Raw genomic sequence first — 54,811 nt, 5'->3', positions numbered from 1 at the left:
AAGATGGGAATGAGCGAGCTCATCGATCTTTCGGTGAACGAGACGCTGCCCCGCACGGTGATGACTTCGCTGACGATCATGCTCGCGCTCGCTTCGCTGCTGATCTTCGGCGGCCCGGTGCTGCGCGGCTTCACCGCCGCCATGATGCTCGGCATCGTCGTCGGCACCTATTCGTCGATCTACGTCTCCTCGTCGCTGCTGATCACGCTGGGCCTGAAGCCGGGCCCGCGCGAGGAAAAGCCCTCGCCGGCGAGCGGCGCCGAGCGCGTCGGCTGAGCCGATGGAAGTGAAGCGCGCCAGCGCGGAGGGGCCGGTCATCTCCGGCTTTTCCGGGCGCGGCTTTCGCGTGGACGAGGGCGTCTATGAGGGCCTGCTGATCACGCCCGAGCGCGCCGACGGATGGGCGCCGCCGCCGATCGCCGACTTGACCGAGGCCGATCTCGCGCCGCTGCTGGGCCTGGCGCCCCGGCCCGAATTCCTGCTGCTCGGCACCGGCAAGACGCTGGTGCGACCGCCGCGTGCGCTGGCCGAGGCGCTGGGCGCCAGGGGCATCGGCATCGAGGCGATGGACAGCCGCGCCGCCGCCCGCGCCTGGGGCGTGCTGCGCGCCGAGCTGCGCTGGATCGCCGGGGCGCTCTACCCGCTGGACTAGTTTGCCGGCGGGGAGGCTTTCCGCATCGCTCGAACAAGGGATATGCTGCCCGGAAAGGGAGAGGCAGCATGATGATTCTCACGCTCGCACTGGCCATGGCCGCCGGGCCGGACACGCCGGACTATCGCGATCCCGCCAATTGGCTCTGCCGGCCCGGCCGGCAGGACGCGTGCGCGGCGGATCTCTCCACCACCGTGGTAGCCGCCGACGGCGCGCGCAGCGTCGAGCCGTTCAAGGCCGCGAGCGCGCCCAAGTTCGATTGCTTCTATGTCTATCCCACCATCTCGCTCGATCCGACGCCGAATAGCGACATGATCCCCGGGCCCGAGGAGAAGCGCGTCGCCCAGTTCCAGGTCGCGCGCTTCGCGAAGAACTGCCGGGTGTTCGCGCCGGTCTATCGCCAGGTCACGCTCACGGCGCTCCGGAGCATCATGGGCGGCGGCACCCCGGCGATCGACCGCGACATGGCGTATCGCGACGTGAAGGCCGCCTGGGACGATTATCTGGCCCATGACAACAAGGGGCGCGGCGTGGTGCTGATCGGGCACAGCCAGGGCTCGCTGATCCTGACCCAGCTCGTCGCCCGCGAAATCGACGGCAAGCCCGCGCAGAAGCAGCTGGTCTCGGCGATGCTGATCGGCAGCTCGGTGCCGGTTCCGGCGGGCAAGGACGTTGGCGGCGTGTTCCCGACGATCCCGTTGTGCCGCAGCGCCGACCAGGCCGGCTGCGTGGTCACCTATGCCAGCTTCCGCGCCGACTCGCCGCCGCCCGCCGGCAGCCGCTTCGCCAAGGGCGACCGGCCGGGCGTCGAGGCGGGCTGCACCAATCCGGCGGCGCTGGGCGGGGGCAAGGCGGTTGCGCACGCCTATCTCAACGCCGGGGGCAACATGCTGGTCCCGGGCTCGGCCGAGGCCTGGAGCAGGGGCGGCGCACCGGTCACCACGCCCTTCGTCAGCGTGCCCGGGCTGATCTCCACCGAATGCGTCGACAAGGACGGCTTCAACTATCTCGCGGTGACGGTGAACGCGGATCCGGCCGATGCACGTACCGACACCATCCCCGGCGACGTGAAGGTGGGCAATGTGATCCTGAAGGACTGGGGCCTGCACCTGATCGACATGAACCTGGCGCAGGGCGACCTGGTCGACCTGACGGCGCGGCAATATGGCGCCTGGGCGAAGAAGCGCTGACGCCGCCTGAGGCCGGCCCGGTCCCCGCCCGGTAGCGGCTGGCCGGGGGCGGGGCGGGCCTTAGCGTGCCGGCGCGAGCCGGATCAGCAGCATGCGCCAGAGCGGAATGGTGATCAGCACGACCTGGGCGAGGAACGGGATGAACAGGCTGGTCACGAATGCAGTGATGGAAGCCAGCAGCGCCGCAAGGCCGCGCTGACGGATCATCCGGCGCTGTGCCGGCGTCACATGCTCTCCCACCACCGGCGGCGCGGTGAGGGCGCGTTGGATCAGGATATTGAAGATCGATATCAGGATCATCCAGCCGCAATAGAAGGCGGTGGGCACGCGGTGGCCGTAATATTCGGACGAGAAGGCCGTGAAGAACGGCATCGCGGCGATCGCGCTCAGCAGCAGTAGGTTGGGCAGGAACAGCCTGGGGCTCCAGTGGCGCGCGCAATCGAACGCCCGGTGATGCCCCGCCCAGAAGGCGCCTATCACGAAGAAGGAGACGAAGAAGCCGATAAAGTTCGGAATCAGCTTGTTCAGAGCCTCCAGGAACGCAGTGTCGCTATAGGGCGCGGCGACATGCGGCACATGGATCTCGATGACCAGCAAAGTGATCGCGATGGCGAACACGGCATCGGAAAAGAACGCCATGCGTTCCAGTCCGTGCGCCGGACTGTCGGCGTGCGTCTGCTTCGGCTTCATTGAACTCCCCCCTGCTTCGGCGGCTTGCCTAGCAGAGGATCAGCGCGTCGTCTTGGGTGCAGTGGCCTTGGCGCGGCGGGTGGTGGCGCGCGGCGCCGCGGCCGGTGCCTTGGCCGCCGCGGCCTTGCGCGGCTTCGGCGCCGGCTTGGATGCATCGGCGGCGGCGGGCGCCGGCTTGGGCTTTGCCGCGGCCTTGGGAGCCGCCGCCGGCTTGGCCCCTGCCTTCGCGGCGGGCGCCTTGGCGACAGCGGGCTTGGCGGTGGCAGGCTTGGCGGGCGCCTTGGCCGCCGGTTCGGGCTTCGCCACGGACTTTGACGGTGCCTTGGCGGCGGGCTTCGCGGCGACGGTGCGCGCGCGCTTCACCACAGGCTTTGCCGCAGCAGCGGCCGGCGCGGGCGAGGGGGCCGCCGCTTCCTCGGCCTTCTCGCTGGGCTTGAGCTTGGCGGCCAGGGCGACCAGCCCGGCGGCGAGCAGATCGTTCACCACCGGATGCTTGGCCAGCGCGTCGAGCTGCTTGCGCAGTTCCTTGGGCAGCTTCATCCCGGCGATGCTCTTGGGAAGGAAGCCCTTCTTCTCGGGCTTGGTATCGCCGGCCTTCTTGTCCTTCTTGCCCGCCATCACTCGGTCTCCACCGCTGGTAACTTCACTGTCATGAATGTCACGGACCGACGCCGCCTAGTCAACGCGGAAAAGGATCACTTCCCTTCCGCCTCCCAATCGGGTTCGAACTCGAATTCTATCTCCAGGTCGCCGGGGCCGATCGGCGTCTCGGGCGCCGGCTCCGCCTGGGGCAGGATGTAATAGACGAGCGGCGCTTCGGCGGGCGGCTCGGGCAGGTTGCGAAAAGGGTTCATGGTCCATCTCTCTCCGTTACGCCCCGGGCACGAACGGCGGGCGGGGCGAAGCGGTTCCCTCACGCCGTGCCGCGCCCATCGGCGAGGCGCTGGAGGAATGCGTGGAGACGGCTGCTGTTGGCCGCCCAGGTGAAGGGCGCGGCGACGGCGCGAGTGTCCGCCGCGGCCGGCGGCGCGGCGATCAGCGCGCCCAGCGCTTCGGCAAAGGCGGCGGGGGTGCGCGGGACGATGCGGCCCGCCGCCGGCGCGGTGACCACCTGGCGGGCGCCGCCGACATCGGGGATGACGATCGGAGCGCCGCTCGCCAGTGCCTCGAGCCATGCATTGGCGAGACCTTCGCGCTCGGAGGCAAGGGCCATCGCATCGGCGGCGGCGAGCGCGGCGGCGACGCGCTCGGGCGGGATCGCGCCGAGCAGCCTGACGCGCTCGCCCAGGCCCAGCCGCTCGATCCGCGCTTCCAGCCGCTTGCGGTCCGGGCCTTCGCCCGCGATCCACAGCGTGACGCCGGGCAGCGCCGAGACGGCGTCGATGACGATGTCGTGCCCCTTGATCGGGATCAGCGCGCCGACCGACAGGACGAGCGGCCCGGCGACGCCGAGCTCGGCCTTGGCGGCGGCGCGGTCGCGCGGCGCGAAGCGGGCCAGGTCCACCCCGGTGGTGATCGTCTCGATCTTCTCGCCCGGAATGCCCATGGTGATCATGTCGGCCCGCAGCGCATCGCTCACCGAGAGCACGCCGTCCGCGCCCCGGCCGGCGGCGATCACCTGCGGCCCGATGGCCTTGCGCCGGCCCCAGTCGTGAATGTCCGAGCCGCGCGCCTTGATCGAGACCGGCACGCCGAAGCGCCTGCCGAGCAGGACCGCGGCGGGGCCGTCGGGGAAGAAGAATTCGGTCGAGATCACGTCGAACGGAAATTCCCCGCGGATCGCGCCGAGCAGCGGGGTGAGCGCCGCGGCGAGGGCCCGGGCATGGAAGCGGCCGCCGGTGCCCGGCAGGTTGCGGAAGCGGGGGCGATGGACCGTCAGCCCGTGCCACGTTTCCCGCTCCGGCAGGGCGGCGAGGCGGGCATAGCGGGAAAGCCGTGCCAGCGGCCAGGGCGGCAGGCCGAGCGGCGCGACGACGCGGACCGCCACATCCTCCCGCTCCGCCAGCGCCCGGGTCTGGCGCTCGACGAAGATGCCGAAATTCGGGCGCGAGGCATCGGGAAAGAGCGTCGAGAGAACGAGCACGTGAAGCATGGCACCCCTTTGTAGCCGGCAAGGGTTAACGGGCCGCTCGCCATGCGAAAACGGTTCGCCCGGCGCGTTCTTCCGGGCGAACCGTTTCTGTTACCGGCGGGGGATCAGCGGCAGCGGCGCTTGCCGCTGCGCTCGATCTCGCGGCCCGCCACTGCGCCGGCCGCGGCGCCCAGCAGCGTGCCGACGGTGCGGTCGCCACGGGTGTCGATGGTGCGGCCGACCAGCGCGCCGGCCACGCCGCCGACCACCAGGCCGGTGGTGCCGTCGGGCTTGCGGCAATAGCTGCGGCCGTCCCGCCCGCGCCATTCGCGATAGGCATAGCGCTTGCGATAGCCGCGATCCTGCGACCAGTTGCCGTCGGCACCTGCCTTGGCGACGGGTGCGGCATTGGCCGCGATCGGAACCAGGCCGGCCGACGGCACGGCAACGGCGATCGCGCCGAGCGCGAGAATGAGTTTCCGCATGTTATTACACTCCTGATGCACTTTGGGGCAAACCGGAAGGCCAACGTTTCGGTTCCGAACTAGTTTCATGAACGGAAAACAACACGCCGTTCATCGGAGGGAAGGAAAATGGACGAGGCACGGGCAATCATCGCGCGGCTGGGGCTGGCGCCGCATCCCGAAGGCGGCTGGTATCGCGAGACCTGGCGGGCGGCGCCGGGCGCGGACGGGCGGGCCCGGGGAACCGCGATCCACTTCCTGCTCGAACAGGGTCAGCGCTCGCACTGGCACCGGGTGGATGCCGACGAATGGTGGCTCTGGCACGCCGGCAGCCCGCTCGCGCTCCACATCGCCGACGCGGCGGACCGCGATCCGGCGACGATCCGGCTTGGCGGCGACGTGACCGCCGGCTATGCGCCCCAGTGCCTGGTCCCGGCGAATCGCTGGCAGGCGACCGAAGCGCCGCACGGATGGGCGCTGGTGAGCTGCATCGTCGTTCCGGGCTTCGATTTCGCCGGGTTCGAATTGGCACCTCCCGATTGGGCTCCGCGCAATAATATTGCCTAGTTGTCCACATTATCCACAGTCTTCACAAGTTTGCAGGGGCATTTCGCGCTTTGCGCGACTCGGGTTCGATGACACCATCATGACTGTAAGCGGAACGGTCCGGCGGCGGGAAACCAAAGCAAGATCAGAGGTTTACACGGGCCGGAAACGGTGCAGGTGCCTTCGGGAAACCGCATTCGGTTACGGTTCGGGGATGCGAGGCGCCGGAAGTTGCGAAGCCGAAGTGCCGCCCAGGCGCTGCCGAGGTTTCGAGGGACGCCGGAGCACGGTTCGGCCGGAAGCGGAAGGCGATGCGCAAGCATTGCACGAAGCGGAAGGGCGAAGCGGAAAGGGGTCGGAACCCTGGTTCGCGGAAAGGGGTGCGCAAGCGCCCGGCTTCGGGAACGAAGGAACGATCTGCCGGGAGATTGGCCAGCCGGACGCGACGCGCAAGCGATGCGGAAGGATCTGGAGGGATCGAGCGGAGAGAAGCATCCAGCAAGGCTTCCGATTTCCGGCCCCCGGCCGGAGAGACGAAGCGGGCCGCCGAGGCTGGTAACCGCAACTCCCCTTCGGGGTGAGTGGACAACGGCCAGCCTCGACGACCGACCCGAGGCACGCATGCCCTTGCCGGCGCGCGCCGAGGATGCCGCCGAAACCATGCCGACGATCCGTCCGGATCCACGGCAGCAGTCCGGCGACACGGGGCCTGGCAGCAATGCCGGGCCCCTTTTGCGTTGCGCGGGGCGCAGGGTGGTGGCTGAGACCCGGGGTTTCTGGCTCGTGGCCGTCACCCCGGTTCCTCCGGCATCGGCACCGCTGCGGCGGCTCGCGACGGGCCGTGCCACGCACCGGGCGTAAGCGCCTGAAACTGTTGCCGTCATCTGAAACTGCTTCCGTCATCCCCGCAAAGGCGGGGAGCCAGGGCCAGGAACAATGGCCGTGAGGCGCGCTTTGCCATCTCCGGCAACCCGGCGCGCGATTGCGTCGATCGTCCTCCATTGCCCCGGGTCCCTGCCTTTGCGGGGATGACGGGGTTTGCCGATTGGGTCGTGACCCTTGGCGGATCGACATCTGGAGCGAGGCAGCCGAGGCGGCCTCATGCATCCCGTCACCCCGGCCTTGCGGCGGGGGCCACCGGGAAGCAGGGAGGTCCCGGTGCCGGACTCGCGGCACCATGGACCCCGGCACCGGGTCGGGGTGACGGATATGGGAGGCCGAAGCGCCCGAAGGCCGATGGCGCTTGTCCTCCCGGAGCAAATCCCCTTCCGTCATCCCCGCAAAGGCGGGGAGCCAGGGCCAGGAACAATGGCCGTGAGGCGCGCTTTGCCATCTCCGGCGACCCGGCGCGCGATTGCGTCGACCGTCCCCCATTGCCCCCGGTCCCCGCCTTCGCGGGGATGACGGAAACGAATACCGAATCCCCAGGCTGGGGCATCCCGGGCCGGCGCCGCCGCCATTCGGGGGCCGCCGCAATGCGCGGAAGTTTACGAAACATACGCCACGGGGCCCCCGTTTTCCCGTCCCATGCGCCGGGCGGCGGCGGGGCCGCTGGGCGGGGGAGAGGAAGCCGGCTTGCATCCATCAGCATGGAGCAGGCGAAACCCTACATTGCAAGCATCGCGCCCGCCGGGTCGTCACCCCGGCCCAGGGCCGGGATGACGATGACGGGCCAGACGCCGCTGGCGAGGCTCAGAGCAGCGTCGCGTCGAGGCTGCTCTCGGCCTTGAGCAGCTTGGAGACCGGGCAATTGGCATGCGCGCCCGCGGCCAGCGCTTCGAACTGCGCCTGGGCCAGGCCGGGGACGCTGGCCTTGAGCGTCAGGTCCGAGCGCGTGATGGTGAAGCCGTCGCCATCCTGCTCGAGCTTCACCGCGGCCCGCGTCTCCAGCGAACCCTCGCTGAAGCCGGCCCGGGCCAGGGCGAAGCTCAGCGCCATGGTGAAGCAGCCGGCATGGGCGGCGGCGACCAGCTCCTCCGGATTGGTGCCGGGCTCGTCGGCGAAGCGGGTGTTGAAGCCGTAGAACTGGTCGGTCAGCACGCCCGACTGGGTGGTGATATGGCCCTTGCCCTCCTTGCCGAAGCCTTCGTAGCGGGCAGTCGCGGTACGGGTCGTCATGTCGTGGATCTCCCTCTTTGCCGGGCCCCTGATCTAGGGAATCCGGGGCCCGGCTTGAAGGCCGTCCGTTCGCGCTAGCGGCAGCGTGCCTCGCCCTTCTCCACCGAGGAGCCGACCGCGCCGCCGGCCGCCGCGCCGAGCAGCGCGCCGAGCAGTTCCGAGCCGCCCGGTGCGATCGCCGCGCCGAGCAGGCCGCCGGCCACGCCGCCGACCACCAGGCCGGTGGTGCCGTCCGAGCGGCGGCAATAATAGCGGCCGTCCTGGCCCCGATAGACGCGGTCGTTGCGGCCCAGCCGATATTCGCGATAGCCGCGGCCCTCGCGATAATAGCGATCGGCATAATAGCCGCCGTACGACGGATCGGGGCGGTTATAATCATAGTCGCGATAGCCATAGCCGCCGCCGGGCCGGGTATCGTAATCGGTGCAGCCGGCCAGCGCCGTCGTGGCCGCCAGGCCGAGGATCAGGATGCGCATCGGTCTCTCCTCCGTGAACCCGCTCGCCTGGGGAATGCATGGGGGGCGGAAAAGGTTTCGCCTCCATCACGAATTTGGCGAGCGGCGGGGCGGGCGTCCTGCCGCGCCCCGCCGCTTGCTTCAGCTCTTCTCCTTGCCGGTGCAGGCGCCGGCGCGCTTGGCGTCGATCGTCATCGCCATGGTGCCGGCCTGGCCGCCGCTCGACCTCACTTCGGTGTGATAGGAATCGGGGGAATAATTGCCCTTGATCGTCATGTCGCGCTTCTGGCCCGCGGTCTCGCAGGTCATCTTCGCGTCGATCGTGCCGCCGGCCATGGTGAAGTGATCATAGCGGCAGCTCTTGTCGCCGCCGAACATGCCGGCCTTGGGCGACTTGACGTCGGCCTCGGTCACGCAGCTGGCGAATTCCTGGCCCTTCATCATCTTGTCCTTCATCGTCTTCGCCATTTCCGGCGGCATCTTGTCCATGCCCGGCATGTCGAGATTGGTGATGGTGACCTTGCCATCCCAATGGCCCGGCGAGATGAAGCTGCCGGCGCCCTGGGCCGCGGCAACCTTGTTCGAGACTTCCTCGACCGAGGCATTCTCGGCCGTGACCTTGGGCCCGGAATTGCAGGCGGCGGCAGCCAGCGTCAGCGACAGCGGCAGCAGCATGGTGAAGCGCTTCATCGGAATCCCCTCTTTCTGTTGACCTGCCCCGGACGGGGCCATGCCTTGAACGCGGAAAAACGGCATGCGGCCCCGTCGCCGCGCTCGACTGGGCGCACGAGGAGACCGGATGGACGGAAGCGTTATGGAAAGGGATGGGCCGGGGCCAGGCCGGCATGCCGGCCCCGGGGGGAAAGCGCCGGCTCCTAGCCGAGCACCTCGATCGCCGCGGCGCGGGCAATGGCGCGCTGACGCTGGCTGGTCTCGAGGGGGAAGAGGCGGCGGTGCGGCGGAATGAAGGCCTCGAACGGCCGGCTGGCGCCGCGGGTAATCTGGGTTTCGTGGATCTTGTTGAAAAAGTTCATGTAGTTTCCTGTGTTGTTGACTGGATGGCCGGACTGGCCGCCGCTCGTGCAATGCGCGAGCTGACGGTACGTTCCTGGCGGACGGCCATTTCGAGCCATGCCGCTTCTGCCCGCAGCCGCTGTTCGCGGACATTGTCGAGCGTGGCGGCATCGGCCTCGGCACGGCATTTCGCCGCCTGAGCCCGGTAATCGGGTTGGTTTGCCACGGGTGCGTTCTCCAAGAGAGGACGTTGGGGTGGCGGCGCCCCCACGAGGGAGCGGAGGACGCCGCCGGCGGCCGGAGCCGCCTGTCGGAGTCCGTTATTCGGCCGGCGACAAATTGGTCGCCGAAAGGCGGCCGCGCTTGTCGTTCTCCAGCTCGTAGTTCACGCGCTGGTTCTGGCTGAGCGTGCTCATGCCCGAACGCTCGACGGCGCTGATATGGACGAAATGATCGTCCTTGCCGCCATCGGGCGAGATGAAGCCGAAGCCCTTCGTCGCATCGAAGAACTTGACGGTGCCGGTATGGCTCATGTGCTTTCTTCCTTATGTTATCGGCCGCGCTCAGTGCGAGCGGACCTCGCGCTGCAAGGGGCAGATGGAAGGAAGAGGGGCCGCAAAGCGCCGAAAACCGTCGAAATGCGACTGTAGCAAATGGCAAATGGGAAGGCGGCATCGCAAGTTCAAGCGGTGGCATCGGAAAATATCGTCCCGCCGTCATCTGTCCCCGGCGCGGCCAGCAAGGCGAACCAGCGATCGCGCGCCGCGTCTTCGACTTTCCGGCGCGCCGCCAGTCTGGCGCGGTACGGGGCATCGACCAGATATTCTTCCTCGGCGGTCAGCTCGCGCGAATATTCGTCATCGCCATAGGCGCCGTCCTCCTCGCCATGGAAATCCGCGGGCGGGGGGAAGCGGGTGTGCCATTTCTCGTCGTCCCCGTCCCACCAGACCGGCTCGTCCCCGGCGGGCCGGGGCGCCTCGGCGGGGGCGAAATCTTGAATCGCTTGATGGTCCGCGCGGGCGGGCGCGGGGGCGATCTCGACGAGGCCGGCGGCTTCGGCCCGCGCCCAGTCGGCGCCGGACCAATGCGCGCGGGCGGCGGGATCGAGATCGGCGAGCGGCCCGGCGAGGTCGGTATGGGTGCGCAGCCAGCTGTCGGCGCGGGCGAGGGTGCGGACGGGCGCGAGATCGTCCTCCCCGGCCGGCTCGATGCGGCGGGCGAGGAACAGGCCGGCGCGGGCTGGGCCGGCATCCCGGGCGACGAGATCGACATAGGCCTCGAACTCCTGCGCGACGAGGCGGGCGGCGGCGTGGGTGGTTTCCTTCGCCGCCTTGTCGGCCATGCGATCGAGGCGAGTGAGCATCGCCATGCCGAGCCGGTTGTCGATGCGGTGGCGCTCGACCTCGCTGCCGTCGGAGCGCGTGATCGTCTCGACGATGCCGTGGAGCGCGCGCTCCATCAGCGTATCGGCGAGGTAGTTGCGGGCGTGGAGCAGGGCCGCTTCCCAGCCGAGCGCGAAATGCGCGCCGCGCGCGGCGTGGCGAAAGGCATAGGCCGATTGCTGGGTGAGCCCGACCAGCCGGCACGCCTGGCCGACCGTGGCCCCCTCGGCGATGGCGCGCAGGAAGGCCGCCTGCTTCTCGCCGGACCAGCCGGCGATCCGCTGGGAAGGGGACTTGGTGTATTCGTCGAGCGGAAGCGCGGGGACTTCGGGGTCGCCATATTGGGGACGGGGAAGGAGCTGGTGATGGCGCATCGGGTGGTCCTCTCGGGTTGGTTTGAGGACCGGTTAGATATGCTGGAACGGGGAGTGTAGGACAGGGAGTTGTTTATGGTTTGTTCTTCTTTGTTGCGGCCCGTTCGTTGTTCCGGTAGTGGAAAGCCGAAATCGGTCTCGTGGGACCTCAAACTGCGGAGCTTATGAGGGCTCGTGGCCCCCACGCACCCTCCCACCGCCTTTGGCGGCGGGCCCCTCCCTTTCCCGCAGGCGGGAGATGGGGCCTTGGGATCACTCCGCCGCCACCGGCTCCTTCCCCTTTACCCCACCCCGCGCCAGCAACGGCGCCAGATACTTCCCCGTAAAGCTCCGCGCCACCTTCACCACGTCCTCCGGCGTGCCCTGCGCCACGATCTCGCCGCCCTTCACCCCGCCTTCGGGGCCCAGGTCCAGGATCCAGTCCGCCGTCTTGATGACGTCGAGATTATGCTCGATCACCACCACGGTATTGCCCTGCTCGACCAGCGCGTGGAGCACTTCCAGCAGCTTGCGGACGTCCTCGAAGTGGAGGCCGGTGGTGGGCTCGTCGAGGATGTAGAGCGTGTTGCCGGTGGCCCGTCGCGCCAGCTCCTTCGCCAGCTTCACGCGCTGCGCCTCGCCGCCCGAGAGCGTCGTCGCCTGCTGGCCGACCTTGACGTAACCCAGGCCGACCTCGGCCAGCATCGCCATCTTGTCGCGGATCGGCGGGACCGCCTTGAAGAACTCGACCGCGTCCTCGACGGTCATGTCGAGCACCTCGGCGATGCTCTTGCCCTTGAACTTCACTTCCAGCGTCTCGCGATTGTACCGCGCGCCGTGGCAGACGTCGCAGGTGACATAGACGTCGGGCAGGAAGTGCATCTCGATCTTGAGCACGCCGTCGCCCTGGCACGCCTCGCAGCGGCCGCCCTTGACGTTGAAGCTGAACCGGCCCGGCTTGTAGCCGCGCGCCTGCGCCTCGGGCAGCCCCGCGAACCAGTCGCGGATGCTGGTGAAGGCGCCGGTATAGGTCGCCGGGTTCGAGCGCGGGGTGCGGCCGATCGGCGACTGGTCGATGTCGATCACCTTGTCGAGATGCTGGAGGCCGGTGATCCGATCGTGCTTGCCGGCGAGCAGGCGGGCGCCGTTCAGCTGGCGCGCCGCGGCGGCATAGAGCGTGTCGATCGTGAAGCTCGACTTGCCCGAGCCCGAGACGCCGGTGATGCAGGTGAAGGTGCCGAGCGGAATGCTCGCGGTGACGCCGCGCAGGTTGTTGGCGGTGGCGTTCTCCACCGTCAGCTTCTTGCCGGTGCCCTTGCGGCGCTTCGCCGGCACCGGGACCTCGCGGGTGCCGTTGAGATAGTCGGCGGTCACCGAGCCCGTGGTCGCGAGGATATCGTCCAGCGTGCCGCGCGCTACGATCTCGCCGCCATGCACGCCGGCGCCCGGCCCCATGTCGAGGATATAGTCGGCGCTGCGGATCGCGTCCTCGTCATGCTCGACGACCAGCACGGTGTTGCCGAGGTCGCGCAGCCGCTTGAGCGTGGCGAGCAGCATGTCGTTGTCGCGCTGGTGGAGGCCGATGCTCGGCTCGTCGAGGACGTAGAGGACGCCGGACAGCCCCGAGCCGATCTGGCTGGCCAGGCGGATGCGCTGGCTCTCGCCGCCGCTGAGCGTGCCCGAGGTGCGATCGAGGTTGAGATAGTCGAGGCCGACATTGTTGAGGAAGCCGAGCCGCTCGTCGATCTCCTTGAGGATCGCGCGGGCGATCTCCTTCTGCTGGGGCGTCAGCGTCTCGGGCAGCGCCTTGAACCAGCCGAGCGCGTCGACCACCGAGAGGCGGGTGGCGTGGCTGATGTCCTCGCCCGCGATCTTGACCGCCAGCGCCTCGGGCTTGAGGCGGGCGCCGCCACAGGTCTCGCAGGGATGGGCCGCCTGGTATTTCGACAGTTCCTCGCGCATCCACGCCGATTCGGTCTGCAGCATGCGGCGGTTGAGGTTGCCGATCACGCCCTCGAACGGCTTCTTCACGTCATAGGACTTCTTGCCGTCGACAAAGGTGAGGGTGACCGGCTTGCCGCCGGTGCCGTGGAGGATGATCAGCCGGACCTCGCCCGGCAGGTCGCGCCAGGGCGTGTCGAGGCTGAAGCCGAACTCGCGGGCAAGGCTGCCCAGCACCTGCATGTAATAGGGGGAAGGCGGGTTGGACTTGGCCCAGGGGACCACCGCGCCCTTCTTGATGCTGAGATCATGGTTGGGGACGACCAGATCCTCGTCGAACACCAGCTTCTCGCCCAGGCCGTCACAGGCCGGGCAGGCGCCCTGGGGCGCGTTGAACGAGAATAGGCGGGGCTCGATCTCGGAAATGGTGAAGCCGCTGACGGGGCAGGCGAACTTCTCGGAAAAGACGATGCGGTTGTCGGGAATGCCGGCGCCCTTGAGCTGGCCGCCGGTGGCGTTGAACTCGGCGCGCGCCTCCTGGACGCGGGCACCGGTGACCTCGGCCACGGTCGCGTCCACGAGATCCACATAGGCCAGCCCCTCGGCGAGCTTGAGCGCGGTCTCGAAGCTCTCCGCCAGGCGGGTGCCGATATCGTCGCGCACGACGAGGCGGTCGATCACCACTTCGATGTCGTGCTTGTACTTCTTGTCGAGGGCGGGCGCCTCCTCGATCAGATAGGTCTCGCCGTCGATGCGGACGCGCTGGAAGCCGGCGCGCTGCCATTCGGCGAGCTCCTTGCGATACTCGCCCTTGCGGCCGCGCACGACCGGGGCGAGCAGGAGCAGCCGGGTGCCCTCGGGCAGCGCCAGGACCCGGTCGACCATCTGGCTGACGGTCTGCGCCGAGATCGGCAGGCCGGTGGCGGGCGAATAGGGAATGCCGACACGCGCCCAGAGCAGGCGCATATAGTCGTAGATCTCGGTGACCGTGGCGACCGTCGAGCGCGGGTTGCGCGAGGTCGTCTTCTGCTCGATCGAGATGGCGGGGCTGAGGCCCTCGATATGCTCGACATCGGGCTTCTGCATCAGCTCGAGGAACTGGCGGGCATAGGCGCTCAGCGACTCGACATAGCGGCGCTGGCCCTCGGCATAGATGGTGTCGAAGGCGAGGCTCGACTTGCCCGAGCCCGAGAGGCCGGTGATCACCGTGAGCGTGTCGCGCGGAATGTCGACGTCCACGCCCTTGAGATTGTGCTCGCGCGCGCCGCGGACGGAGATGGTAGTAAGTGCCATGCCGGGGGTTCTAGCTTTGTTCCTGGAGAGATTCCAGTGGGGAGATAGGAACGCCGGGCAGGCGATGCCAGTTGCCGCGCGTCCCGGACGGACGCGCGGGACCGGGCCGGGGGCGGCGCACCGCCCCCGGCGGCGGGATCGCCTGCCTTGTCGGCCCGGCCCGCCGCCTCGAACAGCTGGACGGCCGACAGTCCTTCGATCCGCGGCGGCGCGGGCGGGGCATCGGGAGCGGTCTGGGCATGCGACACCCCTGCCGCGAGCAACGTCGCCGCGGCGAGAAGCGCGGAAGCGAGGCGTGCGTGCGACATCGCCGATCAGTCGAGCGGCGGCGTTCCGGACACAGGCATGGGTGCAGGCGCGAACGCCCTCACACGAGATTTCATGATTTCCCCCTTTGCCGGCCGAATTACCCGTGCGCGCGCCGGCAGGTCAATTGAAATGGAAAAGGATCGCGGTCGCTTCCGAGGCGATGCTCCTGGCGAAACGCCCGGGTCTTTCCTTTCGCGAAGCTGCACGTGCATTTCACACGCCGTTCAGCGGCGGAGGCGGAAACCTGCGATAGGATGCAGGAGGGAGCAGGGCGATGCGGTTCGAGAGGATGATCCGGCTGACGATGCTGGCGGGGGCGGCGCTTGCGCTGCCCGGCGCGGGCGCGGCGATGGCGGCGCCGGGCGCGGGAATGGGCCAGTCCGCGCCGCAATCGGCGGACGATTATCAATGGATCGACCAGGCCGATGCGCTGTGGGACGCGATCGGCGACGCGCCGCCCGACTTCGCCTTCGCCTTCGAGGGCCAGGAGCCCTGGGCCTGGCAGACGACCGACGGCTATACGATCATCGTGGAGGATGCGGGCGCGGGCGGCATCCGCAGCTATTATTTCGCGCCCGGCGCCACGGGGCCGTTCCTCGCCGTCGAGCCGGGAATGAGCTTCGCCTATGTGCGCGGGCGGCTGGCCATGGTCTATGACGCCGATGGCGAGGCAGCGCCCCGGGCCGAGTTCGGCGATTATGACGATGCGGCCGGCGATCTCCATGCGCGCGCCGTGCGGCTGCGCGAGGCGCTGGCGGGGCGCGACTATCGCCCGGTCGATACCGATGCCTGGATCGATGCCAGCCCCTATCTGCTCAGCTTCATCCAGGTCTGGGACAGCGGGCGCAGCCGCTATCCGGGCTGGAGCCGCTATCACGCGCGCAGCGATGCAGCGGCCTGGCGGCGGCGCTTCGATGCCGAGCAGCGCCGCCGCCGCGAGGCCGCCGAACGCTTCCGCCATTGGCGCCAGGGCGGTTTCCAGGGGCCGCCGCCGGGCCGCTTCCATCCGCCGGGCCGGGGGCCGCATGGGCCGGGACGCCCCGGTGCCGGGCGTCCGCCACAGCCGGGTTGGGGCTGGTCGCGCCCGCCGGGCCGGCCGGGAACCAATCCGCCGCCCCGCCCGGGCATGCCGGGCGCGGAGCCCGGCGGCCCTCCGGTGCCGGGCCGGCCGCCGATGACGCGCCCCGGCGGCGGGCCGGACGGTCCGCGCCTGCCCGGCTGGCGTCGCGAACGCCCGGACATGCCGGCATCGCCCGGCACGCCCGGCGCGGGGCCGGATACCGGCAGTCCGCCGGCCCCCGGCGTCCGCCCGCCCCGGCCCGAGGGTGGCTGGAGCCGTCCGCGACCGCCGGCGGACGGCGGCAATGCGATGCCCGTGCCGCCGCGCCCGCCCCGTCCGGACGGCGGCCCCGGCTGGCAGCGGCCGGTGCCGCCGCCGGTGGTGACGCCGTCGCCCGCGCCTGCCCCACGGCCCGGAGTGGAGAACCCGCCCGCGCCGCCGGCATGGTCGCGCCCGCCCCGGCCCGAGGGCGGCTGGCAGCGGCCGGCGGCACCCCCGCCCGGCAGCGCGCCGCCGCCGCGCCCCAGCTACACGCCGCCGCCCAGCGCGCCGCCGCCGGCCGCGCGCCCGGCACCGCCACCGCGCCCGGCGCCGTCGCCGCGTCCGCCCAAATTCTCGAACGACGAAGCGGCGCCCTAGGTTGAGAACCCAGGCAAGCCCTTGAAACCGCACCCGTCATCCCCGCGCAGGCGGGGATCCGGGGCAGTAGGGGACGATCGACGCGATCCGCGGGTGCTTGCCGTCCTTGCCCCTGGCCCTGGATCCCCGCCTGCGCGGGGATGACAGGTGAAGGGGACGGTTGAAGGGATGGCTGGGATGACGCTGGAGAATATGAGTCCCCAACCTAGGCGCGGCGGAAGGGCAGCAGCGCCGCATAGCTGCTCAGCGGCGCGCTGCCGGGCAGGTCCGCGCCGCGCGCGAGCAGGAAGGCGTGGCGGACGATCTCGGCCTGCTGCTCGATGCCGTAGCGCTCGAACGGCCGGCCGGGCTCGAGCACATAGCCATAGCGGCAGAAGGGATGGCGCCGCAGCGGCAGGAACAGGCCCTGCTGATGTTGCCAGACATGGACGAGCTCGTGGACGAACAGCCCCTGCAGCGCGAGCGGCGCGGCGGCGAAATCCTCGCGGTACAGGCCCGAGGCGGGATTGAAATGGATCGTGCCCAGCGGCGCCATGGTGGTGTTGCGCGGCTGGAAGAATGCCCATTTGCGATTGGCGACGAAGGCGCGGGCCGGATCGAGCGCGTCGCCGAATACCGAGCGGGCGAGTTCGGCTTCGCCGGGCGTGAGCGGGCGGGAGGCGGGCATGCGCCCTAGATGGCGTGGGCCGGCGGGCTTGTCATCCGCGCGCCGCGCCGCCAGATAGCGCCTTCCCGAATTTCCAAGGAGTGAGCCGCCATGCGCCAGGAACCGATCGCCGTCCGCCCGATCGTCCCGTCCTGCCCGCAGGTGCCAAATGTCTTGCTTCGTAACCCTGGATTCGCTTGCCGCCGCTACGCCTGAGGGCGAGCCGCTCTTCGCCGGACTGACGCTGGCGCTCGGGCGCGAACGCACCGGACTGGTCGGGCGCAACGGCTCGGGCAAATCGACTCTGCTGCGCATCGTCGCGGGCGAGGCGCCACCCCTGGCGGGCAGCGTGGCGCGTGCCGGCCGCATCGGCGTGCTGCGCCAGGAATGGCCCGGCCATTGGTCCATCGGCGCGGTGCTGGGGGTGGACGAAGGGCTCGCGCGGCTGGCGCGGGCGCTGGCGGGCGAGGGCAGCGCGGAGGATCTGGCCGAGGCCGACTGGACGCTGGAGGAGCGCGTGGGCGCGGCGCTGGCCGAGGCCGGGCTGGGCGCGGTGGCGCTCGACCGGCGCGTGGCGACGCTCTCGGGCGGGGAGCGGACGCGCGTGGGAATCGCCCGGCTGCGCCTCGACGCGCCCGACCTGCTGCTGCTCGACGAGCCGACCAACAATCTCGACGCCGCGGGCCGCGCGGCGGTGGCGGCGCTGGTGGAGGGGTGGCGCGGCGGCGTGCTGGTCGCCAGCCATGACCGCGCGCTGCTCGAGCATATGGACAGGATCGTCGAGCTGACGCCGCTCGGCGTGCGGGCGTTCGGCGGGGGATGGTCCGGCTTCGCGGCGGCGCGGGCGGCGGAGCGGGCGCGGACGGCGGCCGAGGTGGCGCGGGCGGGCGAGCTGCTGCGCGGCGCCGAGGCGGAGGCGCAGCAGGCGCGCGAGCGCCAGGCGCGACGCGATCGCGCCGGGCGCGCCTATGCCGCGAGCGGATCGGCGCCGAAGATCCTGCTCGGGCGGCAGAAGGAGCGGGCGGAGAATTCGGCCGGGCGCGGGGCGGGCCTGGGCGAGCGGCTGGTGGGCGCGGCGGAAGCGCGGCTGGCGGCGGCGCGGGCCGGGGTGGAAGTGGTGGCGCCGCTGGTCATCGCGCTGCCCGGCACCGGCCTGCCGGCGAACCGGCGGCTGCTGGCGTTCGAGGACGCGGCGCTGGCGCGCTCGGGCCGGACGCTCGGGCCATGGCGTTTCGAGATCACCGGGCCCGAACGCGTGGCGGTGACCGGGCCCAATGGCGCGGGCAAGACGAGCCTGCTCCGGATGGCGGCGGGCGCGCTGGCACCCGATCGCGGCACGGTGCGGCGGGCCGAAGGGCGAGCGGCGATGCTCGACCAGCATGTCGGGCTGCTGGTGCCGGAGGCTTCGGTGCTGCAGAATTTCCGGCGGCTGCATCCGGGCGCGACCGAGCGCGAGGCGCATGCGGCCTGCGCGCGCTTCGCCTTCCGCAACCGGGACGCGCTGAAGCGTGCGGGCGACCTCAGCGGCGGCGAAAGGCTGCGCGCGGGGCTGGCCTGTGTGCTGGGCGGCGCGGCGGTGCCGCAACTGCTGCTGCTCGACGAGCCGACCAACCATCTCGACATGGAATCGATCGAAGTGCTCGAGGCGGCGCTGGCCGGCTATGACGGCGCGCTGCTGGTGGTGAGCCACGACCGCGCGTTCCTCGAGGCGATCGGCGCGGTGCGGGAGATCGCCGTCTAGCTCTGCGCCGTGATGGCCTGGACGTTGGAGAAGTCGGCGCGCGCGAGATCGGCGGCGGGAAGGAAGAAGTAGATCGCGTTGGCATCGTTGATCCACAGGTCCATCGCCTGGTTGGACTCGATGGTGAGCAGCGAGCGCCAGCTCGCGACGCCGGCATCGATCTCCACGCGATGGGACTGGATCCAGCGGACGAGATCGTCGTCGGCGGCGGACCAGGGGCGATAGATGCCGCCGCCCGCCATGCGCGATTCGATCCGCTTCGCTTCTTCCCAATCCTCCCAGCTTTTCCAGAGGCGCAGCGCCTGTTTGCCGGGGCGGCCGATCATGTGGAAATGGAGCTCCTCGCGCAGATCCTCGTGCCATTGGGCGTGACCGAGCAACTGGCCGATCGCGCCCGCCGGCGGGCCGAGGCCCAGCAATAGCGCGAGATGATCGGCCTCGGGCCATGCCCGCTCTATCTCTCCCATGAGCGCGTCGTCATGGTCGGGGAAGCTGAGCCCATGCTCGAAACGCGCGCCGACCGGATTGAAGCGCTCGACCCCGGATGGCGGCGGCGTGGGGCGCAGGGCGGTGCCGGGCGGGCTGTGAATCACGCGGGCGAGCATGCCGGAGCCGTCATCATCGGCTCGGGCCGCGAAGAAGGAGAGCAGGCCGGATGGCGGCAGGTCCGGCACCGTCGCATCCCCGGCGCGCGCGGGCAGCGCGACTTGCGCGTGGAAGCTGAGCGGCGTGGCGCCGGCTTGGGGCCAGGGCGTGCCGGGCGGCAGATCGGGGACGCCGCCGAAGCGCGTCGCGCCGATGGCGTCGCCGGCGGTGTCCGCGAAGACGGCCAGGCAGGGCAGCGCGCGGCGCGCCAGCCTGTCGGCGGCAGCGGGGGCATGCCCGGTTCGCGCGACCAGCGCATCGAGCGCGGCGCGATCCGCGATGCCGCGCGAAGGCGGGGGCGTTGCCGCGCGCGGGCCGCCGAACAGCCTGTTCAGCGCCGCCAGCACCGGCTTCAAAGCGGCTCGCCCAGATCCTCGTGCACCATGTCGATCTCGCGGACCCCGCGGTTGCGGCGGGCGGTGTTGACCAGCTCGCGCAGCTGCTCGCGGCGGGCGCGGGCCCGGGCGACGTCGCGGATCACCAGCGGCGCCGCGCGCGTGGTCTCGTCGGACGAGGCGATGCTGATCGTGCCGATGTCCGCCAGCTGGTTGACGATCGAGAAGTCGATGCGGACGTCCTTCACCCGATAGAGCTCGATCTCGTCGATCGACTTCTGGAGGATGCCCTTGTGGAGGATCAGCCGGTCCTCGGTGATCTCATAGGCGATGCCGAGATTCTCGAACCATTTGAGGATCAGCACCACGATCGCGACGGCGAACAGCAGCGGCGCGACCCAGGCGGCGCCGGCCAGCATGCCCTGGGCCAGGAAATAGAAGGTGCCGACCAGCCCGAGCAGCAGCAGGAAGCAGGTGCCCCAGCCGGCGAGCGTGCCGATCAGCCAGCCGAGCGTGGAGGAACGGAAGCGATCCAGGACTTGCGGCATGCGTGCGGGCCTCCCTGCGGTGTAGGCGCGCGAGGATAGCGGATGGCGCCGCCACATCAACTCGGGCGCGGGGCTCAGCTGCCATATTTGTCGCAGGTGGAGCGCGTGGCGGCGGGCGCGGGATTGAAGAGCTGCGAGAAGTCGCGCCGGTCGCGCACGATGAAGGAGGCGACATAGTGGAGCCGGGCCGGGCCCATGAAGCTGGACCCGAACAGGCGCTGATAGTCATAGTTGATCTCGACGAAGATCAGCCCCGAGCCGCTCGGCGCGGTGACGATGGCGCCCGGATCGCCCATGCCGGTGACGGTGGTGCCGGCATTCGTCCGGGTCGCGTCGGTGCCCGCGGTCGCGCTGGTGGTGCCGTAGCTCGAATCATAGCCGGTCCCGCTCTTCATCCCGAAGCAGCGTTGCCAGTGGATCCGCTGCACCGGCGCGGTGTCGTAGCTCTGCTGGATATATTCGAGGCTGGAGAGCGTCACCCGGCCATTGGCGCCTATACCGATCGCATTGCCCTGGAGGCGCGCGGCCTGCAGCGCGTTGTTGATGTCGAGCTCGCGCAGCTGGACGGTGGAGGCCGAGCTCATCAGGCCCAGGCGCGAGCCATTGTCGGCGAGGTTCGCGGCGATCTGGCTGACGCGCAGATTGGCGAGCGCGAGGTTCGCGGTCTCGACCCCGTAGCAGCCGAGCACCAGCACGACGGGAAGGGCGAGCGCGAATTCGAGCATCGCCACGCCCGACCTGGCGGCGGCGAAGCGGCGGAGCGGCGCGGGAACGCGGGACGGGTTCATGTGCAGATCGTCGCCGGCGTGGGGACGTTCTGGGTGGCATAGGGCTGGTTCATCAGCGTGGTGGTGGCGCTGAGCGTCGCCGTGCCCGGCCAGCCGAGCAGCCGGGCGACCGGGAAGAGGCGGCCATAAGTGATCGCCGCGGTGTAGACGGTGACGTCGTTGGGGCCACCCTGGCCCGCGCGGCCGGCATCGGCGTCCCATTGGCCGTTGCCGTTGACGTCGGTGTAGCATTCGCCCGGATCGCGCACGCCATTGCCGTTGGTGTCGACGAACGGCTCGGGCGCGACGGCGCTGAAGCTGGTGTAGCTGCTCCGGGTCGGATAGCCCGCGGCGAAGGTGGCGCCGGGGGCCACCGCCTGGACCTGGGCCAGCACGCGCGCATCGATCGAGGCGGGGGTGGCGCCCTGGATGCCGCTGTCGCGCCCCGCCTTCTGCACCGCGCCGGTGATCACCGACTGGACATAGGCCTGATAGCCCAGCTCCATCATGCCCATCATCAGGACCAGCATCACCGGCAGCACGAAGGCGAACTCCACCACGGTGGCGCCGCGCCGGTCGCGCAGGATCCGGGCGCGTCCGCCCGGGCTCATTGCGTCACCCGCAGCATCGCCACCTGCTTGGCGATGGTGGCGAACGCGGTCGACAGGCCCGCGCCGGTGGTGGTGGCGAGCGCCTGGTTGGTGGTGGTGGCGCAGGACTGCATCTGGGTGGTCGCGCTCGAATCGATCGTCACCGTCCAGATCTGGATGTTGCGCGCCTTGGCCGCGGCGCATTCCGCGAGGAAGCGGGCATTGTGATAGGCCTTCAGATTGGTGAAGTCGCCGCCGCTCACGCGCCGGTCGTAATATTCGTTGCCGTACATGCCGTAGATCGAGGTGCTGGGGGCCATGTCGCCGTCGGTGAGGAAGATGATCACCCGGTTGGGCGCCTGGCGCGACGGCCAGGGCGCGGTGTCCGCCGCGAAGATGCCGGTGGGCGAGAGCAGCCGCGTGCCCCAGATCATGCCGGTGTCGTGATAGGTGCCGCCGATCGGCCGGAAATCGCTGGCGTTGACATAGTTGGACACCTGCGTCCGCGTCATCACCGCCAGGCGCGAGACCGGCTTGCCGCACGAGACATAGCCGAGCTGGTAATAATAAGCGGTGCCGATGTTCGGGCTGCTGCTGCTGTCGCCGGTCGAAGTGGTGGTGGCGGTGCTCGAATAATTGTTGCGGGCATAGAAGAGCTCGGGCCACATCGGCTTCCACTGGGTGTCGATGTTCGAATTGGGCACGAGATCGGGATCGAGATCGGGCGGCAGCGTCGAGGTGTTGAAGTTCATCGTGCCGGCGGTGGTGGCGCGCTCCTCGAGGCAGCCGGTCCAGCGACTGGTCGCGCCGGTGGTCTTGCTCGGATCGGTGACGGTGCTGCCGGCGACGAAGCTGCGCACGTCGAAATTGAGCTGCTGGTATTTCCAGATCGGGATGCCGAGCAGGTTCCCGGTCTGGCTGCGCGATTCATAATTCCACTGCGTGTTCGCGCTGCCCGTGCCGCCGACCATATAGGCGGGGGACAGCGCGACGACCGCCTTCCCGGCGTTCACGGTGGAAGTGTAGGTGACGAAGCCGTAGCGGATATGGGTGGAGGGGTCCGCCGCGGCCGCGAGCGTGTCGTAGAAGTTCAGCACCGCCGAGCGCAGCGCCGAGATGCGCGAGCCGCTCTTCTCGGGAACGTAATAGGCCGTGCTGCCCGGATAGCCGGCGACGCTGTCATTGCCGCTGGCGGCGCCGTCGGCGGGGCGCGCATAGGAAGTGGTGCCGGCCGAGCCGACATAGTTGTTGCACGTATTGTCGTCGTCCTGCGGCAGGCAGGCCATCGAGCCGGTGGTGTCGAGCACGAAGATCACGTCGGTGTCCGCCACGTCGTAGCTCGCCTGGCAGGTGACGTTGAGCGTCTGGCTCGGCACACCGAACATCGACAGGATCGTCATCGGCACCACTGCCTGGGCGGTGCCGGCGACCTGCGCGTCGGAGGTCTTGCTGGGGTTGAAGCTGGCGGTGCTGGTCTTGAACCAGCCGGTGCGGAAATTGTTGTTGAAGAAGGTCTGGGCCTGGGCGGTCGCGGTCGCGTCGAGCGTGGTGTTGCCGACCGAGGTGTCGGTCATGAACTTGCGGCCGGCCAGCACGCCCGCGTCGCACGCCTGCTGGAGCCGCGTCTTGACGACATACAGGCGCGCCGAATCGATCGCGCAGCCGCAAAAGGCCGCCAGCGGGATGAGCGCGGCGGCCATCATCGCCAGGGTGTTGCCGCGCCGATCCCGCGCGAGACGCGCCATGAATCCCGCGGGACGTTGCCGATCCTGCTCCACGATACGCTCCGCACCGGGACCTGCTAAGGCCCACAATCTGGAGCATTTTTTCTTCTGAAACTGAAAAAGAGATGGTTTCCGCGGGGGTAGGGAATTCTCCCCCGCGGGTTTCTACGGAGGCGGCCCAAGCGCAGAATTCGAGCAGGGCGCTGATTTCCTTCGTAATTCCAATTTCCCTCGTCATCCCCGCGCAGGCGGGGATGACGGTGGGGTATATCGGCCGGGCCTAGCTCCCCGGCGCCGGATCGCCCGCGCCGACCACCTTCGCGTCGAGCTGGAGCGTCCTGCCGCTGGCGAAGGACAGCTGGAGCGGCACCGTCTGGCCGGGCTTCACCGCCGGCCCGATCGAGAAGAGCATCACGTGGCGGCCGCCGGGCGCGAAGGCGAGCTTGCCGCCGGCGGGCACGGCGACGTCCTTCAGCGGCGCCATCGACATCATGCCGTGCTCGCCCTTCATGCTCTCGTGCAGCTCGGCCTTCAGCGCGGCGCGCGAGGAGACGGCGAGCAGCGTGTCGGCGGTCGCGCCGCCCTGCACGGTGAAATAGGCCGCGCCCGGCTGGCCGGCGACGGCGGGCAGCCGGACCCAGGCATTGCCGGCGGCAAGCTCGCCCGCGGGCGCGCAGGCCGAAAGTGCCACCACCGTAACGATCGCCGAGAAACGCCGCATCCGCCTCACTCCCATTCCGGGAAACCCTCTAGAAAGCCCTGCTTCTTGCGGCAAGCGCATGTGCACCTATATCCGGCAGCGTGACCGGTTCTCCGCGCTGCCTCCAAGCAGGGGCGTGGGGGCCAAGTTTTTGATTTGAACTGGGGGCCAACGAGGGACCATGGCTAAAGTTATCGGTATCGACCTGGGGACGACCAACAGCTGCGTGGCAGTGATGGAGGGCGGCAAGCCCAAGGTCATCGAGAATGTGGAAGGCGCGCGTACCACGCCGTCGATCGTCGCCTTCGCCAAGGATGGCGAGCGTCTGATCGGCCAGCCGGCGAAGCGCCAGGCAGTGACCAATCCGGACAACACGGTTTTCGCGGTGAAGCGCCTGATCGGCCGCCGCTTCGACGATCCGGTGACCAAGAAGGACACCGAGCTGGTGCCCTACACCATCGTGCGCGGCGCCAATGGCGACGCCTGGGTGCAGGCCGGCGGCGAGGATTATTCGCCCAGCCAGATCTCGGCCTTCATCCTGCAGAAGATGAAGGAAACCGCCGAGGCGTATCTCGGCGAGAACGTCACCCAGGCCGTCATCACGGTGCCGGCGTACTTCAACGACGCGCAGCGCCAGGCGACCAAGGACGCCGGCAAGATCGCGGGCCTGGAAGTGCTGCGCATCATCAACGAGCCGACGGCGGCGGCGCTCGCCTATGGCCTCGAGAAGAACGACGGCAAGACGATCGCGGTCTATGACCTTGGCGGCGGCACGTTCGACATCTCGGTGCTCGAGATCGGCGACGGCGTGTTCGAGGTTAAGGCGACCAATGGCGACACCTTCCTGGGCGGCGAGGATTTCGACGCCAAGCTGGTGCAGTTCCTGGCCGAGGACTTCAAGAAGGCCGAAGGCATCGACCTCACCAAGGACAAGCTGGCGCTCCAGCGTCTGAAGGAAGCCGCCGAGAAGGCGAAGATCGAGCTTTCGAGCGCGCAGACCACCGAAGTGAACCTGCCCTTCATCACCGCCGACGCCAATGGGCCGAAGCACCTGGTGAAGACGATCAACCGCGCCGAGCTGGAGCGCCTCGTCGAGGACCTGATCCAGCGCACGCTCGAGCCGTGCCGCAAGGCGCTGGCCGATGCCGGCGTCAAGGGCTCGGCGATCGACGAAGTGGTGCTGGTCGGCGGCATGACCCGCATGCCCAAGGTCCGCCAGATCGTGAAGGAGTTCTTCGGCAAGGAGCCGCACACCGGCGTGAACCCGGACGAAGTCGTCGCCATCGGCGCGGCGATCCAGGCCGGCGTGCTCCAGGGCGACGTCAAGGACGTGCTGCTGCTCGACGTGACTCCGCTGAGCCTCGGCATCGAGACGCTGGGCGGCGTGTTCACGCGCATGATCGATCGCAACACGACGATCCCGACCAAGAAGAGCCAGGTCTATTCGACTGCCGACGATGGTCAGCAGGCCGTGACGATCCGCGTCTTCCAGGGCGAGCGCGAGATGGCGGCGGACAACAAGCTGCTCGGCCAGTTCGACCTGGTCGGCATCCCGCCGGCGCCGCGCGGCGTGCCGCAGATCGAAGTGACCTTCGACATCGACGCCAACGGCCTGGTCAACGTCTCGGCCAAGGACAAGGGCACCGGCAAGGAGCAGCAGATCCGCATCCAGGCCTCGGGCGGTCTTTCGGACAGCGACATCGAGCAGATGGTCCGCGACGCCGAGAATTTCGCCGAGGAGGACAAGAAGCGCCGTGCCGCGGCCGAGGCGAAGAACAACGCCGAGAGCCTGATCCACACCACCGAGCGCCAGCTCCAGGAGAATGGCGACAAGGTCGATGCCGGGCTGAAGGCGGAGATCGAGGCGGCGCTGGCCGAGGCCAAGGCCGCGGTCGATGGCGGCGACGCCGACGAGATGCAGGCCAAGAGCCAGAACCTGGCCCAGGTGGCGATGAAGCTTGGCCAGGCGATCTACGAGAAGCAGGCTGCCGAGCAGGCTTCGCCCCAGGCGAGCGCCGGCGCGGCGGCGGGCTCGGAGGCCGGCGGCGAGGAAGTCGTCGACGCCGAATTCTCCGAGGTGGACGACAACAAGGCGTAAGTAACACCCCCTCCCTCTCTCCGCATGCGGGGAGAGGGCCGGGGAGAGGGGGAGCAGGGGCGGCGATGCGGACGGTTCTCGCGGCGTGCCCCTCTCCCATAGCCTCTCCCCTGAAGGGGAGAGGGCTTTAATTGATGACCACCGAAGTCGATTATTACGAGCTGCTCGAAGTCGAGCGCACCGCGGACGACGTCACGCTCAAGTCCGCCTATCGCAAGCTGGCGATCAAATATCATCCGGACAAGAATGCCGGGTGCAAGGACCATGAGGCCAAGTTCAAGGCGATCAACGAAGCCTATGACTGCCTGAAGGATCCGCAGAAGCGCGCGGCCTATGACCGGTTCGGCCATGCGGCGTTCAAGAACGGCATGGGTGGCGGCGGCCATGGCGCGCAGCCCGATTTCGGTGCGTTCAGCGACATCTTCGAAAGCGTGTTCGGCGAGTTCATGGGCGGTGGCCGTGGCGGCGGGCGCCAGGTGCGCCGCGGCGCCGACCTGCGCTACGACATGGAGATCACGCTGGAAGAGGCCTTTCACGGCAAGACCAGCGAGATCACCGTCGATGTTTCCGGCCATTGCGACACTTGCGACGGCACCGGCGCCAAGCCGGGCACCGCCGCGCACCAGTGCAAGCAGTGCGGCGGGCACGGCAAGGTGCGCGCGCAGCAGGGCTTCTTCATGGTCGAGCGGACCTGCCCGGTCTGCCACGGCGCCGGCGAGGTGATCGAGCAGCCCTGCCGCGACTGCCGCGGCGAAGGGCGGACCGACAAGACCAAGACACTCAAGATCAACGTGCCGCCGGGCGTGGACGAAGGCACGCGAATCCGGCTGCAGGGCGAGGGCGAGGCGGGTGCGCGCGGCGCGCCGGCGGGCGACCTCTACATCTTCCTGCACGTCAGGAAGCACGCGATCTTCGAGCGCGAGGGCACGAACCTGTTCGCCCATGCGCCGATCAGCTTCACCACCGCGGCGCTGGGCGGCGAGATCGTCCTGCCCGGCCTCGACGGCGAGAAGCACGCCATCAAGATCGCCCCCGGCACCCAGAGCGGCCGCGAGGTGCGCCAGCGCGGCGCCGGCATGCCGGTGCTGCAGGGGCGCGGGCGCGGCGACCTGGTCGTCGAGCTCGTCGTCGAGATGCCGACCAAGCTGACCGCGAAGCAGCGCGAGCTGCTCGAGGAATTCCGCGCGACCGAGACGGGCGACGAATGCCCCCAGACGACCGGCTTCTTCGCCAAGCTCAAGGCTGCCCTGGGCTAGGTTGAGAACCCAAGCAGGCCTTTGAGCTTGCTTCCGTCACCCCCGCCTTCGCGGGGATGACGAGTAAGGGATAACGGGGATGACGAAAGAAATCACAGCCTTGATCGGATTTTGACTCTCGGGTCGGACCCAACCAAAAAAAACGCCGCCACCGACAGGTGCATTCCCTATCTTTTGCACCGCTTCGGTCCGGTGCGCTCCCATATGGGGTCTGCCGCGATTGCCATCGGGCATCGATAGTCGCCCCTCCTGGGGGAATCGGGGAGGCGTTCATGCGGGCTTGGCTGAAGGCATTGCTGGCGCGGCTGTTCGGCGGCGGGGCATCGAAGCCGGTGCCGTCGGGGCCACCGGTACTGGCGGAGGAAGCCGACCGGCCCGGCTCGCCGCCGCCTTCCGGCATGCAGCAGCTGCTGGTGATGAACGGCGTCTTCCCGCAGGACGGCCAGGCGCCGGCGCAATTCACTGTCGGCATGATCGAGAGCTTCGCCGGCAGCTACCCGGCCTATGGCGCCAGGCCGTGCACCGGCGGCACGCTGCCGATCATGGAGAACCAGCCGCTGACGGCGGTGATGGGAACCAGCTTCGGCGGCGACGGGATCACGACCATCGGCGTGCCCGACCTGCATGCGCGCGTGGCGATCGGCGGCGCGCCGGTGGGCGGGATGCGGCCGGGCGCGCTCGTCCTCGGCTGGCTGATCGCGATGGATGCGAGCGTCGAAGCGCCGCTGCCGGGAACGGTGACGCCGTTTTGCGGAACCGTGGTGCCGGCCGGCTGGGCGCCCTGCGCCGGCGCGACGCTGTCGGTCCAGCAATATGCCGCGCTGTTCGCGGCGATCGGCACCGCGTTCGGCGGCAATGGCGTGACGACCTTCCAGCTGCCGGACCTGAACGGCGCGGCGCCGGTGGGCCTGGGGCCGGGCATGGCGCTGGGCCAGAAAATGTCGGGCACGATCGGGGGGCTGGGCCTCAACTATATCATCAACACCGGCGATCTTCTGGCTCCCGGCAGCGGCGATGGGGAGCCGCCGGCCTGTTATGCCTATGCCGGGCAGGTGACTGCCTATGCCGGCGCGCAGATCCCCCAGGGCTGGGCGGCGTGCGACGGCAGCGTGCTGCCGATCTCGCGCTACCCGACCTTGTTCCAGGCGATCGGCGACATCTGGGGCGGTGACGGCAAGACGAGCTTCGGCCTGCCCGATCTGCGCGGCCGGATGATGCCCGGGGCCTGAGCCGCCGCGATTTCGTTACGTGAACGCAAGCTGCAAGACGAGTTCAGCATCGCATCAGGCCGAATCGCCTAGACCCATCCTCGTACCCGGTGCCCAGGCACCGGCCAAAGGAGGAGATAGATCATGCGTAAGACGCTTCTGGGCCTCGCGGCCATGGCCGTTGCCCTTCCCGCCCTGCCCTCGACCGCGATGGCGCAGCGTTATGACGGCTATCGGGGCGACGATGGCCGCTACGAGCGCGGCTATGACAATCGCGGCTACGACCGGGGCTATGACGATCGCGGCTATTATAACGGCCCGAGCTGGCGCGGCCGCGACGGCCGCAACTATTGCCGCCGTTCGGACGGCACCACCGGCATGCTGATCGGCGGCGTCGCCGGTGCGCTGGTCGGCCGCAGCATCGACCGCTATGGCGACCGCACTCCCGGCACGCTGCTCGGCGCCCTGGGCGGCGCGCTGCTCGGCCGCGCGATCGACAAGGACAGCAGCGGCGGCCGTCGCTGCCGCTAAGCCCCTCGGGGCCGCAAGCAGGAAGAAGGGGCCCGGCGGCAACGCCGGGCCCCTTCTCTTTGGGCGCGGGGCTCAGGCGGCGCGGGCGGCCTTGAGCGCGTTGCCCCACCAGGCGATCTCGTCGAACAAGGCGGCGCGGGCGGCGGCGAGATGGGGATAGTCGTCGAGCGTCTTGCCCTGCTGCAGGATGCCGAGGAACGGCTCCATGCCCACATTCACCTCGGCCCTGATCGGCGCCATGTGCAGCTCGACCGCGATGCCGCGCAGCTGCTCGATCGCGCGGGCGCCGCCGACGCCGCCATAGCCGACAAACGCCACCGGCTTGCGGCGCCATTCGAAGGTGGCCGAATCGAGCGCGTTCTTCAGCACCGCGGTGGGCCCGTGATTATATTCCGCGGCAGTGACGATGAAGCCGTCATACTTGCCGACCTTGTGGCGCCAGGCCTCGGCGGCGGGGTGCGAATAGACGCCCTGCGTCCAGGACGGGGGAACGGGCTCCTCGAACAGCGGCAGGTTCTGGTCGCGCAGATCGAGGATATCGAGCGTGAAGTCGTCGCGTCCGGCGGCGCCGGCGGCGATCCATTGGGCGGGAACGTCCGCGAAACGCTGCGGGCGCGTGCTGCCGATGATGAGTGCGAGGTTGAGCATGGAAATTTCGACCCTTTCCGGTTACGAATCGTAACAGAGGATCAAATGATGCGGTGGACGCATCGCCACAAGGAGGCACATTTCTGGAACCCAGGCACACCCATGTAAGCGGCGGGCATCTAAGCGGCGGGCATCCGGTCGGCGGGCAGGAGGGCTGTACGCCGGTGCGCGAGATCCTTGCCAAGATCGGCGACAAATGGAGCATCCTGACGATCATGATGCTGAGCGGCGGCACCAGGCGGTTCAGCGAGCTGCAGCGCGGGATCGAGGGCATCTCGCAGCGGATGCTGACGCTCACCCTGCGCGGGCTGGAGCGTGACGGGCTAGTGACGCGCGAAGTGTTCCCGACGATCCCGCCCCGAGTGGAATATACGCTGACGCCGCTGGGGCGCTCGCTCCAGCAGCCGGTGAGTGCGCTCGGCCAATGGGTGATGGCCAACCTGCCGGAAATCGACGCGGCGCGCCGCCGGTTCGACGTGGCGGCGGAGGATCGGGACGGCAGCTGACCGGAAGGCACCCGGCTTGCGTGCCGGGTGCCTTCCGTCCCGCTCAGGCAAAGGCGCGGCGGAACAGCGACAGGCCGTGAAATTCCAGCACCGCGAGCCCGGCCACCGCCAGTGCCTGCGCGGCCAGGAAGGCGGCGCCGAGCGTATTCGGCGCGAGCAGGGCGATCACCGCGAAGCTGGCCGCGGTCCAGCCCAGGTTGAGCAGGGCGATGGCGCGGACCGGCCATTCGAGCCGGTCGGTCCGGCGCGCCGCCCAGAGCATGAACGCCGCCGAGGGGAAGAGCAGCAGACCGGCCTCGAACAGCAGCGCCGCGGGCAGATCGAGCAGCCCGGCGAGCGGCCCGGCGGCGGCGACGAGCATCGCGCCCATCGCCAGGCAAGTCACTGCGTCGATCGTGAGCACGGTGCGGAGGAAATGGATCGGATTGGTCATGGGTCGTCTCCCTTGCTGGTGATGACGCAAGGCTGACGGCATCGGCGCGCCGGGTCGATTACGCGGGAGGTAATGGAAACCGGCGGCGCTTGCGGGCAGAGAAGCCGCGAAGGAGACTATCCGTGCAGCCAGCCGTCCGCCCGCTCGGCGACCAGATCAGGGAATGGCGCCGCCGCCGCCGGCTGAGCCAGATGGACCTGGCGCTGGATGCGGAGATATCGACCCGGCACCTGAGCTTCATCGAGACCGGGCGCACCCGGCCGAGCCGCGAGATGGTGCTGCGCCTGGCCGATCAGCTCGCGCTGCCGCTGCGCGAACGCAACGCGATGCTGCTCGCGGCGGGGTTCGCGCCGCTCTATGCCGAGCGCGCGCTCGACGATCCCGCCCTCGCGGCCGCCCGGCGGGCGATCGACCTGGTGCTGAAGGGGCACGAGCCCTGGCCGGCGCTGGCGATCGACCGGCACTGGCATCTGGTCGCGGCCAATGCGGCGGTCGCGCCGCTGCTCGCCGGCTGCGCGCCGCATCTGCTGGAAGGCCCGGTCAACGTGCTGCGCCTGAGCCTGCATCCCGAGGGGCTGGCGCCGCGGATCCTGAACCTTGCCGAATGGCGCGCGCATCTGCTCGAGCGGCTGCGGCGCCAGGCGCTGACCACCGGCGACCAGGGGCTCGAGGCACTGGTCGCGGAGCTGGAAGCCTATCCCTTTCCGGACGGGGCGGGGCAGCTGGAGGACATGGGCGGCGTGGCAATCCCGCTCCGGCTCGCCACCCCGCTGGGCGAACTCAGCTTCATCAGCACCACCACGGTGTTCGGCACCCCGCTCGACGTGACGCTCGATGAGCTGGCGATCGAGGCCTTTTATCCGGCGGATGCCATGACGGCGGAGCGGCTGCGGGGAGCGGGCTAGGGTGAGAATCCAAGCAAGTATTTGATTTTCCACTGTCATCCCGGCCTTGCGCCGGGATCCCGCTTCTTCCTGTGCTCGCGAGACAGCGGGACCCCGGCGCAAGGCCGGGATGACGAAGGAGGAATATGAGTCCGCAACCTAGCGCCCGTCGTCGCTCCAGTGCGGCGGATCCGAGACCAGCTTGATCACGCCATAGGTCGCGCCGACCCTGTGGAGATCGGTATTGGCGTCGCCCGAGCGCGGGGCGCCGATCTCGCGCGGCTTGCCCTGCTTGTCCTTCACCTTGATCGTGCCGTTCCAGCCGATCGTCATGTCGATCGCGCGGCCCTCGATATGGCGCGAAGTGAGCGAGGGCTCGAAGGCGATCTGGAACAGGTCGGACATCGCCTGGGCGCCGGCCTTCGACCTGGCGGGATCGCCATGGTCCCATCGGATATCCAGGCCGGGCAGGGCGGGGACCCTGTTCGGCGCGACCAGCCCCTTCGCCACGCGCCAGCTGTAATGCATCAACTGCGCGCGAATGGGGTTGCGGCGCGTGGCCGAGATCGTGACGCTCGCGCCCGCGTCCTTCAGCGCCTTCAGGAACGCGCCGACGTTGTCGCGGAAGGGCTGGGCCAGGTCGGCGACGGCGGCGCTGTTCGGATATCTGGCCTGGTTGGCGTTCCACCAGTCCGCGCCCGAAAGCGGCGGGCCGGCGCCCTGGCCGGCGGCGAGCGCGATCCAGGTCCGGCCGCCGGGGGCGATCAGCCCGTCCGGCCTGGCGGCGGCCAGCACCCGGGCCTGATAGCCGGTGATCGCGGCGATGGTGAGCGTGCCGCATTCGCCGCTGGTGGGCAGCAGCTTCTGCCCGGTGGCGCCGAGCCAGGCGTTGAGCAGATGCTGGACGACCAGCACGTCCGCCAGGTCGTTGACGCCGTTCTTCCCTACCGATGCGCCGATGGGCATGTGATCCCTCCCTCCAGCTCCCCTCCCCGGAAGGGAGGGGAGCTTGCGAGTCGTATCCGGCGAAATCCTACTTTGAAAGCAGGTCCGAGATCGCGCGGGAGATGCTGGCGAGCGTGTAGGGCTTCTGGGTGACCAGCGCGCCGCCATGCTGGGCCGGGAGCTTCAACTGCTCGCCATAGCCGGTGGCGAAGAGGAACGGCACGTCGGCGGCGCTGAGGTCGTCGGCGAGCGGCAGGCTGGTCTCGGCGCCCAGATTGACGTCGAGCACGGCGGCCTCGAACGCTTCGCGGCGGATCTCCTCGCGCGCCTGGGCGAGGGTGCCGGCGGTCACCACGCGGCGGGCGCCCAGGCGCGTGAGGATGTCCTCGGCGTCCATCGCGATGATCAGGCTGTCCTCGACCAGCAGCACGACACCGGAGAGCAGCCTGGGCGCGGTGGTGCCGGGTGCGGGCTCGGGGGGCGGCGCCGGCCGGCCGGCCCGGTTCCGATCGATCTCGATATGGCGGGCGGGCACGCGGAAATCGGCCTCGATCCCGGTGAGCGGATAGCGCACGTCCGCCTCGCCGCCCAGGTCATAGGGGATCGAGCGCGTGATGATCGTGGTGCCGAAGCCCTGCCGTTTCGGCGGCTGCACTGCCGGGCCGCCGCGCTCGCGCCATGCGATCGCCAGGTCGCCGTCGCGCTCGATCCGCCAGCCGATATCGACCGAGCCGCTGTCCGAGAGCGCGCCATATTTGGCCGAGTTGGTCATCAGCTCGTGCAGCACCAGCGCCAGCGTGGAGAAGGCCTGGGGATGGAGCAGCACGGACGGCCCGTCGGTCTCCACCCGGCCCGCCTTGCCGGCGAGATAGGCGGCGGCCTCGGTCTCGATCAGGCGGAGCAGGGGGGCGGGGGACCAATTGTCCTGCGTGATCTGGTCATGCGCGCGGGCCAGGCTCTCGATCCGGCCTTCGAGCAGATGGATCGTGTCGCGCCGGTCCGCCTCGGGATCGAGCGACTGGCGGACAAGGCCGCGGATCAGGCCGAGGATGTTGCGGACGCGGTGGTTCAGCTCCGCGATCAGCAGCTCCTGGCGCTCGGAGAAGCGGCGGCGCTCCTCCTGGGCATCGTCGCTCAGGCGCAGCACGACTTCGATCAGCGACGCGCGCAGCATCTCGGCGACGCGCAGCTCGGCGTTCGAGAAGGGCTCGGAACGGCCGCGGACTTCCTGGGACCAGAGCTCGAAGCTTTTGCGCGGCGTGAGGCGCGGGCCGTTGGGGCCGAGCTGGGCGGGCTTGTGCGGGTCGCCCGCCCATTTGACCGTGCGGATCTTCTCCTGGCGGAACAGCAGGACATAGTCGCGCGGCCGGCGCGAGATCGGGATCGCCAGCATGCCGGCGGCGACATCGTCATAGTCGGCGGCGGCGGGGAGGGTGTCGGCCAGCCGGTCGGTCGAGAAGATCCTGCCCGCGGCCATCGCGTTCAGCCGGCGGGTGATCGCGGAGAACGCGGCCGCCGGCGGCGTCATGCCCGAGAAGGAGATCTTGCCGTCGAGCCAGATCGCGATGCCGTCGCACGGCACGGTCTCGCGCATCATCGTGCCGAGCCATTCGGGATTGTCGAGCAGCGTCGAATCGCCGGCTACCGCGGCGAGCAGCCGATCGCTGGCGGCGCGCGCGGCCAGCTCATAGGCGGCCAGCTCCTTGCGCTCGCGGCTCTCGAGCTTGAGCGCGAACATCTGGCCGAACAGCTCGGCGATCGAGCGGCGCTCGAAGCTGGGGCAGCGCGCGGCATAGTGATGGCAGGCGAACAGGCCCCAGAGCTGGCCCTCGACGATGATCGAGATCGACAGCGAGGCGCCGACGCCCATGTTCTTCAGATATTCGATATGGATCGGCGAGACGGAGCGCAGCACCGAGAGCGAAAGGTCGATCGGCGCGCCGCTCTCGTCGAGCCGGGGCAGCACGGGCACCGGCTCGGCATTCACGTCGGCGATGATGCGGAAGGGCGTGCGGACATAGAGCTTGCGCGCCTGTTGCGGGATGTCGCTGGCGGGATAGCGCAGGTCGAGGAAGCTGCCGATGCCGGCGCGGGCGGCCTCGGCCACCACCACGCCCGAACCGTCGCGATCGAAGCGATAGACCATCACCCGGTCGAAGCCGGTCAGGGCGCGGACCTGGCGGGCACCCTCGCGATAGAAGGCGGCCGAATCGGCGGTTTCGTCGAGCCGGGCCATCATCGCGCGGATCGCCGAGCCGATATCGGTGGCGGCATCCTCGCTGCAATCCTCGCCCTCCAGCACGATCGTGTCGCCGATCATGTGCAGCGCGAAATCGAAGCAGCGGCCGCTGGCGATCCGCAGCCCGAAGACGCGCTCGACCGCATCGTTGCCGCGCAGCATGGCGAGGCGGTTGCGCAGCGTGTGGACGGCGTGCTCGCCGAGCAGGGCGATGGCGGAGGTGCCGAGCAGGTCTTCGGCCGGCCTTTCGAGAAACTGCTGGGCATTGGCCGAGACGCGGCGGATCAGCCAGTCGACCGAGAGCGCGAGCAGGAAGCCGAACGGCTGGACTGCGCCCAGCTCGTGAATCGGCTCGCGATCGCAATTGGTGAGATCGACCTCGAAATCGCTGCTACTGGCCAACCTCTGCCTTTCGCCATTTTTCCGCCGAACGCTCGAATGCGGTGAAAGTCGCAAGGGCCGCGGCGATCGCCGCCTCCAGTGCGATGGGCTCGCATAAGAGGCGGTCGATAACCGTCAGTAGTTGCTGCCACTTTTCGGCGCGCTGATCTGCATCAAGATAGGCGCGCGGGAATCCGGCGGGCAGGCGCCGGGCCAGGAACTTGCCGCCGAGGCGCGAGCCTTCGAGGACATAGAGCGCGCCGGCGATGGCGTGATCGGTGCCGAAGGCGGGGATCGCGCCGATATCGTCGCCCCAGCTCTCGCCGGGGTGCCGTAGATGGGCCAGGTCTTCCCTCAGCAGCGCGCCGCGCTTGCGCTCCTCCCAATCGTCCACCACGCGCCCGCCCGGCAGCGCCGCTTCCAGCGCCCACATCACATCGGCATGGGCGGCTAGGAAGCGGGCATAGCTTTCCCGGTCGGTCAGGTCGAAATCCGCAAAGGCCGCGTCCACCCGATCATGCGCCGGGGCCGTCGCCGCGCGCAGCGCCTGGCGGGTGGGGTTCATAGAGCGCTGCACCGAAAGGACATGGAAGCTCCTTCAAATATCCTGACCGCGAAACGTTCCCGCGCGCTAGGATCGCGCGATGCGGATGCGCCGGCTCGCCCTTGCGACGCTGCTGCCATGGACGGCGACACTGGCGATGCCCGTGGCGATGAGCATCGCCCCCGACGGGCAGGGCGTGGCCCGCCCCGAGCGGGTGCTGGGCGGCCTGTATCTGCTGTTCGGCCCGCTGGGGCCGCTCGCGATCGATTCCCGAGGCTATCCGCTACCGGGCTACGAACATTGGCCGCGCTGGACCCTTGGCGGACAGCCGCTCGCGGCCTGGGGCTGGTATGCGCATCCCTTCTGGGCCTGGTGCGCCGCGCGCATGCTGCGCGGGCGGCGGCCCCGCCCGCTTCCCGCCCTGCTCGCCGCGGCGCTCGGGCTGGTGGCGCTTCAGCCCTATCATTCCGCCCTGGACGAGCATGGATGGGGATCGGAGACCGTGCCCCTGATCGGCGCATTCCTGTGGGCGGGCGCGATGAGCCTGCCGCTGATCGGGCTGCTCGGCGCATGGGCGAACGATGCCGTCGCCCGCCGCACGCGCCGGGCTTGATCAAGCGAAGACGCGCTCGAAGATCGTGTCGACCTGCTTGAAGTGATAGCCGAGGTCGAACTTGTCCTCGATTTCCGCCGGCGAGAGCGCGGCGGTGACTTCCGGATCGGCCTTGAGCAGCTCGAGCAGCGAAAGCGCGCCGTCCGATTCCCACACTTTCATCGCGTTGCGCTGGACCAGCCGATAGCTGTCCTCGCGGCTGACGCCGGCCTGAGTGAGGGCAAGCAGCACGCGCTGCGAATGGACCAGGCCGCCCATGCGATCCAGGTTCTTCTGCATGCGCTCGGGATAGACGAGCAGCTTGTCCATCACGCCGGTGAGGCGGGCCAGGGCGAAATCGAGCGTGATCGTCGCGTCCGGGCCGATATAGCGCTCGACCGAGGAGTGGCTGATGTCGCGCTCGTGCCACAGGGCGACATTCTCCATCGCGGGGATGGTCGCGCTGCGGACCATGCGGGCGAGGCCGGTAAGGTTCTCGGTCAGCACCGGATTGCGCTTGTGCGGCATCGCCGACGAGCCCTTCTGGCCCGGTGAGAAATACTCCTCGGCCTCGAGCACTTCGGTGCGCTGGAGGTGGCGGACCTCGATGGCGAGCCGCTCGATCGACGAGGCGATCACGCCGAGCGTGGCGAAGAACATCGCATGGCGATCGCGCGGGATCACCTGGGTCGAGACCGGCTCGACCGCGAGGCCCAGCTTGTCGGCGACATGCCGCTCCACGCGCGGATCGATATTGGCGAAGGTGCCGACCGCGCCCGAAATGGCGCAAGTGGCGATATCGGCGCGGGCGGCGAGCAGGCGCTCCTTGCCCCGCTTGAACTCGGCATAGGCCTCGGCGAGCTTGAGGCCGAAGGTGACCGGCTCGGCATGGATGCCGTGGCTGCGGCCGATCGTCGGGGTGAGCTTGTGCTCATAGGCGCGGCGCTTGAGCACTTCGAGCAGCGCGTCGAGATCGGCGAGCAGGATGTCCGAGGCGCGGGCGAGCTGGACCGCCAGGCAGGTGTCGAGCACGTCCGAGCTGGTCATGCCCTGGTGCATGAAGCGGGCTTCGTCGCCCACCTGCTCGGCTACCCAGGTGAGGAAGGCGATCACGTCATGCTTGGTCACCGCCTCGATCGCGTCGATCGCGGCGACGTCGATCGCCGGGTTGGTCGCCCACCAGTCCCATAGCGCCTTGGCGGCGCTCTTCGGCACCACGCCGAGCTCGGCCAGCGCCTCGGTCGCGTGCGCCTCGATCTCGAACCAGATGCGGAAGCGCGCCTCGGGCGACCAGATGGCGGTCATGTCAGGGCGCGAATAACGGGGAACCATTGCAAGCCTTTCGCCGGAAGGGGGAGTCGGGGCGCACCTAGCAAGGGTGCCCTAGACTTTCCACCGAAAGCGGCCGGTGATCGGCCAATCGAGCAGCGCATCCTCCTCGCGGGCGCCCCGGCCGATATTGTGGAGGATCCGTGGGGCGCGGGCGCCGGGCAGGTCCGAGACCAGGCCGATATGGGTGGCGGTGCCGCCCATCCCGTTGGCGGGCGCGGAAGTGAAGATGTCGCCCGGCTGCCAGCCCTTGCCGTCGGCCGGGACCGGGAGGCGGGCGCCGGCGCGGGTGAGGAAGACGGCAAGATTGGGCACGCGGCGATGGTCGATGCTCGGATCGGGGCGGGAAAGACCCCATTTGCGCGGGTAGGCGGCGAAAGAGCGCTTCATATCGGCATTGACCAGCGCCTGAAGGTCGATCCCGAAGGCATCGCGATAGGCGCGGATCACCACATCGGTGCACACGCCCTTCTCGCGCGGCACATCCCCGCCGGGGAAGGCCAGGCTGGTATAGGCACTGTCGTAGCGGCGCGTGACGCCCAGCTGGGTACGGGCGGCGGCGATCAGCTTGCCGGCTGGCGTGCTCGCGGGAAGATGCAGTCGGTCGGCCGTGCTCGATGCCTGAGACGCGCCATGGCAGCCGGCAAGGCCGGCGGTCATTCCGAGCAGCATCGTCCGACGGTCGATCATGTCGCCTATCCTGCCGCAGCCGTTGCCGCGGCGCCACAGCGCAAATGAAATGCGATGAATTGAGTTTGTTCAGGGGTGTGTTGAGGCTAATGCCGATGAAATGTGGAACATCACCCCCAGATTTTCGGTTGATAGGAAGATTGTCCAAAATATAATTAGGCTAGAGCGTAAATACAAATTCTGAATAGAATAGGAGATAAGCTTATGCTGAAGCCGATGCTTCTTGCTACGTCTATGCTTTTCGCAATTCCTGCCGTTGCGCAGGAGGTTCCCGTGCAGGACAAGCCTGCGCAGGCCGCACCAGCGCCCGAGCAGGCGACGCCGCCGGTGACCAGTGACGACGCTGCCCCCGCCGCGCAGGACCAGGCCGCCCCGGCCACCACTGCCGAGGCCATCCCAGCCCCGAGCGAGCCTGCGACTCAGCCCGCCGAGGTGGCGAGCGCGCCTGCCGCGACTCCGGCCGCCCAGCCGGCGGCGACGCAGGAGCAGGTCGCCCAGGCGGTGGGCCGCGACTTCGGCAGCTATGACAAGGACGCCGATGGCAAGCTGAACGCCACCGAATTCGCCGCCTGGATGGGCGATCTGCGCAAGGCATCGGAGCCCGGCTTCCAGCCCGGCAGCGCCGAGGCGGCCAGCTGGTCGACCCAGGCCTTCGCCAGCGCCGATACCGACAAGAGTGCGTCGGTGAACAAGCAGGAACTCACGGTGTTCCTGACCCCGAAACAGCCGGGCTAACCCCTTTTCGTCGCGCCAAACTACGCATGGCGCTTATTCCCGAACGGTCGCCGGACTTGCCTCCGGCGGCCGTTTGGCTTGCCCTTAGCGTCGATCGAAGAAGGGGTTCGCGATCCGGGCGACCTGTACCGGTCGCTCGTCCTCGAAGATGTTCCGCACCGACCAGAGGGTGTCGCGCAGCTCCCATCTCAAGGCCGTGGCGCCCAGGCCCGCGAGTAGCTCGGCTTTCCGATCATCGACAATCCGGAGCGGGTGCCCCGCCATGCCGCCCTTGAAATAGCTCATCGACACCTCGACCCATTCGACATCGCGGAGCGGCCAAGGACCATCCGATCCCTCCAGATACCCATCCGTCGGCATCGTCAGGAGTTGGCCCCAATCGCCATCCTCTATCGTGTCGCCCTCTCGCCAGGCGACCCGGACCCAGCAGCGTAGCGGGTGCACGACGTCGAACAGTTGGGACCAATAGGCGCGTGCTTCTTTCATATGATCCTAGATCAGTCCCTGGCCCCGCAGCGAGGCATGCCCGTCGCGCCCCAGGATGATATGGTCGTGCACCGCGATGCCCAGCCCCTTGCCGGCGGCGGCGATCTGGCGGGTGATCTCGATATCGGCGCGGCTGGGGGAGGGGTCGCCCGAGGGATGGTTATGGACCAGGATCAGCGCGGCAGACTTGAGCTCCAATGCCCGGGCGATCACTTCGCGGACATAGACCGCGGCCTCGTCGATCGTGCCTTCGCTCATCAGCTCGTCGCGGATCAGCATGTTCTTGGAATTGAGGTGGAGGACGCGGAAGCGCTCTATCGCGTGATGCGCCATGTCGGCGCGCAGATAGTCGAGCAGCGCCTGCCAGTTGGCGAGCACCGGGCGCTCGGCGACTTCGGCGCGCAGCAGGCGAAGCGCCGCGGCATGGGCGGTCTTCAGGGCGGCGACGCTGGTCTCGCCCATGCCCTTCACGCGGGCCAGCGCCTCGGCATCGGCGGTCAGAAGTCCGGCGATGCCGCCGAATTCGTGGAGCAATGCCTTGGCCAGCGGCTTGGTATCCTGCCGGGGAATCGCCAGCGCGAGGAGGTATTCGACGAGTTCGTGATCGAGCAAAGCGTCCGGCCCGCCCTCGAACAGGCGGCGGCGCAGGCGCGCGCGGTGGCCGCTATTGTCGGCGGGGTCGGGCATGCGCGATTTGTTCCTGCAAACGCGCCGTTATTCAAGGCGAGGATTTCGCCGATTTGGCGGCGAGTCCGGGCCTGGAGTTGACTCGGTCCGCCAGCGTTCCTAAAGCGCCCGAGCAACGCGGCTGAACGGCCGGCGATGCTCCAATGTCGCCGGCGCTGTCGGCGGCTTTTTTCATATCTGGAACGCCTTGACCGCCTTGACCCAAGAACGTGCTCCGAGCGACCTGGACCGCCGCATCGCCGATGCGAAAGCGGCCGAGGCTGCGCGCACGGGCGAGGGCATCAAGGCGCCCGCCGATGCCAAGGGCTACAAACAGGGTTCGCGCGTGCTGATGGACCTGATCGGCATGCCGCTGGGCGGCGGCGTTCTGGGCTATGCGCTCGACAGCTGGCTGCACACGCTTCCGTGGTTCCTGCTCGGCTTCGTCGCGCTGTCTTTCGTGGCGGCTTTCCGCAGCATCTACAAGATTTCGAAGGAGCGGGCAGAGTGAGCGCCGGCGCAATCAATCCGATGGAGCAGTTCGAGGTCGGCAAGCTGATCAAGTTCGATCTGCTTGGCTATGACGTCTCGTTCACCAACTCGGCCCTGTTCATGTTCGTCGTGGCAGGCCTGCTGTTCGTGTTCATGCTGGGCGGCATGAAGCGCGCGCTGATCCCGGGCAAGTGGCAGCTGATGGCCGAGGGCGCGGTGGGCTTCATCGATTCGATGGTGAGCACCAGCATCGGCAAGGGCGGCAAGAAGTTCGCCCCGTACATCTTCTCGCTCTTCTTCTTCATCCTGTTCGCCAACCTGGTGGGCATCCTGCCGCTGGCGGTGGTGCCGGGGCTGCACACCTTCGCGGTTACCAGCCACATCACCGTCACCGCGGTGCTGGCCTTCTTCTCGTTCGCCATCGTGCTCGCGGTCGGCTTCTGGAAGCACGGCCTGAAGTTCTTCGGCCTGTTCGTGCCGCACGGCGCGCCGCTGTGGCTGATGCCGGTGATCATCCCGGTGGAATTCATCTCGTTCATGGTGCGTCCGTTCTCGCTGGGCCTGCGACTGTTCGTCGCGATGACCGCCGGGCACATCCTGCTCGAAGTGTTCGGCAGCTTCGCCGTGCAGGGCCTCAACGCCGGCGGGATCGGCTATGGCGTGTGGTTCGCCTCGATGCTGATGATCATCGGCGTGAGCGCGCTCGAGCTGCTGGTCTGCGCGATCCAGGCCTATGTGTTCGCGCTGCTGACCTCGCTTTATCTCCACGACGCGGTGCACCTGCACTAAGTCGCGCTGTTCGTTTGGTTTTTTGGATTACGTAGGGAGCTTGAAATGACTGACGTTGGTGCAATGTACATCGGTGCCGGCCTCGCGGCGATCGGCATCGGCCTGGCCGCGCTCGGCGTGGGCAACGTGTTCGGTTCGTTCCTCGAGGGCGCGCTGCGCAACCCGGGTGCCGCGGACGGCCAGCAGGGCCGCCTGTTCATCGGCTTCGCCGGTGCCGAGCTTCTGGGCCTGATCGCGTTCGTCGTCGCGATCCTGATCCTGTTCGTCGTCAAGGGCTAAGGTCGAAGGACAGCCAATGCCGCAGCTATCCCAAATCCCTGAGATCTACGCGTCGCAGCTCTTCTGGCTCGCGATCGTGTTTGCGCTCATCTATTTCGGGATCGGCAAGGCGATGGTTCCGAAGATCGAGCGTACGGTCGAGGACCGCAACGCCCGCATCGCCGGAGACCTCGCCGCGGCCGAGGCTGCCCGAGACGCGGCCCATGCGTCGGATGCCGCTTACGAGTCCGGGCTGGAAGCAGCCCGGACCACGGCGCTCGCGACGCTGAGCCAGGCCAAGGACAAGGCGACCGCCAAGGCCGAGGCCGAAGTGAAGAAGGGCGACGCGGCGTCCGAGGCGAGGATCGCCGAGGCCGCCGTGCGCATCGAAGCGACCAAGACCCAGGCGCTGGGCGAGATCGAGGCCGAGACGGTGGACGCCGTCCAGGCGATCGTCACCAAGCTCTCGGGCGTGACGGCCGACCGCGTGTCGGTCACCAAGCAAGTGAAGGCGGCGCTGGCCAATGGCTGAACAACCCCATGGCATGAAGGCGGAGACCGGCACCGTGGAACTGCATCATGAGCCGTCGGCGTTCGGCATTACCGCGCCGGGTTTCGTCGCGATCGCGATGCTCGTGGTGGTCGGCATCATCCTGTGGAAGCGCGTGCCGGCGATGATCGGCAAGATGCTCGACGCCAAGATCGATTCGATCCGCAGGCAGCTCGACGAGGCGAGCGCGCTCCGGGCCGAGGCGGAGGCCGAACTGGCCAGGGCCAAGGCGCGCACGGCCGCCAGCGAGGCGGATGCCGCCGCGATCGTCGCCCATGCCGAGGCCGAGGCCAAGGCGCTGCTGAAGAAGGCCGAGGCGGACGCGAAGGAACTGACCAAGCGGCGCGCCAAGATGGCCGAGGACAAGATCGCCGCCGCCGAGCGCGCCGCGATCGCCGAGGTTCGCGCCAAGGCCGCCGATGCCGCCGCCGCGGCGGCCGGCGCGATCATCGCCGAGAAGCATGGCGCCGAAGCCGACAAGCAGCTCGTCGACCAGACGATCGCCGGGCTTGGCCGTCTGAACTGATGTGAACGCGGGGCTGGCTTCCGGTTCGGCCCCCAATTCCGGCGCGGATGGCAATACCGTCCGCGCCCGCCTCGATCCGGGGCTGATCGCGCTCCTCATTTCCTTTGCCCTGCTCGCCGCGGCGCTGGTCGGGGCGCTCTTCCTCGTTCGCGGGCAGCTACAGGCGCAGCATTGGGTCTCGCACACGCTCGAGGTCGAGGAGCAGCTGAGCAGCGTGCTCTCCGGCGTGCAGCAGGCGGAGACCGGCCAGCGCGGCTATCTGATCACGCGCGACCCCGCCTATCTGGAGCCGTTCACCAGCGGCGGGCACGGCCTGCACCGGGAACTTGCGGAGCTGCGCGCGCTGGTTTCGGACAGTCCGGAGCAGAGCGCCCGCGCGGCGACGCTGCAACGGCTGATCGAAGCGAGGCTCGACCGCCTCACCGATTTCGTCGAGATGATCCGTCGCGGCGACACGGCCGGCGTCGCCGCGGGCGTGAAGTCCGGGGTCGGGCTCGGCCAGATGCGCCGCATCCGCACGCTTGTCGAGGAAATGCGGAGCCATGAGGCGGGGCTGTTCGCGGTGCGCAGCCACGACGCGTCCTGGCAGGCGGCGTTGCTCACCCTGTGGCTTGCGGTGACGGCGATCGGCGTGGCGGTCGTCGCCTATTTCGTCACCCGTTCGGCGATGCGGCGGGCGCATGCCGCGGCATGGGCACGCGATGCGGCCGAGGCGGCACATGCCCGGCTGCTGGCCGAGAGCGAGCAGCGCGAGGCGGCGGAAGCGCAGCTGCGCCAGCTCGGCAAGATGGAGACGATCGGCCAGCTTACCGGCGGCATCGCGCATGACTTCAACAATATGCTGGCGATCGTGATCGGCTCGCTCGACATGGCCAAGCGCCGCATCGGCAAGGATCCCGTCAAGGCGGCCCAGTCGATCGACAGCGCGCTCCAGGGCGCCGAGCGCGCGGCGCAGCTCACTTCCCGCCTGCTCGCCTTTGCGCGCCGCCAGCCGCTGGCGCCGGCCGCGCTCGACGCGAACCGGCTGGTGGCGGGCATGTCCGAGCTTCTCCGCCGCACCATCGGCGAGACGATTCGCTTCGAGACGGTGCTGGCGGGCGGGCTGTGGCCGGCCTTTATCGACGCGGGGCAGCTGGAGAACGCGCTGGTCAATCTGTGCGTCAACGCGCGCGACGCGATGCCCGAAGGGGGCCGGCTGACGATCGAGACGGCCAACACCTATCTCGACGACGCCTATTCGGCGAACCATGCCGAAGTGACGCCCGGCCAATATGTGATGGTGTCGGTGACCGATACCGGCACGGGCATGAGCGCCGAGGTGATCGAGCGCGCCTTCGATCCCTTCTTCTCCACCAAGGAAGTGGGCAAGGGCACCGGGCTCGGGCTGAGCCAGGTCTATGGCTTCGTCAAGCAGTCGGGCGGGCATGTGAAGGTCTATTCCGAGCTCGGCGTCGGTACGACGGTGAAGCTCTACATCCCCCGCCATTTCGGCGAGGAGGACCGGCGCACGGTGCCCGTGCCGGAGGCCGAGCTGCCGGGCGGCCGGGGCGAGATCGTTCTGGTGGTCGAGGACGAGGAGCAGGTGCGGATCATGTCGGTCGATGCCCTGCGCGAGCTTGGCTATGTCGTGATCCATGCCTCGGGCCCGGTCCAGGCGCTGGCGATGCTCGGCGAGCATCCGGGCATCGATCTGCTGTTCACCGATATCGTGATGCCCGACATGACCGGCCGCACGCTCGCCGAGCGGATGCGCGAGCAGCTGCCGCGCCTGCCGGTGCTCTACACCACCGGCTATACGCGCAACGCGATCGTCCATAACGGGATGCTCGACCATGACGTCGACTTCCTCGCCAAGCCGTTCAGCATCGCCCAGCTCGCCGCGAAGGTGCGGCAGGTGCTCGACGGCGGAAAGTGACGTGCGGGCCGGCGGGTTCGGCGGGCCCGGGCATGGCCGGCCGTTGCCGGTGGCGCGCGCGGCCCCTAGGATGGCGGCATGACCACCCAACGCTGGCTCCAGCTCGCGACCGCGCTCACGGCGCTGCTGCTCGTCGTCATGATCGCGGTGGCGTGGCGCAGTGCCGTGGAGGAGCAGCGGCGCGCGGACGATGTCGGCGAGCGCGCCCAGGCCGCGATGGAGCGCATCGAGGCCCGGGCGAACGCATTGGAGAACGCGGCCGGCCGCTGATCCTCGCCCCTCGCCGGAGAGAGGCAAGGCCGGTTCAGGCAGCCGGCTTGCGGAACTTGTAGATGAACTGGTCGGTCTTGCCGCGGATCTCCGGCGTGAAGACGTTCGCCGTGCGCGGATCGTTCGGATTGCGCAGCAGCGGCAGCTCGCCCTCGAACTTGAAGCCGGCCGATTCGATCTCGGCGCGCGCGGCGGCGGGATCGATGCGGTGGAGCGTCTGCGGCACGGCGAACTCGGGATCGGCGTTGGCGACATGGTCGACCACCAGCAGCACGCCGCCGGGCTTGAGCGAATCGTAGAGCTTCTTCGCGATTCCCCGGGCGGCTCCCGGCGGCGCGGCCTTGAGGTGGAGATCGTGCCAGTTCTGCACCGTCACGATTGCATCGAGCGGTTCGGCGAAGGCGAAGCTCTTGAGGCTGTCGCTCAGCGGAACGACGTTGGCGCGCCCCGCGGTGGCGGCCTTCTGCTCATCGGCATAGGCGGCGCGGAACTGGATGAACTCGGCGGGCTGATAGGCATAGACCTTGCCCTTCGGCCCCACCGTCGGCGCGAGGATGCGCGTCCAATAGCCGCCGCCCATGATGAAGTCGGCCACCTTCTGGCCCGGCGCGATGCCGGCAAAGGCGAGGATTTCGCCCGGGTGCCGGGCGGCGTCGCGGTCCTTCTCGGCCTGGGGGCGGCCCGCATCGCCCAGGGCGGCGGTTATGGGCGCGGGGACGGTCTGGGCATGCGCAGCGAGTGGCATGGCCAGCGCGAGCAGCGCGGCGGACAGGACGAGCTTCATGGAACGACTCTCCTAAATATGTGGATGGAGCATCGCATATCCTCATGACGGTTCAAGGCGCGCCTTCGCGGCATCGCGCCTTTCGCCGGGATGACGAGAAGGGGAGTGGCGGTTGCCCGTCGCACCCCTTAAATCCGGTGCGACGATGTCCGATCCCAACTCGCCCAACCGCTTCAACGAAGAGGCCGCCACCTTCGCCGTGCGCGGCGCCGACGCCCCCGATCTGGAAGCCGGCGTGGCGGCGATCCGCAACGTGCTGAAGACGCTGCCGGCGCGGCCCGGCGTCTATCGCATGCAGGATGCGCGGGGCGACGTGCTGTATGTGGGCAAGGCGCGGGCGCTGAAGAACCGGGTGACCAACTATACCCAGGTGATGCGGCTCTCGAAGCGGCTCCAGCGGATGGTGGCGCAGACGCGATCGATGACGATCGTCACCACCAACAACGAGGCCGAGGCGCTGCTGCTGGAAGCCCAGCTGATCAAGCGCTTCCGCCCGCCCTACAATGTGCTGCTGCGCGACGACAAGTCGTTCCCGTTCATCCTGCTCCGGCGCGACCACGACTTTCCGCGCATCCAGCTCCACCGTGGCGCGCGCAAGGTGAAGGGCGATTATTTCGGGCCGTTCGCTGGGGCGGGGCAGGTGCGCAAGACGCTCAACGCACTCCAGAAGCTGTTCCTGCTTCGGAGCTGCACCGACGGCTTCTTCAACACGCGCGACCGGCCGTGCCTGCTCTACCAGATTCGCCGCTGCTCGGCGCCCTGCGTCGATCGCATCACGCCCGAGGCCTATGAGGAGCTGGTCGACGACGCGCGCGCCTTCCTGATGGGCAAGAAGACCCAGGTGCAGGCCAAGCTCGGCGCGCAGATGCAGGCGGCGGCGGAGAGCCTGGATTTCGAGCTGGCGGCGATCCTGCGCGACCGGCTGAAGGCGCTCACCTTCATCCAGGGCAGCCAGGCGATCAACGCCGAGGGCGTGGGCGATGCCGATATCTTCGCGCTGGCCTGCAAGGGCGGAGTGATGGGGATCCAGGCCTTCTTCATCCGCGGCGGGCAGAATTGGGGGCATCGCAGCTTCTTTCCCGCGCACACCAACGACGTGTCCGAGGACGAAGTGCTCTCGGCCTTTCTGATGCAGTTCTACGAGGAAGTGCCGCCGCCCCGGACGATCTTCGTCGATCGCGACCTGGAGGAAGCGGCGCTGCTGGCCGAGGCGCTGCGGGAGCGGGCCGGGCACAAGGTGGCGCTGGGCGTGCCGCAGCGCGGCCCGCGCCGGCGGCTGCTGGAACAGGCGACGCGCAACGCGGTGGAAGCGCTCGACCGGCGGCTGGCCGAGGGCACGACCCAGGCGAAATTGCTTGCAGAGATCGCCGACATCTTCGAGCTGCCCGAGAGCCCCGAGCGGATCGAGGTGTACGACAACAGCCATATCCAGGGCACCAACGCGCTGGGCGCGATGGTGGTGGCGGGGCCGGAAGGCTTCCAGAAGAACCAGTATCGCAAGTTCAACATCAAGCGGCCCGAGACGATCGCCGGCGACGATTACGGGATGATGCGCGAAGTGCTGAGCCGGCGCTTCGCCCGCGCGGTGGAGGAGGATCCCGACCGGCAGGGCGGGAGCTGGCCCGACCTGGTGCTGCTCGATGGCGGGCGCGGGCAGCTGAATGCCGCCCGGGCGGTGCTCGAGGATCTCGGCATCGAGGACGTCATCATGGTCGGCGTCGCCAAGGGACCGCATCATGGGCGCGAGGGGCGCGAAGTGTTCCACCTGATGGACGGGCGCGAGCTGATGCTGCCGGTCAATTCGCCGGTGCTCTTCTATCTCCAGCGGCTGCGCGACGAGGTCCATCGCTTCGCGATCGGCGCCCACCGGCAGAAACGGGCCAAGGCGATCGGGGCGAGCCCGCTCGACGAGGTCCCGGGAATCGGGCCGGCGCGCAAGAAGGCGCTGCTGATGCATTTCGGCACGGCGCGGGCAGTGCGCGCCGCGAGCCTGGAGGATCTGCAGAAGGCGCCGGGCGTGAGTGCCGGCGTCGCGCAGCAGATCTACGACTATTTTCATATGCGATAAATATTTTCTGCACGGATTCCGCGCGAAATCTCATCGCCGATCGGCTTGTCGCGGCATGGCGAGGCGCTAGATACGGCAGCGAAATCGGGGGGATTCTCATGTATCGTGGTGCACTGGCGTCGATCGTGTTCCTTGGCGTGTCCGGCGTCGCGCATGCCGGCGAGAAGCCGCTCTACCAGCCGGTGCCCGATTGGGTGCAGCTGGCGCCCGAACCCGCCGTCGCCGGCCTGACCGATGATGCGCCGGCATTCGTCATCGGCGACGTGCAGGCCCGCATCGCCGACGGGCAGAGCTGGACCTATTACGAGCATGCTACCCGCCTTGCTTCGATCCAGGCGGTTTCGCAGGCGGGCACCATCAAGCTCGAATGGCATCCGGCGCATGGCGACCTGATCGTGCACGGCGTCGACATCCTGCGCGGCGGCAAGCGGATCGACGCGCTGAAGGGCAAGAGCTTCACGGTGTTGCGGCGCGAGCGGGGGCTCGACGAGATGAAGTTCGATGGCCAGCTCACCGCCACCCTGGCAGTGGAAGGGCTGCAGGTCGGCGACGTGCTCGACCTGCGCTATTCGGTCACCATGAAGGATCCCGCGCTCGGCGGCAATGCGGTGATCATGGGGCCGGTCGTCGCCGAGCCCATCAAGGTCGGTTTCGCGCGGGCGCGGCTGCTGTGGCCGACGGGCCAGGCAGTGAAGTGGAAAACCTATCCGGTGGGGGCCGCGCCGCAGGTGCGCGACGCGGGCGGGTGGCACGAGCTGGTGTTCAAGCTGCCGGTCGCCCGGCAGCCGGAGATGCCGGAGCGCATGCCGGGGCGGTTCGCAAGGCCGCCGATCGCGGAGGCCACGACCTTTGCCGACTGGCAATCCGTCTCCAGGGCGATGGCGCCGCTCTATCGCGTCGACGGGCTGATCGCCCCCGGCAGCGGGCTGGCCGCGGAAGTGGCGAAGATCGCCGCGGCGGAGAAGGACCCGCGCAAGCGCACGGCGGCGGCGCTCGCCCTGGTGCAGGGCAAGGTGCGCTATCTGTTCCGCGGCATGGCCAATGGCAATCTCGTGCCGCAGGCGCCCGCCGAGACCTGGGCGACCAAATATGGGGATTGCAAGGCGAAGACGCTGCTGCTGCTCGCCATCCTCCACGAGCTGGGGATCGAAGCGGAACCGGCGATGGCGAATCTGGACAATGGCGACCTGGTCGCTGAACGGCTCGCATCGCCCGCCGCCTTCAATCATGTCTTCGTGCTCGCCAAGGTGGGCGGCCAGCTGCTGTGGCTCGACGGGACGAGCACGGGCACGCATCTGGAGGACATAGGCGACGTGCTGCCCTTCGACTGGGTGCTGCCGTTGCGCGCCGAGGGGGCGGGATTGCTGCAGGTGCCGGCGCGTGCGCCGGTGCGGGCGACCATGGCCAGTGCGCTCGACGTCGACCTGACCGGTGGCATCGATGTTCCGGCGCCGTTCGAGGCGAAGTTGACGATGCGCGGCGCCGCCGCGGGCACGCTGAAGGCATTGGTGGGTGTCCGCAGCCAGGAGAGCCTGCGGGACCAGTTCCGCAAACTCGCGCCGCCGGCATTCGGACGGGATCTGGTGCTCACCGGCAGCGAAGTGCGCTTCGACGAGGCGAACGGTACGGCGACGATTGCGTTGTCCGGCATTCTGAATTGGAGCTGGCGCTATCAGGACGGGCGTTTCCGGCTCGATGCGGCGTCGCCGATCGCCTATCCGATTCCCGATCGCACGCGCGCGGCCTGGAAGGACATTCCGATCGCCACGGGCAACCCGGCGCGCAGCTCGACCACGCTGCGGGTCCGCCTGCCGGAAATGGGCGGCTATGTGCTGGACGGCGATGCCGCGCTCGATGCCGCCTTGCCGGGGGGCAAGCGGGTCGTGCGCCGGGCGACGCTGGCCGGCGGCCTGCTTTCGATCGATACCGAGGACGAGCAGACCGGAGCCGAGATCGCGCCGGCGGAGATTCCCGCGGCGCGCGCGAAGCTTGCCGAGCTCAACAACCGGGTGCTGCGCGTGCGGACGCTGCCGGGCGCACCTGGCCCATGGCGCGGCGTGGAGGCCGCCAAGCGTGCCGGCAAATACGACAAGGTGCTCGCGCGCTATGCCGCCCATATCGCCGAGAAGCCCGAGGAGGTTTCGCGCTACCTCGCCCGCGCGCGCTTCCTGACCAGGATCTTCGAGCGTCAGAAGGCGCTGGCCGATCTCGACAAGGCGATCGGCATGCAGGCCACGGCCGCGACCTATCGCGAACGCGCCGCGCTGCACCGGGCGCTGGGGCACAAGGCGGAGTCGCTCGCCGATCTGGGCGCGGCCCGGGAGCTCGATCCGGGCAATACGGGCACGCTCTATGCGCTGGCGAGCGAGCTCGCCAAGCTGGACCGGCTGGACGAGGCGCTGGCCCTGCTCCAGCCCAGGATCGACGAGCAAGGCGAGAACCAGCCGGACCTGCTGGTGGCCAAGGGGGCGGCGCTGGGCCATGCCCGCGACGCCGCGGGAGCGCTGGCGGCCTATGACGCGGCGATCGCGAAGCGTCCGGGCAATGCTGGCTTCCTCAACGGGCGCTGCTGGATCAAGGGCACGCTGGACGTCCAGCTCGATACCGCGCTGAAGGACTGCACGCGCGCGATCGAGCTGGGATCCGGCGGCACGGCGGCGGCGGCGCTCGACAGCCGGGCCCTGATCTATTTCCGGATGCGCCGCTTCGAGGAGGCGCTGGCCGATATCAACGCGGCGCTCGAGCAGCGGCCGGCGGCGGCGGGCAGCCTGTTCCTGCGCGGCCTGATCCTGCGGCGGACCGGCGATGCCAAGGCGGGGGATGCCGCCCTGGCCGAGGCTCAGCTGCTCTTTCCCCAGATCGACGAGGATTATGCCCGGTACGGGATCACGCCCTGATCCCCGGCCGGGCATTCGGCATTTCTTCACGCCCGTGCGATAATCGGGCGCCATGGCTACCCGGGTCTTCATCACGATCGACACCGAGATCATGTGGCGGCACCATGTCGCCGGTCTCGATGTCGACACGATCGTCCAGCGCTCGCTGGAGCCCGCCAATGTGGGCGTCGCCTGGCAGCTGGCGCAGCTTGCCCGGCACGGTCTCAAGGCCTGTTTCTTCGTCGATCCGATGCCGGCGCTGGTCTATGGCCTCGACCCGATCCGGCGCGTGGTCGGCGCGATCCTGGCAGCCGGGCAGGAAGTGCAGCTGCACCTCCATCCCAACTGGACCGGCGCGCATGCGGGCGACGGGGGCGCGACTCATGGCGCCTTCGAGCTGATCGACTACAGCTTCGACGAGCAGGTGGAACTGATTGCGGGCGCATCGGACATGCTGGTCGCCTGCGGCGCCGCCGAACCGGTCGCGTTCCGCTCGGGCAGCTATTCGGCGAGCGACGATACGCTGGGGGCGCTGGCCCAGCTCGGCTTCGAATATGATTCCAGCCACAACGGCTCCGAGCATCCCTGGCCGAGCGCGATCAATCTGGCGCCGCGCCAGATCGCCCCGATCGCGCATCGCGGAATCATCGAGGTGCCGGTGACCCTGATCGAGGATCGCGCCGGGCATCTGCGCCATTTCCAGATCTGCGCGCTGTCGGCGGGCGAGATGCGCGCCGCGCTCGACCACGCCGTGGTCCGCAGCCATGCGGCGGTGACGATCGTCAGCCATGGCTTCGAGCTTGCAAATCGCGCCGGAACGCGGCCTAACGCCGTGCATGTGCGTCGCTTCGAAGCGCTGTGCCGCATGCTGGCCAGCCGCCGGGGGGTTCTGGTGACCGAACATTTCGCCGACAGGCCGAGAATGGCGCTCGGGCAGGAAGATGCGCCGCTCGGGCCGAGCCTGCTCCGCACGCGCTGGCGCCAGGCCGAGCAGCTCTGGTCGAACCTGGTCGAGGAGCGCGCCGCGTGAACGCGATGAGCGAGGTCGCCGCCGAAGCGCCCCAGGCCAGGCCCACCCAGCTCAAGTTCGAGATCGGCGCGCGCACGCTGATGGCGATCCAGCGCTATCTGGTGCGCATTCCGCTGACGCTCGATGCGGCGCGGGCCGACCGGCTGCCGCTGCTGGCTCCCTTGCCGCGCGAGGCGCATGGCTATGTCGTCACCTCGCTGCCCGAGCATCTGGTGCCGGCGCTGGTCAAGGCGTCGGGCGACATGCTGCCCTTCGTCCGGCAGCGCTATACCCGCTATTTCGCCGATTTCGGGATAGGCTTCGATGCCTGGTGGAACGGGCTCTCGTCCAATGCCCGCCAGGGCATCAAGCGCAAGGCCAGGAAGATCGCGGCGGAGAGCGGCGGCGAGCTCGACGTGCGCGCCTTTCGCGGGCCGGACGAGCTGGAGGCGTTCCACGACGTCGCCCGGCGGATCTCGCTGCGAACCTATCAGGAGCGGCTGCTCGGCTCCGGCCTGCCCGACAGCCCCGAGTTCATCGCGACGATGCTGGCACAGGGCGCCGCGGACCAGGTGCGCGCCTGGCTGCTCTACATCGCGGGCGAGCCGGCTGCCTATCTCTATTGCCCGGTGATCGAGGGGGGCGTGGTGATCTATGCCCATGTCGGCCATGATCCGGCGTTCAACGACCTCTCGCCCGGCGCGGTGCTCCAATTGGAGGCGATGCGCGACCTGTTCGAGGAGGAGAAATTCGCCCGCTTCGACTTCACCGAGGGCGAGGGCCAGCACAAGCGCCAGTTCGCCACCGGCGGCGTGGCGTGCGTCGACCTGTTCCTGCTGCGTCCGTCGCTGGCCAATCGGGTGACGATGGCGGCGCTCGGCGGTTTCAACCGGGCGGTGGCGGGCGCGAAGGCGCTGGTGAACAGGGCGGGCCTGGAGAAGCTCGCGAAGAAGGTGCGGCGGGGGGCCTGATCGCCCTCTCCCCAACCCCTCCCCTGAAGGGGAGGGGCAGATTATATAGCCTCCCCATGCACCTGCGCGCCGAAGCCATCATCCTCTCCGTTCGCGCGCATGGCGAGCATGGCGCGATCGTGCGGGCGTTCACCGAGCAGGAGGGCGTGCAGCCCGGCTATGTCCGCGGCGGGCATGGGCGGGCGCTGCGGCCGGTGCTCCAGCCGGCGAACCTGGTGCAGGGCGAATGGCGCTCGCGGACCGAGGATGCGCTCGCCGGGTTGACGGTGGAGCTGCTCCACAGCCGCGCGGCGATGTTCTCGGAAGCCTTGCCCGCCGCCGCCTTCCAATGGGCGACCGCGCTTTCCGCCTTCGCGCTGCCCGAAGGCCTGCCCTATCCGCGGCTCTACAGCGCGCTCGACGGCGTGCTCGCCGCGATCGAGGCGGCGCCGGCGGCGCGGGGCTGGGCGGTGGCGATGGTCCGCTACGAGCTGCTGCTGCTCGCCGAACTCGGCTTCGGACTCGACCTCGAGCATTGCGCCGCCACCGGCCGCAACGACGAGCTCGCCTATGTCAGCCCCAGGAGCGGCATCGCGGTGAGCCGGATCGGGGCGGAAGGCTATGAGGACCGGCTGCTGCGGCTGCCGCGCTTCCTGGTCGAGGGCGGAGAGGCCGGATGGGGCGATATCCTGGACGGCTTCAGGCTCACCGGCCATTTCCTGGAACGCGACCTGCTGATCGGAAAGGGCGCCGAACTGCTCGCGGCGCGGGCCCGGCTGGTCGATCGGCTGAAGCGCGCTGTTGCGTGACGGCCACAAGGGCGGCAAAGCAGGCGACGACGACGTGGGGAGCATGAATTGCCACTGATAGCTGTTCTGCCCGGTGACGGGATCGGGCCGGAAGTTACGCGCGAGGCGCGCCGGGTTCTGGAGGCGCTGGCGCTGGGCCTGGACTTCGAGGAGGCGCCGGTCGGCGGCGCGGCCTATCTGGTGACGGGGCGCCCGCTGCCGCAGGAGACGCTCGACCTCGCCAAGAAGGCCGATGCCGTGCTGTTCGGCGCGATCGGCGATCCGCGCTTCGAGGCGCTGGAGCGGCGGCTGCGCCCCGAGGCGGCGCTGCTCGGCCTGCGTCGCGAGCTGCAGCTCTTCGCCAACATCCGCCCGGCAACGCTGTTCCCGGCGCTGGCCGATGCCTCGCCGCTCAAGCCCGATGTGGTGGCGGGGCTCGACCTGGTCATCGTCCGCGAGCTGGTGGGCGACGTCTATTTCGGCGAGAAGGGCCGGCGGCACACCGCCGAGGGCCTGCGCCAGGGCTTCGACATCATGAGCTACAACGAAGTCGAGGTGGAGCGCATCGCCCGGGTCGGCTTCGAGATGGCCAGGCGCCGCAAGAAGAAGCTCTGCTCGGTCGACAAGGCGAACGTGCTCGAGACGTCGCAGCTCTGGCGCGACGTCGTGAACGAGCTGGCGACCGAATATCCCGAGGTCCAGCTCACGCACATGTATGTCGACAATGCCGCGATGCAGCTGGTGCGCGCGCCGGCGGCGTTCGACGTGATCGTCACCGGCAATCTCTTCGGCGACATTCTGTCCGACCAGGCGAGCATGTGCGCCGGCTCGATCGGCATGCTGCCCTCGGCTTCGCTGCGGGCCTGGAGCGGCGACAACGGCATGTACGAGCCGATCCACGGCTCGGCACCGGACATTGCGGGCACCGGCAAGGCGAATCCCTGCGCGGCGATCCTGTCGGCGGCGATGCTGCTGCGCCATTCGCTCGGCAATGAGGAAGCGGCGCTGAAGGTGGAGGCCGCCGTCGCGGCGGCGCTGGCCGGCGGTGCGCGGACGGCCGATCTCGGCGGATCGCTGTCGACCACCGCGATGGGCGACGCGGTGCTCAAGGAACTCGCGTGATCCCCGACCAGCTCGAGCTCGCGGTGGTGATCCCGACGTTCAACGAGCGCGCGAACGTGCCGTTGCTGATCGAGAAGCTGGATGCGGCGCTGAAGGGCCGGAACTGGGAAGCGGTATTCGTCGACGACGACAGCCCGGACGGGACGGCGGATGCGGCGCGTGCGCTGGGGCGTCGGGATCCGCGGGTGCGGGTGATCCAGCGGATCGGGCGGCGGGGCCTGTCCTCGGCCTGTATCGAGGGGATGTGCGCGACGGCGGCGCCGTTCGTTGCGGTGATCGACGGGGATCTGCAGCATGACGAGACGCTGCTGCCGAAGATGCTGGACGCGCTGGAGGGGGATGGCGGTCTCGACGTGGTGATCGGCTCGCG

The 54,811-nt window shown here is 69.0% G+C and carries 58 protein-coding genes (1 of these 58 cut by a window edge); 28 read left to right on the top strand and 30 right to left on the bottom strand.

What is annotated here, in order from left to right; translation table 11 throughout:
* From secF to OMP43_RS18290, 3 genes are all read left to right on the top strand, one after another.
* Positions 1-276: the 3' portion of a protein translocase subunit SecF gene (gene secF, locus OMP43_RS18300; protein WP_280280971.1), read on the top strand. Its footprint begins 678 nt before the window's first position; the window shows 276 of its 954 coding nt (coding positions 679-954); the start codon falls outside the window, past its left edge; the stop codon is at positions 274-276.
* A 4-nt stretch (positions 277-280) separates the two neighbouring features.
* The gene (locus OMP43_RS18295; protein WP_280280969.1) at positions 281-652 is read left to right on the top strand and encodes an Mth938-like domain-containing protein; all 372 of its coding nucleotides are present in this window, start codon (positions 281-283) and stop codon (positions 650-652) included.
* A gap of 68 nt (positions 653-720) precedes the next feature.
* On the top strand, positions 721-1,842 hold the full coding sequence (locus OMP43_RS18290; RefSeq protein ID WP_280280968.1) for a DUF3089 domain-containing protein: 1,122 nt from the start codon (positions 721-723) through the stop codon (positions 1,840-1,842).
* A 60-nt stretch (positions 1,843-1,902) separates the two neighbouring features.
* Here OMP43_RS18290 and OMP43_RS18285 read toward each other — a convergent pair whose 3' ends face one another.
* The 5 genes from OMP43_RS18285 to OMP43_RS18265 all read right to left on the bottom strand — a co-directional run bounded on the left by OMP43_RS18285 (position 1,903) and on the right by OMP43_RS18265 (position 5,088).
* The gene (locus OMP43_RS18285) at positions 1,903-2,532 is read right to left on the bottom strand and encodes a TMEM175 family protein (protein ID WP_280280967.1); all 630 of its coding nucleotides are present in this window, start codon (positions 2,530-2,532) and stop codon (positions 1,903-1,905) included.
* 39 nt (positions 2,533-2,571) lie between these two features.
* Positions 2,572-3,150 carry a hypothetical protein gene (locus OMP43_RS18280; protein WP_280280966.1) on the bottom strand — a complete coding sequence of 193 codons (579 nt, stop codon included), beginning with the start codon at positions 3,148-3,150 and terminating at the stop codon, positions 2,572-2,574.
* A gap of 77 nt (positions 3,151-3,227) precedes the next feature.
* Positions 3,228-3,386 carry a hypothetical protein gene (locus tag OMP43_RS18275; RefSeq protein WP_280280965.1) on the bottom strand — a complete coding sequence of 53 codons (159 nt, stop codon included), beginning with the start codon at positions 3,384-3,386 and terminating at the stop codon, positions 3,228-3,230.
* Between the two features lie 59 nt (positions 3,387-3,445).
* Positions 3,446-4,624 carry a glycosyltransferase gene (locus OMP43_RS18270; RefSeq protein ID WP_280280964.1) on the bottom strand — a complete coding sequence of 393 codons (1,179 nt, stop codon included), beginning with the start codon at positions 4,622-4,624 and terminating at the stop codon, positions 3,446-3,448.
* 104 nt (positions 4,625-4,728) lie between these two features.
* Complete coding sequence (locus OMP43_RS18265) at positions 4,729-5,088, bottom strand: glycine zipper 2TM domain-containing protein (protein WP_280280963.1); 360 nt, start codon at positions 5,086-5,088, stop codon at positions 4,729-4,731.
* A 108-nt stretch (positions 5,089-5,196) separates the two neighbouring features.
* On the opposite strand from OMP43_RS18265, the gene OMP43_RS18260 reads away from it, so the two are divergent.
* Positions 5,197-5,634: a cupin domain-containing protein gene (locus OMP43_RS18260; RefSeq protein ID WP_280280962.1), complete on the top strand. Its 438-nt coding sequence runs from the start codon at positions 5,197-5,199 to the stop codon at positions 5,632-5,634.
* Between the two features lie 1,671 nt (positions 5,635-7,305).
* On the opposite strand, the gene OMP43_RS18255 is transcribed toward OMP43_RS18260, so the two are convergent.
* The 8 genes from OMP43_RS18255 to uvrA all read right to left on the bottom strand — a co-directional run bounded on the left by OMP43_RS18255 (position 7,306) and on the right by uvrA (position 14,169).
* A complete protein-coding gene (locus OMP43_RS18255) occupies positions 7,306-7,731 on the bottom strand; it encodes an OsmC family protein (RefSeq protein WP_280280961.1) in 426 nt (141 codons plus the stop codon).
* A gap of 74 nt (positions 7,732-7,805) precedes the next feature.
* On the bottom strand, positions 7,806-8,207 hold the full coding sequence (locus OMP43_RS18250) for a glycine zipper 2TM domain-containing protein (RefSeq protein ID WP_086130735.1): 402 nt from the start codon (positions 8,205-8,207) through the stop codon (positions 7,806-7,808).
* 120 nt (positions 8,208-8,327) lie between these two features.
* A complete protein-coding gene (locus tag OMP43_RS18245) occupies positions 8,328-8,876 on the bottom strand; it encodes a DUF3617 domain-containing protein (RefSeq protein WP_280280960.1) in 549 nt (182 codons plus the stop codon).
* 185 nt (positions 8,877-9,061) lie between these two features.
* Complete coding sequence (locus OMP43_RS18240) at positions 9,062-9,220, bottom strand: hypothetical protein (RefSeq protein ID WP_280280959.1); 159 nt, start codon at positions 9,218-9,220, stop codon at positions 9,062-9,064.
* Entirely contained in the window at positions 9,217-9,426 is a 210-nt protein-coding gene (locus OMP43_RS18235; protein ID WP_280280958.1) for a hypothetical protein, read from the bottom strand. Before OMP43_RS18235 ends, OMP43_RS18240 begins: the two co-directional genes overlap by 4 nt.
* A gap of 94 nt (positions 9,427-9,520) precedes the next feature.
* Entirely contained in the window at positions 9,521-9,733 is a 213-nt protein-coding gene (locus tag OMP43_RS18230) for a cold-shock protein (RefSeq protein ID WP_280280957.1), read from the bottom strand.
* Between the two features lie 149 nt (positions 9,734-9,882).
* On the bottom strand, positions 9,883-10,956 hold the full coding sequence (locus OMP43_RS18225) for a hypothetical protein (RefSeq protein WP_280280956.1): 1,074 nt from the start codon (positions 10,954-10,956) through the stop codon (positions 9,883-9,885).
* A 252-nt stretch (positions 10,957-11,208) separates the two neighbouring features.
* Entirely contained in the window at positions 11,209-14,169 is a 2,961-nt protein-coding gene (uvrA, locus tag OMP43_RS18220) for an excinuclease ABC subunit UvrA (RefSeq protein WP_280280955.1), read from the bottom strand.
* Positions 14,170-14,752: 583 nt separating this feature from the next.
* On the opposite strand from uvrA, the gene OMP43_RS18215 reads away from it, so the two are divergent.
* Entirely contained in the window at positions 14,753-16,177 is a 1,425-nt protein-coding gene (locus OMP43_RS18215) for a hypothetical protein (RefSeq protein WP_280280954.1), read from the top strand.
* Positions 16,178-16,382: 205 nt separating this feature from the next.
* On the opposite strand, the gene OMP43_RS18210 is transcribed toward OMP43_RS18215, so the two are convergent.
* Entirely contained in the window at positions 16,383-16,844 is a 462-nt protein-coding gene (locus tag OMP43_RS18210) for a vgr related protein (protein ID WP_280280953.1), read from the bottom strand.
* Between the two features lie 148 nt (positions 16,845-16,992).
* On the opposite strand from OMP43_RS18210, the gene OMP43_RS18205 reads away from it, so the two are divergent.
* Positions 16,993-18,564: an ATP-binding cassette domain-containing protein gene (locus OMP43_RS18205; RefSeq protein WP_280280952.1), complete on the top strand. Its 1,572-nt coding sequence runs from the start codon at positions 16,993-16,995 to the stop codon at positions 18,562-18,564.
* Here the strand turns inward: OMP43_RS18205 and OMP43_RS18200 are convergent.
* From OMP43_RS18200 to OMP43_RS18175, 6 genes are all read right to left on the bottom strand, one after another.
* Positions 18,561-19,556, bottom strand: a complete 996-nt coding sequence (locus OMP43_RS18200) for a DUF1963 domain-containing protein (RefSeq protein WP_280281039.1) — start codon at positions 19,554-19,556, stop codon at positions 18,561-18,563. The two genes, OMP43_RS18205 and OMP43_RS18200, sit on opposite strands and share 4 nt — an antisense overlap.
* A gap of 5 nt (positions 19,557-19,561) precedes the next feature.
* On the bottom strand, positions 19,562-20,092 hold the full coding sequence (locus tag OMP43_RS18195) for a PH domain-containing protein (protein WP_280280951.1): 531 nt from the start codon (positions 20,090-20,092) through the stop codon (positions 19,562-19,564).
* Positions 20,093-20,166: 74 nt separating this feature from the next.
* On the bottom strand, positions 20,167-20,880 hold the full coding sequence (locus tag OMP43_RS18190; protein WP_280280950.1) for a hypothetical protein: 714 nt from the start codon (positions 20,878-20,880) through the stop codon (positions 20,167-20,169).
* Positions 20,877-21,470 (bottom strand): TadE/TadG family type IV pilus assembly protein, encoded by a 594-nt coding sequence (locus OMP43_RS18185; protein WP_280280949.1) that lies wholly within the window; start codon positions 21,468-21,470, stop codon positions 20,877-20,879. Before OMP43_RS18185 ends, OMP43_RS18190 begins: the two co-directional genes overlap by 4 nt.
* A complete protein-coding gene (locus OMP43_RS18180; RefSeq protein ID WP_280280948.1) occupies positions 21,467-23,194 on the bottom strand; it encodes a pilus assembly protein in 1,728 nt (575 codons plus the stop codon). The genes OMP43_RS18185 and OMP43_RS18180 overlap by 4 nt, the downstream gene beginning before the upstream one ends.
* A 259-nt stretch (positions 23,195-23,453) precedes the next feature.
* Positions 23,454-23,894 (bottom strand): copper chaperone PCu(A)C, encoded by a 441-nt coding sequence (locus OMP43_RS18175; RefSeq protein WP_280280947.1) that lies wholly within the window; start codon positions 23,892-23,894, stop codon positions 23,454-23,456.
* A 160-nt stretch (positions 23,895-24,054) separates the two neighbouring features.
* Between OMP43_RS18175 and dnaK the strand changes: the two genes are divergently transcribed.
* The 4 genes from dnaK to OMP43_RS18155 all read left to right on the top strand — a co-directional run bounded on the left by dnaK (position 24,055) and on the right by OMP43_RS18155 (position 28,966).
* On the top strand, positions 24,055-25,971 hold the full coding sequence (dnaK, locus tag OMP43_RS18170; RefSeq protein WP_280280946.1) for a molecular chaperone DnaK: 1,917 nt from the start codon (positions 24,055-24,057) through the stop codon (positions 25,969-25,971).
* Positions 25,972-26,105: 134 nt separating this feature from the next.
* Complete coding sequence (gene dnaJ, locus OMP43_RS18165; protein ID WP_280280944.1) at positions 26,106-27,227, top strand: molecular chaperone DnaJ; 1,122 nt, start codon at positions 26,106-26,108, stop codon at positions 27,225-27,227.
* Between the two features lie 272 nt (positions 27,228-27,499).
* On the top strand, positions 27,500-28,456 hold the full coding sequence (locus OMP43_RS18160; RefSeq protein ID WP_280280943.1) for a tail fiber protein: 957 nt from the start codon (positions 27,500-27,502) through the stop codon (positions 28,454-28,456).
* Positions 28,457-28,579: 123 nt separating this feature from the next.
* Complete coding sequence (locus tag OMP43_RS18155) at positions 28,580-28,966, top strand: glycine zipper 2TM domain-containing protein (protein ID WP_275915680.1); 387 nt, start codon at positions 28,580-28,582, stop codon at positions 28,964-28,966.
* A 72-nt stretch (positions 28,967-29,038) separates the two neighbouring features.
* Here the strand turns inward: OMP43_RS18155 and OMP43_RS18150 are convergent, their stop codons facing one another.
* Positions 29,039-29,614 carry an NAD(P)H-dependent oxidoreductase gene (locus tag OMP43_RS18150; protein ID WP_280280942.1) on the bottom strand — a complete coding sequence of 192 codons (576 nt, stop codon included), beginning with the start codon at positions 29,612-29,614 and terminating at the stop codon, positions 29,039-29,041.
* Between the two features lie 164 nt (positions 29,615-29,778).
* On the opposite strand from OMP43_RS18150, the gene OMP43_RS18145 reads away from it, so the two are divergent.
* Positions 29,779-30,120: a helix-turn-helix domain-containing protein gene (locus OMP43_RS18145; protein ID WP_280280941.1), complete on the top strand. Its 342-nt coding sequence runs from the start codon at positions 29,779-29,781 to the stop codon at positions 30,118-30,120.
* 43 nt (positions 30,121-30,163) lie between these two features.
* Here OMP43_RS18145 and OMP43_RS18140 read toward each other — a convergent pair whose 3' ends face one another.
* Positions 30,164-30,553 (bottom strand): hypothetical protein, encoded by a 390-nt coding sequence (locus OMP43_RS18140; RefSeq protein WP_280280940.1) that lies wholly within the window; start codon positions 30,551-30,553, stop codon positions 30,164-30,166.
* A 122-nt stretch (positions 30,554-30,675) separates the two neighbouring features.
* Here OMP43_RS18140 and OMP43_RS18135 point away from each other — a divergent pair, with 122 nt between their 5' ends.
* Positions 30,676-31,458, top strand: coding sequence for a helix-turn-helix transcriptional regulator (locus tag OMP43_RS18135; protein WP_280280939.1), 783 nt, complete (start codon positions 30,676-30,678; stop codon positions 31,456-31,458).
* Positions 31,459-31,596: 138 nt separating this feature from the next.
* Here OMP43_RS18135 and OMP43_RS18130 read toward each other — a convergent pair whose 3' ends face one another.
* The 3 genes from OMP43_RS18130 to OMP43_RS18120 all read right to left on the bottom strand — a co-directional run bounded on the left by OMP43_RS18130 (position 31,597) and on the right by OMP43_RS18120 (position 35,567).
* A complete protein-coding gene (locus tag OMP43_RS18130; RefSeq protein ID WP_280280938.1) occupies positions 31,597-32,403 on the bottom strand; it encodes a hypothetical protein in 807 nt (268 codons plus the stop codon).
* Positions 32,404-32,470: 67 nt separating this feature from the next.
* Entirely contained in the window at positions 32,471-35,023 is a 2,553-nt protein-coding gene (locus OMP43_RS18125; protein ID WP_280280937.1) for an HWE histidine kinase domain-containing protein, read from the bottom strand.
* Complete coding sequence (locus tag OMP43_RS18120) at positions 35,013-35,567, bottom strand: biliverdin-producing heme oxygenase (RefSeq protein ID WP_280280936.1); 555 nt, start codon at positions 35,565-35,567, stop codon at positions 35,013-35,015. The genes OMP43_RS18125 and OMP43_RS18120 overlap by 11 nt, the downstream gene beginning before the upstream one ends.
* Before the next feature lie 79 nt (positions 35,568-35,646).
* Here OMP43_RS18120 and OMP43_RS18115 point away from each other — a divergent pair, with 79 nt between their 5' ends.
* Positions 35,647-36,159 carry a hypothetical protein gene (locus tag OMP43_RS18115; protein ID WP_280280935.1) on the top strand — a complete coding sequence of 171 codons (513 nt, stop codon included), beginning with the start codon at positions 35,647-35,649 and terminating at the stop codon, positions 36,157-36,159.
* On the opposite strand, the gene purB is transcribed toward OMP43_RS18115, so the two are convergent.
* Together purB and OMP43_RS18105 are read right to left on the bottom strand one after the other, a co-directional pair.
* Entirely contained in the window at positions 36,160-37,470 is a 1,311-nt protein-coding gene (purB, locus tag OMP43_RS18110) for an adenylosuccinate lyase (RefSeq protein WP_280280934.1), read from the bottom strand.
* A 51-nt stretch (positions 37,471-37,521) separates the two neighbouring features.
* Positions 37,522-38,157 carry a DUF1287 domain-containing protein gene (locus OMP43_RS18105; RefSeq protein WP_280280933.1) on the bottom strand — a complete coding sequence of 212 codons (636 nt, stop codon included), beginning with the start codon at positions 38,155-38,157 and terminating at the stop codon, positions 37,522-37,524.
* 273 nt (positions 38,158-38,430) lie between these two features.
* Here OMP43_RS18105 and OMP43_RS18100 point away from each other — a divergent pair, with 273 nt between their 5' ends.
* Positions 38,431-38,892: a calcium-binding protein gene (locus tag OMP43_RS18100; RefSeq protein ID WP_280280932.1), complete on the top strand. Its 462-nt coding sequence runs from the start codon at positions 38,431-38,433 to the stop codon at positions 38,890-38,892.
* A gap of 84 nt (positions 38,893-38,976) precedes the next feature.
* On the opposite strand, the gene OMP43_RS18095 is transcribed toward OMP43_RS18100, so the two are convergent.
* Both OMP43_RS18095 and radC read right to left on the bottom strand, forming a co-directional pair.
* The gene (locus OMP43_RS18095; RefSeq protein ID WP_280280931.1) at positions 38,977-39,378 is read right to left on the bottom strand and encodes a hypothetical protein; all 402 of its coding nucleotides are present in this window, start codon (positions 39,376-39,378) and stop codon (positions 38,977-38,979) included.
* Positions 39,379-39,384: 6 nt separating this feature from the next.
* Positions 39,385-40,065 carry a DNA repair protein RadC gene (gene radC, locus OMP43_RS18090; protein ID WP_280280930.1) on the bottom strand — a complete coding sequence of 227 codons (681 nt, stop codon included), beginning with the start codon at positions 40,063-40,065 and terminating at the stop codon, positions 39,385-39,387.
* Positions 40,066-40,252: 187 nt separating this feature from the next.
* On the opposite strand from radC, the gene OMP43_RS18085 reads away from it, so the two are divergent.
* The 7 genes from OMP43_RS18085 to OMP43_RS18055 all read left to right on the top strand — a co-directional run bounded on the left by OMP43_RS18085 (position 40,253) and on the right by OMP43_RS18055 (position 44,844).
* Entirely contained in the window at positions 40,253-40,555 is a 303-nt protein-coding gene (locus OMP43_RS18085) for an AtpZ/AtpI family protein (RefSeq protein WP_348538612.1), read from the top strand.
* A gap of 20 nt (positions 40,556-40,575) precedes the next feature.
* Positions 40,576-41,325 carry a F0F1 ATP synthase subunit A gene (locus OMP43_RS18080; protein ID WP_280281037.1) on the top strand — a complete coding sequence of 250 codons (750 nt, stop codon included), beginning with the start codon at positions 40,576-40,578 and terminating at the stop codon, positions 41,323-41,325.
* A 63-nt stretch (positions 41,326-41,388) separates the two neighbouring features.
* Positions 41,389-41,604, top strand: coding sequence for a F0F1 ATP synthase subunit C (locus OMP43_RS18075; protein ID WP_086130767.1), 216 nt, complete (start codon positions 41,389-41,391; stop codon positions 41,602-41,604).
* A 16-nt stretch (positions 41,605-41,620) separates the two neighbouring features.
* Positions 41,621-42,115: an ATPase gene (locus tag OMP43_RS18070; protein ID WP_280280929.1), complete on the top strand. Its 495-nt coding sequence runs from the start codon at positions 41,621-41,623 to the stop codon at positions 42,113-42,115.
* A complete protein-coding gene (locus OMP43_RS18065; protein WP_280280928.1) occupies positions 42,108-42,659 on the top strand; it encodes a hypothetical protein in 552 nt (183 codons plus the stop codon). The genes OMP43_RS18070 and OMP43_RS18065 overlap by 8 nt, the downstream gene beginning before the upstream one ends.
* Before the next feature lies 1 nt (position 42,660).
* The gene (locus OMP43_RS18060) at positions 42,661-44,574 is read left to right on the top strand and encodes a CHASE3 domain-containing protein (RefSeq protein ID WP_280280927.1); all 1,914 of its coding nucleotides are present in this window, start codon (positions 42,661-42,663) and stop codon (positions 44,572-44,574) included.
* A gap of 78 nt (positions 44,575-44,652) precedes the next feature.
* Positions 44,653-44,844 carry a hypothetical protein gene (locus OMP43_RS18055; protein WP_280280926.1) on the top strand — a complete coding sequence of 64 codons (192 nt, stop codon included), beginning with the start codon at positions 44,653-44,655 and terminating at the stop codon, positions 44,842-44,844.
* A gap of 34 nt (positions 44,845-44,878) precedes the next feature.
* Here the strand turns inward: OMP43_RS18055 and OMP43_RS18050 are convergent, their stop codons facing one another.
* Positions 44,879-45,628 carry a methyltransferase gene (locus tag OMP43_RS18050; RefSeq protein ID WP_280280925.1) on the bottom strand — a complete coding sequence of 250 codons (750 nt, stop codon included), beginning with the start codon at positions 45,626-45,628 and terminating at the stop codon, positions 44,879-44,881.
* Between the two features lie 145 nt (positions 45,629-45,773).
* Between OMP43_RS18050 and uvrC the strand changes: the two genes are divergently transcribed.
* The 7 genes from uvrC to OMP43_RS18015 all read left to right on the top strand — a co-directional run.
* Entirely contained in the window at positions 45,774-47,696 is a 1,923-nt protein-coding gene (gene uvrC, locus OMP43_RS18045) for an excinuclease ABC subunit UvrC (protein WP_280281035.1), read from the top strand.
* Positions 47,697-47,794: 98 nt separating this feature from the next.
* Complete coding sequence (locus tag OMP43_RS18040; protein ID WP_280280924.1) at positions 47,795-50,593, top strand: DUF3857 domain-containing protein; 2,799 nt, start codon at positions 47,795-47,797, stop codon at positions 50,591-50,593.
* Positions 50,594-50,645: 52 nt separating this feature from the next.
* Positions 50,646-51,602, top strand: a complete 957-nt coding sequence (locus OMP43_RS18035; RefSeq protein WP_280280923.1) for a polysaccharide deacetylase — start codon at positions 50,646-50,648, stop codon at positions 51,600-51,602.
* Between the two features lie 5 nt (positions 51,603-51,607).
* Positions 51,608-52,552 carry a GNAT family N-acetyltransferase gene (locus OMP43_RS18030; RefSeq protein ID WP_280281034.1) on the top strand — a complete coding sequence of 315 codons (945 nt, stop codon included), beginning with the start codon at positions 51,608-51,610 and terminating at the stop codon, positions 52,550-52,552.
* Between the two features lie 56 nt (positions 52,553-52,608).
* Positions 52,609-53,340 carry a DNA repair protein RecO gene (gene recO, locus OMP43_RS18025; protein WP_280280922.1) on the top strand — a complete coding sequence of 244 codons (732 nt, stop codon included), beginning with the start codon at positions 52,609-52,611 and terminating at the stop codon, positions 53,338-53,340.
* A gap of 48 nt (positions 53,341-53,388) precedes the next feature.
* Complete coding sequence (gene leuB / locus OMP43_RS18020; protein WP_280280921.1) at positions 53,389-54,441, top strand: 3-isopropylmalate dehydrogenase; 1,053 nt, start codon at positions 53,389-53,391, stop codon at positions 54,439-54,441.
* Positions 54,441-54,811, top strand: a 371-nt coding sequence (locus OMP43_RS18015) for a glycosyltransferase (protein ID WP_280280920.1), incomplete at its 3' end; no start/stop codon positions are given. The genes leuB and OMP43_RS18015, both read left to right, overlap by 1 nt.

It is taken from the genome of Sphingomonas sp. CBMAI 2297 (assembly GCF_029870595.1).
Taxonomy (GTDB): domain Bacteria; phylum Pseudomonadota; class Alphaproteobacteria; order Sphingomonadales; family Sphingomonadaceae; genus Sphingomonas.
This window is presented reverse-complemented; position numbering and strand designations above follow the sequence as displayed.

Excerpts from the sequence above, each read along its gene's own strand:
- dnaK (WP_280280946.1), top strand. The coding sequence starts at position 24,055 with ATGGCTAAAGTTATCGGTATCGACCTGGGGACGACCAACAGCTGCGTG.
- OMP43_RS18080 (WP_280281037.1), top strand. The coding sequence starts at position 40,576 with ATGGAGCAGTTCGAGGTCGGCAAGCTGATCAAGTTCGATCTGCTTGGC.
- OMP43_RS18095 (WP_280280931.1), bottom strand. The coding sequence starts at position 39,378 with ATGAAAGAAGCACGCGCCTATTGGTCCCAACTGTTCGACGTCGTGCAC.
- OMP43_RS18285 (WP_280280967.1), bottom strand. The coding sequence starts at position 2,532 with ATGAAGCCGAAGCAGACGCACGCCGACAGTCCGGCGCACGGACTGGAA.
- OMP43_RS18240 (WP_280280959.1), bottom strand. The coding sequence starts at position 9,220 with ATGAACTTTTTCAACAAGATCCACGAAACCCAGATTACCCGCGGCGCC.
- OMP43_RS18115 (WP_280280935.1), top strand. The coding sequence starts at position 35,647 with ATGCGGATGCGCCGGCTCGCCCTTGCGACGCTGCTGCCATGGACGGCG.
- OMP43_RS18195 (WP_280280951.1), bottom strand. The coding sequence starts at position 20,092 with ATGCCGCAAGTCCTGGATCGCTTCCGTTCCTCCACGCTCGGCTGGCTG.
- OMP43_RS18105 (WP_280280933.1), bottom strand. The coding sequence starts at position 38,157 with ATGATCGACCGTCGGACGATGCTGCTCGGAATGACCGCCGGCCTTGCC.
- OMP43_RS18180 (WP_280280948.1), bottom strand. The coding sequence starts at position 23,194 with ATGGCGCGTCTCGCGCGGGATCGGCGCGGCAACACCCTGGCGATGATG.
- OMP43_RS18280 (WP_280280966.1), bottom strand. The coding sequence starts at position 3,150 with ATGGCGGGCAAGAAGGACAAGAAGGCCGGCGATACCAAGCCCGAGAAG.
- OMP43_RS18295 (WP_280280969.1), top strand. The coding sequence starts at position 281 with ATGGAAGTGAAGCGCGCCAGCGCGGAGGGGCCGGTCATCTCCGGCTTT.
- purB (WP_280280934.1), bottom strand. The coding sequence starts at position 37,470 with ATGGTTCCCCGTTATTCGCGCCCTGACATGACCGCCATCTGGTCGCCC.
- OMP43_RS18030 (WP_280281034.1), top strand. The coding sequence starts at position 51,608 with ATGAGCGAGGTCGCCGCCGAAGCGCCCCAGGCCAGGCCCACCCAGCTC.
- OMP43_RS18175 (WP_280280947.1), bottom strand. The coding sequence starts at position 23,894 with ATGCGGCGTTTCTCGGCGATCGTTACGGTGGTGGCACTTTCGGCCTGC.
- OMP43_RS18215 (WP_280280954.1), top strand. The coding sequence starts at position 14,753 with ATGCGGTTCGAGAGGATGATCCGGCTGACGATGCTGGCGGGGGCGGCG.
- OMP43_RS18065 (WP_280280928.1), top strand. The coding sequence starts at position 42,108 with ATGGCTGAACAACCCCATGGCATGAAGGCGGAGACCGGCACCGTGGAA.
- recO (WP_280280922.1), top strand. The coding sequence starts at position 52,609 with ATGCACCTGCGCGCCGAAGCCATCATCCTCTCCGTTCGCGCGCATGGC.
- OMP43_RS18210 (WP_280280953.1), bottom strand. The coding sequence starts at position 16,844 with ATGCCCGCCTCCCGCCCGCTCACGCCCGGCGAAGCCGAACTCGCCCGC.
- OMP43_RS18270 (WP_280280964.1), bottom strand. The coding sequence starts at position 4,624 with ATGCTTCACGTGCTCGTTCTCTCGACGCTCTTTCCCGATGCCTCGCGC.
- uvrC (WP_280281035.1), top strand. The coding sequence starts at position 45,774 with ATGTCCGATCCCAACTCGCCCAACCGCTTCAACGAAGAGGCCGCCACC.
- OMP43_RS18160 (WP_280280943.1), top strand. The coding sequence starts at position 27,500 with ATGCGGGCTTGGCTGAAGGCATTGCTGGCGCGGCTGTTCGGCGGCGGG.
- OMP43_RS18140 (WP_280280940.1), bottom strand. The coding sequence starts at position 30,553 with ATGACCAATCCGATCCATTTCCTCCGCACCGTGCTCACGATCGACGCA.
- OMP43_RS18075 (WP_086130767.1), top strand. The coding sequence starts at position 41,389 with ATGTACATCGGTGCCGGCCTCGCGGCGATCGGCATCGGCCTGGCCGCG.
- OMP43_RS18265 (WP_280280963.1), bottom strand. The coding sequence starts at position 5,088 with ATGCGGAAACTCATTCTCGCGCTCGGCGCGATCGCCGTTGCCGTGCCG.
- radC (WP_280280930.1), bottom strand. The coding sequence starts at position 40,065 with ATGCCCGACCCCGCCGACAATAGCGGCCACCGCGCGCGCCTGCGCCGC.
- OMP43_RS18205 (WP_280280952.1), top strand. The coding sequence starts at position 16,993 with ATGTCTTGCTTCGTAACCCTGGATTCGCTTGCCGCCGCTACGCCTGAG.
- OMP43_RS18190 (WP_280280950.1), bottom strand. The coding sequence starts at position 20,880 with ATGAACCCGTCCCGCGTTCCCGCGCCGCTCCGCCGCTTCGCCGCCGCC.
- OMP43_RS18230 (WP_280280957.1), bottom strand. The coding sequence starts at position 9,733 with ATGAGCCATACCGGCACCGTCAAGTTCTTCGATGCGACGAAGGGCTTC.
- OMP43_RS18120 (WP_280280936.1), bottom strand. The coding sequence starts at position 35,567 with ATGAACCCCACCCGCCAGGCGCTGCGCGCGGCGACGGCCCCGGCGCAT.
- OMP43_RS18260 (WP_280280962.1), top strand. The coding sequence starts at position 5,197 with ATGGACGAGGCACGGGCAATCATCGCGCGGCTGGGGCTGGCGCCGCAT.
- dnaJ (WP_280280944.1), top strand. The coding sequence starts at position 26,106 with ATGACCACCGAAGTCGATTATTACGAGCTGCTCGAAGTCGAGCGCACC.
- OMP43_RS18035 (WP_280280923.1), top strand. The coding sequence starts at position 50,646 with ATGGCTACCCGGGTCTTCATCACGATCGACACCGAGATCATGTGGCGG.
- OMP43_RS18055 (WP_280280926.1), top strand. The coding sequence starts at position 44,653 with ATGACCACCCAACGCTGGCTCCAGCTCGCGACCGCGCTCACGGCGCTG.
- OMP43_RS18150 (WP_280280942.1), bottom strand. The coding sequence starts at position 29,614 with ATGCTCAACCTCGCACTCATCATCGGCAGCACGCGCCCGCAGCGTTTC.
- OMP43_RS18290 (WP_280280968.1), top strand. The coding sequence starts at position 721 with ATGATGATTCTCACGCTCGCACTGGCCATGGCCGCCGGGCCGGACACG.
- OMP43_RS18130 (WP_280280938.1), bottom strand. The coding sequence starts at position 32,403 with ATGCCCATCGGCGCATCGGTAGGGAAGAACGGCGTCAACGACCTGGCG.
- OMP43_RS18070 (WP_280280929.1), top strand. The coding sequence starts at position 41,621 with ATGCCGCAGCTATCCCAAATCCCTGAGATCTACGCGTCGCAGCTCTTC.
- OMP43_RS18155 (WP_275915680.1), top strand. The coding sequence starts at position 28,580 with ATGCGTAAGACGCTTCTGGGCCTCGCGGCCATGGCCGTTGCCCTTCCC.
- OMP43_RS18225 (WP_280280956.1), bottom strand. The coding sequence starts at position 10,956 with ATGCGCCATCACCAGCTCCTTCCCCGTCCCCAATATGGCGACCCCGAA.
- OMP43_RS18275 (WP_280280965.1), bottom strand. The coding sequence starts at position 3,386 with ATGAACCCTTTTCGCAACCTGCCCGAGCCGCCCGCCGAAGCGCCGCTC.
- OMP43_RS18185 (WP_280280949.1), bottom strand. The coding sequence starts at position 21,470 with ATGAGCCCGGGCGGACGCGCCCGGATCCTGCGCGACCGGCGCGGCGCC.
- OMP43_RS18245 (WP_280280960.1), bottom strand. The coding sequence starts at position 8,876 with ATGAAGCGCTTCACCATGCTGCTGCCGCTGTCGCTGACGCTGGCTGCC.
- OMP43_RS18250 (WP_086130735.1), bottom strand. The coding sequence starts at position 8,207 with ATGCGCATCCTGATCCTCGGCCTGGCGGCCACGACGGCGCTGGCCGGC.
- OMP43_RS18050 (WP_280280925.1), bottom strand. The coding sequence starts at position 45,628 with ATGAAGCTCGTCCTGTCCGCCGCGCTGCTCGCGCTGGCCATGCCACTC.
- uvrA (WP_280280955.1), bottom strand. The coding sequence starts at position 14,169 with ATGGCACTTACTACCATCTCCGTCCGCGGCGCGCGCGAGCACAATCTC.
- OMP43_RS18040 (WP_280280924.1), top strand. The coding sequence starts at position 47,795 with ATGTATCGTGGTGCACTGGCGTCGATCGTGTTCCTTGGCGTGTCCGGC.
- OMP43_RS18255 (WP_280280961.1), bottom strand. The coding sequence starts at position 7,731 with ATGACGACCCGTACCGCGACTGCCCGCTACGAAGGCTTCGGCAAGGAG.